This is a genomic window from Catenulispora sp. GAS73, from assembly GCF_041262085.1.
GTDB lineage: Bacteria > Actinomycetota > Actinomycetes > Streptomycetales > Catenulisporaceae > Catenulispora.
In genome coordinates this window covers 458,642-515,755 of sequence record NZ_JBGCCM010000002.1, presented here as the reverse complement: position 1 = coordinate 515,755, position 57,114 = coordinate 458,642, and the positions used below count along the sequence as shown (strand labels likewise).

Sequence of the window (57,114 nt, the reverse complement as noted above, 5' to 3'; positions counted from 1 at the left end):
GCGCGGCGGGTTCCTCCCGGCAGGGGGAGTCTGGGGTTCGGGAGTCGGGCGGGCCTGCGGGTCTTCACAATCCGTCACCCTGACATGACCAGGTCGGGGAAAGGCGTTCCTACCCATGTGGGCCATGGCGCAATCCTCCTATCGGGTCAGAAAGTCGCGATCTTCTTCACCCGATCAGCGCATCATTTGACCGACTGGCCCCACAGTCCGGTGCCCGGGGCCTACCCTTGGGCAATGGACCAGGCTCACGAAGTGCCGGTCGCCAGCGACTCGGCTCCGGCATCGGATCAGTACACGCACGTCCTCGACGTCGCGGGACACCTCGTGCCCGAGCTGGTCCTTTTCCGTCGAGACCTGCACGCCAACCCCGAGCTGAGCCGTGCCGAATTCCGTACCACCGCGGCCATCGCCGCGCGGCTGGAGCGGGCCGGGCTCGCCCCGCGGGTGCGCGGGGTGGGGACCGGGCTGGTCTGCGACATCGTGCCGGCCGGCGCCGAGAAGCTGCCGTTCCTGGCCTTCCGGGCCGACATCGACGCGCTGCCGATCGAGGAGGACAACGAGCTCGACTTCCGCTCGCGGGTCCCCGGGGTGATGCACGCCTGCGGCCACGACGTGCACGCCGCCGTGGTGCTCGGCGCCGGGCTGACCCTGGCCGAACTGGCCCGCGAGGGCCGGCTGGCGCGGCCGGTGCGGCTGATCTTCCAGCCCGCCGAGGAGGTCATGCCCGGCGGGGCGCTGGACATGGTGGCCGACGGTGCGCTCTACGGGGTCAGCAAGATCCTGTCCGTGCACTGCGACCCGAAGCTGGACGCCGGCCAGGTGGGCCTGCGCACCGGCGCGCTGACCGCGGCCTGCGACCTGGTCTCGCTCACCCTGGACGGCCCCGGCGGCCACACCTCCCGGCCGCACCTGACCGCCGACCTGGTCTACGCGCTGGCCTCGATCGTGGCCGAGGTGCCGGCGGCGCTGTCCCGGCGCATCGACCCGCGGGCCGGCCTGTCGCTGGTCTGGGGCCAGATCTCGGCCGGCAGCGCGCCGAACGCCATCCCCGGCCACGGCTCGGCCCGCGGCACCATCCGCACCCTGGACCAGGACGCCTGGAACCAGGCCCCGGACGTGGTGCACGAGCTCATCGACGCGATCGCCGCGAAGTTCGGCGTCAAGCACACCCTGGACTACGTGCAGGGCGTGCCGCCGGTGGTGAACGAGGCCGAGTCGGTGGCGCTGCTGCGCACCGCGGCCTCCCGGGCCCTGGGCGGCGAGGCGGTCCGCAGCACCCCGCAGTCGCTCGGCGGCGAGGACTTCGCCTGGTACCTGCAGCGGGTGCCCGGCGCGATGGCCCGGCTCGGCGTGCGCACCCCCGGCGACAAGGCCGTGCGCGATCTGCATCAGGGGACGTTCCTGGCCGACGAGGGCGCGATCGCGGCCGGGGTCCGGATGCTCGCCACCGCCGCGCTGTGCGACTGGATCAGCTGACCGCCGACCGCCGGGCCGCGCCGACCGTCAGGCGAACTCCGCACGACGCGGACTTAACGGGACCTCAACGCCCAAGTAGCCGGAAAACGCCCCGCCGGCACCACGATGACGCGGCGGAGACTACCTCTTTGTGGTTTATGCCCTTTTCCCGACGCTTCGTCGGTCCTTGGTGCGTGCGCCCCGTAATCCCCCGGCGGCGTCGTGCGATCATGCCAAAAAGTTCGCACGTTCCGGGATCACAGGTGTATTGCGATGTGGCCCCGCAAGCGCTGAACTGACTGACCAATAGGTACGCCCTGCTTAGTCTGTCTACCGTCGTCCACATCGTGGCTGTGTTTTCGAAAACTTCTGGAGGGGGAGCCGTGCGCACCACCAACATGACCAGGATCGCCGCCACCGCCGCCGTGGTGGCCCTGGCCGCCGCGGGCTGCGGCTCGAAGTCGACCGCTTCGTCGAGCTCGACCGGGTCCTCGACCTCGACCTCGGGGTCGTCCTCGTCCACGTCGTCGTCCGGCGGCTCCACCTCGAACGCCAACTTCCAGGCGTGCATGGTGACCGACACCGGCGGCATCGACGACCGCTCGTTCAACGCCTCGGCCTGGAAGGGCATGCAGGACGCCCAGTCCGACGGCAAGGCCAAGGTCAAGTACGTGCAGTCGGCCACCGAGAACGACTACGTCACGAACATCACCAGCCTTGAGGCGCAGAACTGCAACCTGATCGTCACCGTCGGCGGCCTGATGGCCGACGCGACCGACAGCCAGGCCGCGGCCAAGCCCGGCCAGAACTTCGCGATCGTCGACAACGGCTCGGCGGACAGCAAGACCAACAAGCCGGTGCCGAACGTGCACGGCATGGAGTTCAACACCGCGCAGGGCGGCTTCCTGGCCGGCTACCTGGCTGCCGCGTCGTCCAAGTCCGGTGTGGTGGCCACCTGGGGCGGCCTGAACATCCCGCCGGTGACCATCTACATGGACGGCTTCTGGGAAGGCGTCCAGTACTACAACACGGCCAAGAGCAAGAGCGTCAAGGTTCTGGGCTGGGACGAGACCAACCCCAGCAGCGGCACCTTCTCGAACTCCTTCACGGACACCAACAAGGGCAAGTCCATCACCGACGGCTTCATCAACCAGGGCGCCGACATCATCTTCCCGGTCGCCGGCGGCGCCGGGCGCGGTGCGACCGCCTCGGCCAAGGGTGGCAAGGCGAAGGTCATCTGGGTCGACACCGACGGCTGCGTCTCGGACAACGAGGACTGCTCGGTGTTCCTGGCCTCGGTGACCAAGGGCATCGAGAACGCGGTGAAGAAGACCGTCGAGGACGCCGCGGCCGGCAACTTCAAGGGCGGCACGCAGGACATCCTGGACCTGTCCAGCGGCGGCACCGACCTGGTCTACGGCCAGCAGCTGGGCACCTCGATCCCGTCCGACCTGCAGACCGAGATCACGAACCTGAAGTCGCAGATCACCAGCGGCGCGATCAAGATCAAGTCGCCGTCCCAGCCGAAGTAAGCGACACCCCCTTTCGAGAAGCGATCAACATCGATGCGACTGGAACTCCGTGGCATCACCAAGACGTTCGGGTCGGTGGCGGCGAACTCCGCCATCGACCTGACCGTCGAACCCGGTGAGATCCACTGCCTGCTGGGCGAGAACGGGGCCGGAAAGTCGACCCTGATGAACATCCTCTACGGTCTGCTGACCCCGGATTCCGGACAGATCGTGGTGGATGGGGAGACGCGCGAGTTCACGTCGCCCGGTGACGCGATCGCCGCCGGGATCGGCATGGTGCACCAGCACTTCATGCTGGTCCCGGTGTTCACCGTCGCCGACAACCTGATGCTCGGCCACGAGGAGGCCCGTGGCGGTGTCCTCGGCTGGCTGGACCGCCGCAAGGCCAAGGCCGACGTGTTGGAGGTCTCGGCGCGCTTCGGCCTGCCGGTGGACCCCGACGCGCTGGTCGAGGACCTGCCGGTGGGGGTGCAGCAGCGGGTCGAGATCGTCAAGGCCCTGATGCGGGACGCCGAGGTGCTGATCCTCGACGAGCCCACCGCGGTGCTCACCCCGCAGGAGACCGAGGAGCTGTTCACGGTCATGCGGGGGCTGAAGGCGGCCGGCAAGTCCGTCGTCTTCATCACCCACAAGCTCAACGAGGTCCGGGCGATCGCCGACCGGATCACGGTGATCCGGCGCGGTGCGGTGGTCGGCAGCGCTGAGCCCACGGCCACGGCGCGCGAGCTGGCCTCGCTCATGGTCGGCCGCGACGTGCGGCTGGTCGTGGAGAAGGAGCCGCGCGAGGCCGGCGAGGTCGCGCTGAGCGTGCAGAACCTGAACGTGCTGGACGACCGCGGCTTCCTGGCCGTCGACGACGTCTCCTTCGACCTGCACGCCGGGGAGATCCTCGGCGTCGCCGGCGTCCAGGGCAACGGCCAGACCGAGCTCGTCGAGGCGATCACCGGCCTGCGCGCCGCGACCGGCTCCGCCGAGCTGTTCGGCCGGCAGCTGGTCGGCGCCTCGCCGCGTTCGGTGCTGCGCCAGGGCCTCGGGCACGTCCCGGAGGACCGGCAGCACGACGGCCTGGTCCCGGACTTCTCCATCGCCGAGAACCTGGTGCTGGACCAGTACGACAGCGAGCCCTTCGGCGGCCTGGTCCGGCTGGACCTGGAGGCGATCGAGAAGAACGGCGCCGAGCGGCTGGCCGAGTTCGACATCCGCGCCGAGTCCGAGCGGACCCCGGCCGGCGCGCTGTCCGGCGGCAACCAGCAGAAGGTGGTCGTGGCCCGCGCGCTGCAGCGCGACCCCAGCCTGCTGATCGCCTCGCAGCCGACCCGTGGCGTCGACGTCGGCGCGATGGAGTTCATCCACAAGCGGATCGTCGAGCAGCGCGACGCAGGCAAGGCGGTGCTGATCGTGTCCACCGAGCTGGACGAGATCACCGCGCTGGCGGACCGGATCGCGGTGATGTACCGGGGCCGGATCGTCGGGATCGTGCCGCCGGACACCACGAACGAGGAGCTGGGCCTGCTGATGGCCGGCGGGTCGGCGGAGGACGACGCGACGGCGGCGGTGCCGGCGGTCGACGCGGTTCCGGCAGCCCGGGAACCGTTGGACGACGTGGCCGACGAGCCCGCGACCGCGGAAGCCGCAGCCGAGAACGCAGCGACCGAGGAAGCCGAGCCGACCGCCGCCGAGACCGAGCCGACTGCCGAAGCCGAGCCCGCCGAAGCCGAGCCCGCCGAGCAAACCGCGGCCGCGAAGACTGAAGTCGCGAAGACTGAGGCCGCGAAGACTGAGGCCGCCGAAGAGAGCAGTGAGACCGCCGATGAGTGACCGGCTGAAGCGCACACTCGCCGCCATCGGCTCGGCGAACACCGTCACCGTGACCGTGCTGGCCTTCGTGCTGTCGGTGGTGATCGGCGGGATCCTGATGATCCTGTCCGACCAGCACCTGCTGTCCGAGTGGGGCTACATCTTCAGTAAGAACTGGAGCGACGCGCTGACTGACTCCTGGCACAAGGTCGCCAGCGGCTACACCGCGATGTTCCACGGCGCGGTCTACGACCCGCACGCCAAGCAGGCGCTGCGGCCGATCGAGAACACGATCGTCGAGGCCACCCCGCTGGTCTTCGCGGGCCTGGCGGTCGCGCTGCCGTTCCGCGCCGGGCTGTTCAACATCGGAGGCCAGAGCCAGCTGATCGTCGGCGCGATCTTCGCCACCTGGGTCGGCTTCACCGTCTCGGCCCCGATGCCGCTGACCGTCCTGCTGGTGATCGTCGCCGGCATCGTCGGCGGCGCCCTCGTCGGCGGCCTGACCGGGCTGCTCAAGGCCCGGTTCGGCGCGCACGAGGTGATCAGCTCGATCATGCTGAACAACATCGCCCTCGGCGTGCTGGCCTGGGTGATCAAGACCAAGGCGTTCCACGACCCGAGCCGCCAGGACGCGATCAGCAAGCCGGTCAAGAACTCCGCGCTGCTGCCCGCGATCTCCGGCAGCAGCCCCGAGTTGAACCTCTCGACCGTGCTGGCGATCCTGGCCGTGCTGCTGGTCTGGTGGCTGATGACCCGCTCCACGCTCGGTTTCCGGCTGCGCGCCCTGGGCTCGAACCCGGACGCCGCGCGCACCGCGGGCATCGCGGTGTCGCGCAACCAGGTCTACGCGATGCTGCTGGCCGGCGCCCTGATGGGGCTGGTGGGGGTGACCCAGATCAGCGGCACGCTGTCGGCCTCGCACGCGATGACCAACTCCCTGGACAACGGCTTCGGCTTCACCGGCATCACGGTGGCGCTGCTGGGCCGCGGCAAGCCAGTCGGCGTGGCGCTGGCGGCGCTGCTGTTCGGCGCGCTGACCGCGGGCGGCGTGGCCATGGAGGCCGCGACGACGCCGACCATCCCGCACGACGTGGGCACCGTGGTGCAGGCCGTGATCGTGGTCTTCGTCGCCGCTCCCATGCTGGTGAAGGAGATCTTCCGGCTGCGCGAGGTCCGTCGCGACGGCACCGGCGCCGCCCCGTCGGTCGCGCCGGCCACGGCCGTCGACTCCGCGGCGGAGGCGGTGTGATGCGCGCTCTGTCGACGTACGTTCCCGAATCGGCCCAGGGGGCCTCGAAGGTGGAGGGCTCCTGATGGCCGTAGCGACGATCGCCCCGGCACCGGCCGTGGTGGCCGGCGGCACCGAGGCGGACGCCCGGCGGTATCCCGCCGGCGTCACGCAGATCCTCATGGGCCTGGTCACGCTGTTCGGCTTCGGCCTGGGTACCCGCACCGCGCACGGCGGCAGCACGACCTTCGGCCTCACCCTGGTCTCCAAGCAGGGCACGCACGTCCCGGACTGGGTGTTCCCGGCGCGGCCGGTGATCGTGGCGCTGGCCGTGATCGTCATCGCGATCGGGGCGGCGCGGCTGGCCGTGCAGCTGCCGCGGCGCTGGCGCCTCGCCGGGACCTCGGTGGTCCTGTTCTGCTTCACCTTCGCGTTCATGGCCTGGAGCGCCGCGGACCCCAAGGGCGGCGAGCGGCTGGTCATCCCGTCCGTGCTGGACTCGATGGTGATCGCGGCGGTGCCGCTGGTGCTCGGCGCGCTCGGCGGCGTGATCGGCGAGCGCTCCGGCGTGGTCAACGTGGCGATCGAGGGGCAGCTGCTGTTCGGCGGCTTCATGACCGCGCTGGTCGGCACAGCCGCGCACAGCCTGTGGATCGGCGTGCTCGCCGGGGTGCTGTCCGGTGCGCTGATGGGCCTGCTGCTCGCGGTGCTGGCCATCCGGTACCTGATCGAGCAGGTCGTGCTCGGCGTGGTGCTGAACCTGCTGGCGCTGGGTGTCACCGGGTTCCTGTTCAAGTCGCTGATGCAGACGAACCAGAACTCGTACAACAACCTGACGCCGTTCACCTCGGTCCGGATCCCGGGCCTGGCCTCGCTGTGGGTCGTCGGCCCGGTGCTGTTCGACCAGCCGCTGATCGTCTACGTCACGGTGTTCCTGGTGGTGGCGGTGCACGTGGGCCTGTTCCACACCCGGTGGGGCCTGCGGACCCGGGCGGTCGGCGAGCACCCGGCCGCCGCCGACACCGTCGGTATCAAGGTGCTGCGTCTGCGCTACCGCAACGTGGCGCTCGGCGGCGCGCTGGCCGGGCTGGGCGGGGCGTGGCTGGTCGGCAACGTCGGCAACTTCACCGAGTCGATGACCAACGGCAAGGGCTTCATCGCGCTGGCCGCGGTGATCTTCGGACGCTGGTCGCCGTTCGGGGCGCTGGCCGCGGCGGCGCTGTTCGGCTTCACCGACGCGCTGGCCAGCCAGACCTCGTCGCTGCAGCTGCCGATCCCCTCGGACCTGCTGACCACGCTGCCGTACGTGGCGACGCTGTTCGCGGTGGCCGGTCTGATCGGCCGGGTGCGGGCTCCCGCGGCCGACGGCAAGCCGTACGTCAAGGGCTAGGCGAGAGCTAACCTGATCACCATGGAGATCGACTGGGCCGCCCTGCGCACCGCGGCGCGAGAGGCGATGGCGCACGCGTACGTGCCGTACTCGAAGTTCCCGGTGGGCGCGGCGGCTCTGGTCGACGACGGCCGGATCGTCAGCGGCTGCAACGTGGAGAACGCCTCGTACGGCCTGACGCTGTGCGCCGAGTGCGGGCTGGTGTCCGCGCTGCACGCCTCCGGCGGCGGCCGGCTGGTCGCCTTCGCCTGCGTCGACGGCGCGGGCGCGGCCCTGATGCCCTGCGGCCGCTGCCGCCAGCTGCTCTTCGAGTTCGGCGGCGAGGCGCTGCGGGTGGATCTGGGCCCTGACGCCGCTCCGACCACGATGGCGGAGCTCCTGCCCCGCGCTTTCGGCCCGGACAATCTCAGCAATCTCGGCAATCACAGCTAGGGACCAGCTCATGGACGCCATCACCGTCATCCGCGCCAAGCGCGACCGCGCGGAGCTCACCGACGAGCAGATCGACTGGATCCTCGCCGCCTACACCGACGGCCGGGTGGCCGACGAGCAGATGTCCGCGCTGGCGATGGCGATCCTGCTCAACGGGATGAACCGGCGCGAGATCGCGCGCTGGACGCAGGCGATGATCTCCTCCGGCGAGCGCATGGACTTCTCCGCGCTCACCCGGCCGACCGTGGACAAGCACTCCACCGGCGGCGTCGGCGACAAGATCACGCTGCCACTGGCCCCGCTGGTGGCAGCGTGCGGCGCGGCGGTCCCGCAGCTGTCCGGCCGGGGCCTGGGGCACACCGGCGGCACGCTGGACAAGCTGGAGTCGATCCCCGGCTGGCGGGCGTCCCTGTCGAACGCCGAGATGCTGGCGGTGCTGGCCGACGCCGGCGCGGTGGTCTGCGCGGCCGGCGACGGCCTGGCCCCGGCCGACCGGAAGCTGTACGCGCTGCGCGACGTCACCGGGACCGTCGAGTCGATCCCGCTGATCGCGTCCTCGATCATGTCCAAGAAGATCGCGGAGGGCACCAGCGCCCTGGTGCTGGACGTGAAGTGCGGCAGCGGCGCGTTCATGAAGGACTTCGCGAACGCCCGCGAACTGGCCGAGACCATGGTGGCGCTCGGCACCGACCACGGCGTCGCGACCACCGCGCTGATCACCGCGATGGACAACCCGCTGGGCCGCACCGCGGGCAACGCCCTGGAAGTCCGCGAGTCGGTCGAGGTGCTCTCCGGCGGCGGCCCGTCCGACGTCAGGGAACTGACACTGGCGCTGGCCCGCGAGATGCTGGCCGCGGCCGGACTCGACAGCGTCGACCCGCAGGACTTGCTCGACGACGGCTCGGCCCTGGACTCCTGGAAGCGCATGATCCGCGCCCAGGGCGGCGACCCCGACGCCGACATGCCGGTGGCGAAGGAGACCCACGTGGTCACCGCCGACGCCGACGGCGTCCTGGTCGGCATGGACTCCTTCAAGGTCGGCGTGGCAGCCTGGCGCCTGGGCGCGGGCCGCGCCCGCAAGGAGGACGCCGTCCAGGCCGGCGCCGGCGTGCAGTGGCACGTGGTGCCCGGCGACGCGGTGAAGGCGGGACAGCCGCTGTTCACGCTGCACACCGACACTCCCGAGACCTTCGACACCGCGCTGGAAAGCCTGGCGGGCGCTTGTGATTTCGCTGCTCCGGGGACGGAGTTCACGCGGTCGCCGCTTGTTTTGGACCGAGTCGCCGCTTCGAACCAGTAATGTCTGTCCATGGATGAAGAGCTGATCCGCAGGGCTCCGAAGGCCCTGCTCCACGACCACCTCGACGGTGGTCTGCGCCCGCAGACGGTCATCGAACTGGCCGACCAGTACGGCTACACCAACCTGCCGGAGTACGACGGCACCGCCGAGGGGCTCGGCCGGTGGTTCGCCGAGGCGGCGGACTCCGGGTCGCTGCCGCGGTATCTGGAGACGTTCGAGCACACGGTCGGGGTGATGCAGCACGCCGACGCGCTGTTCCGGGTGGCCGCCGAGTGCGCCGAGGATCTGGCGGCCGACGGGGTGGTCTACGCCGAGTCGCGGTACGCGCCAGAGCAGCATCTGGAGGCCGGGCTCAGTCTCGACGAGGTCGTCGAGGCCGTGGACGCCGGGTTCCGGGAGGGGGAGCGGCGCGCCGCGGCTGCCGGGAACCGGATCCGGGTCGGCACGCTGCTGACCGCGATGCGGCACGCCGCGCGCTCCTCGGAGATCGCCGAGCTGGCGGTGCGGCACCGGGACCGGGGTGTGTCAGGGTTCGACATCGCCGGGGCCGAGGCCGGGTATCCGCCCACCCGGCACCTGGACGCCTTCGAGTACCTGCGGCGGGAGAACTTCCACTTCACGATCCACGCCGGCGAGGCCTTCGGGCTGCCGTCGATCTGGGAGGCGCTGCAGTGGTGCGGCGCGGACCGGCTGGGGCACGGCAACGCCATCATGGACGACATCCTGGTGGACGCCGACGGCAAGGTGACGCTCGGGCGGCTCGCGGCGTACGTGCGGGACAAGCGGATTCCGCTGGAGATGTGCCCGACCTCGAACCTGCAGACCGGGGCCGCGCGCTCCTACGAATCGCACCCGATCGGGTTGCTTCGAGAACTGCACTTTCGGGTGACGGTGAACACCGACAACCGGCTGATGAGTTCGACCTCGATGACGCGTGAGTTCAGCGAACTGCACAAGGCCTTCGGCTACGAGCTGGAGGACATGCAGTGGTTTACGATAAACGCTCTGAAGTCCGCGTTTCTGCCCTTTGACCAGCGGTTGGAGCTGATCAACGGGTATGTGAAGCCGACCTATGAGCAGCTGCGCGCAGAGGTTTCCCCGCCCCCTGCCTAAGATCCGCCAGCGGGTGGGGAAACCGGCCTAGGCGTTCTGTTATGAGGTCGGTGAACTCACCTTTTCGGCGGACGAGGTGTTGGATCCGCCCGACCGTTGTCTGTACCTTGCGTATTCGCCGCATCGCACACCGCGATCGCGGTCCCCTATGCAATCCGCGAGGTATCACCGATGTCGAAGGTCACCCCCAGCGCGCTCCGCGGTCTGAGCGTCGCCGCCGGCACCGTCGGCCTGGCTGCCGTCGGGGCGGCGGCCATGGCCGGCCAGGCCAGCGCCGCGTCCGGCGTGCCGGGGCTCGCCGGCGGCGGGCTGCCCGTGTCCACCAACGCCGTGCCCGCGCTCTTCGGGGCCGTGGCGCACAACCACGGCACCATCGCCGGGATCCCGCTGTCCGGCCTGCCGGTGCTGAGCGACCTGCCGGGGATCGCGGACGACGCCTCGCCGGCCTCGGACGCGCTCCCGGGCCTGGGCTACGCGGACCTCGGTGAGCTCCCGGTGACCCGCAGCCGGGTGACCGAGCCGCAGCGCGCGGCGTACGTCCCGCAGCACGCGATGCGCACCACGCACGCGATCCACGGCGACGCCGCGACCACCGCCCCGGCCCCGGCCGCACCGGCTCAGGGCCCGGCCCCGGCCGCCGCGCCGGCCGCCGCCCCGATGCCGCAGGCGCCCGCCCAGGCCCCGACCCAGCTCCCGCCGGCCCAGGCCGCGGCGGCCAAGGCCGGCCCGCTGGACAACGTCACCAACGCGCTGCACGGCCTGCCGATCGCCGGCCAGCTCGCGGGCCCCGGCGGCAGCCTGCCGGTGGTCGGCGGCCTCACCGGCGGCGGCTCGCCGCTGGGCGGGCTGTCCGGCCTGGCCGGCGGGCTGTCGAACCTCGGCGGCTGAGTCCCGGTTGAGGCCCGGCTGAGGCCGGGCCGCCTCCCGACTCGCTCGGCGGGCACCCGCTGGCGGTCGGAAGACAGCGGGCAGGCGGCGAGCGGACAGCGGCGAGCGGTCGCCAGGGCGAATCAGGACCCTGGCGACACCCGCCCGCCGCGACTCCGCCCGAGACCCGGCCCACGACAGGCGAAACCGGCCAGCCAAACCGGCCAGCCAAACGGCCAGCCAACCGGCCAGCCAAACCGGCCAGCCAAACCGGCCAGCCAAACGGCCAGCCAAACCGGCCAGCCAAACGGCCAGCCAAACCGGCCAGCCAAACCGCCCCCGAAACCAGCCCGGCCGCTGCGGGCGCGAACCCCACCCCGGGTCGCGACCAGCCGGCCGCCGGGCCCGCACCACCGCCGCACCACCGCCGCGGAAAACCCCGCGCGGACAAAGCCTTTCTCGACCCCGAACCCGGGCCGGCCGACAGTGAAGACCGTCGGCCCGGATGCCACCCGTGCGATCAGGGCACGGACCCAACCCGGCGGAACAGCCGGTTCAGATAGTTGATCTTTCCGGCGGCCGCGCCGATCCCCGCAGTGGGGGTCGCGCGGCCGTCGCGCGTCGTCAGTTGCCGCTGGGGGCGGTGGCGCTCGCCTTCGCGGCGGGCCCGAGCAGATACGTGCAGTCGTTCCACGTGGTGCCGGAGATGCTGCCGGGAAGAATGAACGAGATGGAGGGCTCGGCACCGGGATCGGGGTGCTGACGCCAGTAGTAGGAGAATGTGCACGCCAGCTGCTCCTGGGCGGCGGAGTTGAGTTTGTCCTCGCTCTGCACGGCGTACTGGTGGGCGTTCGAGGTGGGGATCAGCTGGAGGTCTTGCGGGACCCAGGTGACCAGGGTCGGGTCGTCGGGGCTCTTGAGCTGCTCAAGAAGGTCGCCCACGCCGGTTATGGGCTTCGTGACGTACCGGACCGACTGTCTCGGCAGGCCGTTCGTGGCGGGGATGAAATACAGCACCATCTGGTACTGCGCCGCGGACTGCGACGGCACCTGCGAACTGCTCGTCCCCGACATGCTGAAGGGCTCCGCCTGAGCGACGTTGACCCCGGTGGACTGCACGCCGCACCCGGTCGCCACGAGTGCCAGACCCGTCGCGGCCGTCGCGGCCCTGGCAAGGCGCCTCACTGCTGGACTCCGGACTGCTGGTGCTGGATGGGAAGGCGCAGGGTGAAGACCGCGCCGCCTCCCGGGTGGTTGGCGCCGGTGAGCTCGCCGCCGTGGATGTGCGCGTTCTCGAAGGCGATCGACAGTCCCAGGCCGCTGCCTTCGGAGCGGACCCGCGCCTTGTCGGCCTTGTAGAAGCGCTCGAAGATGTGCTCCAGGGCGTCCGGCGGGATGCCGGGCCCGTGGTCGCGGACCTGCAGGACCAGGTTCGGCCCGAAGACGCCGATGGCCAGCTCCACCGGGCCGTCCCCGCCGTGCTTTATCGCGTTGCCGACCATGTTGGCCACGATGACGTCGATCCGGCGCTGGTCGATCGCGACGACCATGCTCGGCGGGACGTCCAGGGCCACGCGTCCGGTCCAGCCGCGGGCGTCCAGGCAACCTCGCACCAGCGCCACGAGGTCGGCTTCCTCGCGCCGCAGCTGCGCGGTGCCGGCGTCGAATCGTGAGATCTCCATCAAGTCTTCGACGAGTCGGGCCAGCCGTCTTGTTTCAGTGACGATGAGCTGTGCGGCCGGCGCGCTCTCGTCACCGACGTCGGTCGCTTCTTCGAGCATGTCGGTGACGGCGGTCATCGCGGTGAGCGGCGTGCGCAGTTCATGCGAGACGTCGGCGACGAAGCGCCGGGACGAGGACTCCAGGGAGCGCAGTTCGGCGATCGAGCGTTCCAGGGCCTCGGCGGTCTCGTTGAAGGTCCGCGACACGTCCGCGACCTCGTCGTTGCCCCGCACCTCGACCCGGGTGTCGAGCTTGCCGGATCCCAGCCGCCGGGCGGCGATCCCCAGGCGCCGCAAGGGAAGCAGGACGCCGCGCGAGGCGAACAGGCCCAGGACGAGCGATATGGCTATCGCCACCGCCGCCGCGATCGCCGAGTTCTGGCCGAGCCGGTCCAGGTCCTCCTGCTGCGGTTGCAGGCTGACGAAGTCGTAGACCTCGATGCCGTTGGGCTGCACCGAGCTGCCGATGATCAGGACCGGCTGGCCGTTCACCATGGTGCGCTGCCAGGCGATGCTCCGCTGCGCCGCCGTCCGCAGATTCAACGGGATCGAGTCGTAGCTGATCGACTGGTCGGTCGACCCCAGTGTCATGTCCTGCCGGTTCACGAGCCAGTTGTTGCCGCCGGCGGACTGCCGCAGGGTGATCGCCAGGAAATACAGGCTGGTCGTGGTGGAGGAGGTCTGCGCGGCCGGCGAGGCCTGCTCCAGCGCCGTGACGTTCCCGTTGACCGCCGCCTTGAACTGCTGCTCCGCGGTGTCCAGGACGCGGTTCATCAACGACTGCCGCGTCAGCACATAAGAAACCCCGGTCACCGCGACCGACGTCATCAGCGCCACCGCCGCGAAAGCCGCCAGCAGCCGCATCCGCAGGCCGGTCAGCCGCAGCGGCCGCTTGTGCCGCCGGCGCTCTCGGTCGGCGCGGCGCGGCAGCTCCTGGACCTTCGGAGCCTTGGCCGATTTGGCCACCTTGCCGCCCTTCGGCTTCTCCCTAAGCACGGGGCACACTCAAGCAGCCATGGCACTGAGTGAGCAAGCCAGTGCTCTGCGTGTCCGCAGTCGCAGTCGCTCTTGCAGCCACTGTCGCAGTGAGTGTCGCAGCCGCGGCCGCTTCCGCGCTCATCGCGGCGGGTCCAGCCGGTACCCGACGCCGCGCACCGTCTTGATCAGCGTCGGTTCGGCGGGGATGTCCTCCACCTTCGCGCGCAGGCGCTGGACGCACGCGTCGACGAGGCGTGAATCGCCGAGGTAGTCGTGCTCCCACACCAGGCGGAGCAGCTGCTGGCGGGACAGGGCCTGGCCGGCGTGCCGGGACAGCTCCATCACCAGCTTGAGCTCGGTCGGGGTCAGGGGGATCGCGACGCCGCGCTTGCTCACCGTCATCGCCGAGCGGTCCACGGTCAGGTCTCCGTAGACCGCTATGTCGCTGGTCTCGCGTTCGCCGCGGCGCAGGACGGCGCGGATGCGGGCGTCCAGGACGCGGGGCTGGACCGGCTTCACCACGTAGTCGTCCGCACCGGACTCCAGGCCGACGACCACGTCGATGTCGTCGCTGCGGGCGGTGAGCAGGATGATCGGGAGCTGTTCGGTGCGGCGGATCTGGCGGCAGACCTCGAACCCGTCCACGCCGGGCAGCATCACGTCCAGCACGATCAGATCGGGGCGCACGGTCTTGTACGTGGCCAGTGCCTCCTCGCCGCTGGCCGCGACCGCGACCTGGTGACCCTGGCGGGTCAGCGCGAGCTGGAGCGCCGTGCGGATGGCGGCGTCGTCTTCGACGAGGAGCAGGGACGGCATGGCTGACATTCTGCCTTGACCTGGGCCGCTCTCAGGAAGTCTTCAGGTGGGGGCTGTTGCACGCCTGTGACACGTCGGCGACGAAGCACGGAAGGGCGGCGGCGAGCCTTCTGGGTATGACGGACCAAGCTCCCCACGTAAACGGCTCGCGCGAGGACTTCACGGAGTACGTCGCCGCGCGCCGTTCGACGCTGCTGCGCGCGGCCTGCCAGCTCACCGCCAACCCCGCCGACGCCGAGGACCTGCTGCAGGAAGGCCTGGTCAAGGTGTACGGGGCGTGGCACCGCATCGCCGACAAGCGGGTGGCGCACGCCTATGTGCGGCGCACGATGTCCAACCACCAGATATCGCAATGGCGCCGGCACCGCGTGGAGGAGTACCCGGCCTCCGACGAGCTGCCCGACTCCGCCGTGTGGGACCTGGACACGGAGCGTGTCGAGTTGCGCACGGTCCTGCATCACGCGCTGGCCGCGCTCCCGCACCGCGACCGGCAGGTCCTGGCGCTGCGCTATTACGGTTCGTACACGGACTCCGAGATCGCCGAGCGGCTCGGGATGTCGGTCGGCACGGTGAAGTCGACCTTGTGGCGGGCATTGAGGAAACTGCGCGAGAACGGCGCCGTGCGGACTCTGCACGCCGACCTGGTGGCCGCCTGACGACCTCCTGTCACGCCTTTGGGACCCGCAGTACCGCAGAGTCTTGTATTTCTTTGGTAAAGGCAAACCGGCGTCAATCCATAGATAACGCGATGACCTGAACGTTTCGTGTTCCCGCGCCTCCGGTTGTGTGGAAGGCTGTTCGGCGAAGACTGACCGACTCACAGTTAGGGGCTAGAGGTCATGCCTCCGATAGCTCAGCGCCTTCGCGAACCGGCGGCCTTTGTGCTGCTCGCTTTCGGCGCGCTCAGCACGCTGTTCAACACGATCACGTTCCTGTTCGGCCCGGGCGAGAACAACGTCGGGCTCGGCGGTGGACCGTCCTTCTCCGACCGTGCGGCGGCCGAGGTCGGCAACCTGCTGAGCGTCGTCGTGGTCGCGGCCCTGGTCGGCTCCGTGGTGCTGGCCCACCTGCCGTCGCACCTGAAGCAGGTGAAGGTCCTCACCCTGGTCTCGCTGATCACCCTGGGGGTCGCGGACCTGTTCGGCGTGGTCGCGCTGTTCTCGGCCTTCGGCGCCAACGCCGCGACCGGCTGGGACAAGACCTCGACGTTCTTCATCTCGCTGGGCGAACTGGCCGTCGCCGGTGTCGGCTCCTGGCTGGTGCTGGGCTACTTCCAGCAGCACCAGCCGGCCAAGCCGGCCGCCGGCTTCCAGCAGCCGCAGCAGCAGTGGGGTCCCGGTCCGCAGCAGCAGCCCCAGCAGCAGTGGCAGCAGCCGCCGCAGCCGCAGGCGCCGCAGGGCCAGCCGTGGGGTCCGCCCCCGCCCCAGCAGCAGGCGCCGCAGCAGCCGGTTCCGCAGCAGCAGCCGCCGCAGCCGCAGTGGGGCCAGCCGCAGCCGCAGCACGACGCCGACTCGATGATGACGCAGGCCATCCCGACGGTGCCGCCGGCGCCGCAGGGCCAGCAGCAGCCGCCTCAGCAGGACGGCGGGCTGCCGATCGGCAACTGGACCTCGGAGTGAGGGCAGTGCCTGCGGCAGTGACAGCACGGCTTTAGCGGGAGGTGAAAGGGCCGGCCTTCGGGCCGGCCCTTTCGCGTGCCGCGAGCCAGGTTCCAGCCGATCAATGAGGTTGTAGCAGATCACATACAGATCAGGGCAGCACGGTGCCCACGACCGGCACCTCGCGCAGCGGCAGGCCGTCCTTGAACGGCGCGGTGAGCGGGAACGTCGACAGGTCCATGCCGCCCACCGGCACGCGGAAGTTGTTCGACAGCAGGTCCAGCGGGGTGTGCGCGAGCGGGTACAGCGGCGTGGCACCGAGCGCGGCGGTGGCCTGGTGGGTGGTGGCCATGGCCGCGGCGGTGCCGGCCTCGGCGCCGGTGATGTCGTCGTTCTGGGTGGCGGCGTGCGCGGCCGGAGCCGCGGCCAGGGCGAGGCCGGACAACGCGGCGAGGCCGACGAAGCGCCGGGCGGCAGAGTGGGGGTTCTTGGACATGTCCGCTCCAACGACACTGGGTGCCCCGCCGTTACGACGAGGCACCCAGTGGTGGTTTTCCGTGAAGGTACTCAGATTCCGATCGGGTGCCAGACCGTCTTCGTCTCCAGGAAAGGCTTGATCCGCGCCAGCCCCGGGTCCGCGCTCCAGTCGTAGCCGGCCTTCGGCCGCACGACCCGCTTCAGGTTCTCCGCCGCCGCGACCTCCAGGTCCCGCGCCAGGTCCGAACCGGCCGGCACGCCGGCCAGGTCCAGCGCGTTCACGTCCAGGTGCGAGGCCAGCCACGGCGCCAGTTCGGCGGTGCCGCCGGTCAGGATGTTGACGACGCCGCCGGGCAGGTCGGAGGTCGCCATCACTTCACCGAGCGTGACCGCGGGGACCGCGGAGGCGTCGGGCGCGACCACCACGACCGCGTTCCCGCCGACGATCGCCGGGGCGATCACGGAGGTCAGGCCGAGCAGCGTCGGCGCGGCCGGGGCCAGCAGCGCCACCACGCCGGTCGGCTCGGGCGAGGAGACGTTCCAGTACGGTCCGGCGACCGGGTTGGCCGAGCCGAGCACCTGCGCGAGCTTGTCCGACCAGCCCGCGTACCAGACCCAGCGGTCGACCGCGGCGTCCACCTGCGCGTAGGCCGCGGCGGGCGCGACGCCCTCGACGCCGGCGATCTGCTGCGCGAACTGGTCGCGCCGCTCCTCCAACATCTCGGCGATCCGGTAGAGGATCTGGCCGCGGTTGTAGGCGGTCGCCTTGGACCAGCCGGGCTGTGCCGCCCGCGCCGCGCGCACCGCGTCCCGCGCGTCCTTGCGCGACGCCTGCGCCGCGTTGGCGATGAACTCGCCGCTGCTCGCCGTCACGGCGTAGCTCCGTCCACTCTCCGAACGCGGGAAGGCGCCGCCGATGTAGAGCTTGTAGGTCTTGCGCACCGAGGAACGCGGCGCCGCCGGAGACACGGTTTCCGGCGCGATCTCTTCAGGCACAGCGACCTTCGCGGCCTTCGCGGGCTTGGCCGCCTTCGCGGCCTTCTTCTTGGTCTCAGACATCGAGGTAAGCCTCCAGACCGTGGCGCCCGCCCTCGCGGCCGTACCCGGACTCCTTGTACCCGCCGAACGGCGAGGTGGGGTCGAAGCGGTTGAACGTGTTCGCCCACACCACGCCGGCGCGCATCCGCTGCGCCAGCCACAGGATCCGCGAACCCTTGTCGGTCCACACACCCGCGGACAGGCCGTAGGCGGTGTTGTTGGCCTTCTCCACGGCCTCGGCCGGGGTCCGGAACGTCAGCACCGACAGCACCGGCCCGAAGATCTCCTCCCGGGCGATCCGGTGCGCCTGCGAGACGCCGGTGAAGATGGTCGGGGCGAAGAAGAACCCGCGCTCGGGCAGCTCGCACGGCGGCGACCAGCGGGTCGCGCCCTCGGCCTCGCCGGCCTCGGTCAGCGTCCGGATCCGGGCCAGCTGCTCGGCGGAGTTGATCGCGCCGAGGTCGGTGTTCTTGTCCAGCGGGTCCCCGACGCGCAGCGTCTTCATCCGCTCGCGCAGCCGGTCCACGACCTCCTCGGCCACCGACTCCTGCACCAGCAGCCGCGACCCGGCGCAGCAGACGTGCCCCTGGTTGAAGAAGATCCCGTCGACGATGCCCTCGATCGCCTGCTCCAGCGGCGCGTCGTCGAAGACCAGGTTCGCCGCCTTGCCGCCGAGCTCCAGCGTCACCTTCTTGGAGGTGCCGGCGACCTGCTTGGCGATCATCCGGCCGACCTCGGTGGACCCGGTGAACGCCACCTTGTCGACCCCGGGGTGCGCGACCACGGCCGCGCCGGTGGCCCCGGCGCCGGTCAGGATGTTCACCACGCCCGGGGGCAGGTCGGCCTGCTGGCAGATCTCGGCGAACAGCAGCGCGGTCAGCGGCGTGGTCTCGGCCGGCTTGAGGACCACGGTGTTGCCGCAGGCCAGCGCCGGCGCCACCTTCCACGCCAGCATCAGCAGCGGGAAGTTCCACGGGATCACCTGGCCGGCCACGCCCAGCGGCTTTGGGTCCGGGCCGAGGTTCGCGTAGCCGAGCTTGTCGGCCCACCCCGCGTAGTAGAAGAAGTGCGCGGCGGCCAGCGGGATGTCGACGTCGCGCGACTCCCGGATCGGCTTGCCGTTGTCCAGCGACTCCAGCACGGCCAGCTCGCGGGCCCGCTCCTGGATGATGCGCGCGATGCGGTAGATGTACTTGGCGCGCTCGGCGCCGGGCATCCGCGACCAGACCTCGTCGTAGGCCTTGCGCGCGACCGCGACCGCGCGGTCCACGTCGGCGGCGTCGGCCATCGCGACCTCGGCCAGCACCTCCTCGGTGGCCGGGTTGACCGACTTGAAGGCGCCGCCGGAGCCCTCGACGAACTCGCCGCCGATGAACAGACCGTAGGACGGCTTCAGGTCCACGACCGAGCGGGACTCGGTGGCCGGGGCGTATTCGAAGATGCCCGCGTTGCTTGTCTTCGCCATGACCTCTGTCTTCGCCATGAAATCAGTCCACCGTCACGTAGTCAGGGCCGGAGTACACCCCGGTGGCGAGCTTGCGGCGCTGCAACAGCAGGTCGTTGAGCAGGCTGGAGGCACCGAACCGGAACCAGTCCGGGTCCAGCCAGTCCGGGCCCGCGGTCTCGTTCACCGTCACCAGGTACTTGATGGCGTCCTTGGCGGTCCGGATGCCGCCGGCCGGCTTCACGCCGACCTGCCGCCCGGTCTGGGCCCGGAAGTCGCGCACCGACTCCAGCATCAGCAGCGTCACCGGCAGCGTCGCGGCCGGGCTCACCTTGCCGGTGGAGGTCTTGATGAAGTCGGCGCCGGACAGCATCGCCAGCCAGGAGGCCCGCTTGACGTTGTCGTAGGTGGCCAGCTCGCCGGTCTCCAGGATCACCTTCAGGTGGGCGTCGTGCCCGCCGGTCGTGCAGGCTTCCTTGACCGCGGCGATCTCCTCGGCGACGGCCCCGTAGCGGCCGGCCAGGAAGGCGCCGCGGTCGATCACCATGTCGATCTCGTCGGCCCCGGCCTCGACCGCGGCGGCGGTGTCCGCCAGCTTCACCGCCAGCGGCGCCCGGCCGCTGGGGAACGCGGTCGCCACGGCGGCCACCTTGACGCCGGAGCCGGCCAGCGCCGCCTTGGCGGTCTCGACCATGTCGCCGTAGACGCAGATCGCGGCCACGCTGGGGCAATCGGGCTGGTCGGGCTCGGGGTGGATGCCCTTCGCGCACAGCGCCCGGACCTTGCCCGGGGTGTCGGCGCCCTCCAGTGTGGTGAGGTCGACCATGCGCACGGCCAGGTCCAGGGCCTCGGCCTTCGCGGTGGTCTTGATCGATCGGGTCCCCAGCTTGGCGGCACGGGCGTCGGCGCCCACCTGGTCCACCGGCGGGAGGCCGTGGAGGAGGCGGCGCAGGCCCGCGTCGTCGAGGGCGAGTTGTGCGGTCACGGGACCACGGTAGACGGTGCGCTCTACGTGGAGAAATGGCAGGTCTTGCCGATCACTACTTAGTCACAATCGCTTCTCGGTCTCGGGGTGTGGGACGGCGGGTGGCAGAATCGGGAGTATGCGACTCAAATCCCCAGCCCCGACAGACGACACGACCGTGTCGCCGGTCGAGAAGCCCACCTCCTACCGGACCGTCGGATCCCTCGGGACCGGCGCCGTGCTGGTGGCCTTCGGCGCGCTCTTCCTGTTCGCGTTCGGCCTGGGTTCGGAGAAGCACCCGGTCGGCTCCATGGTCGGTCTGGTGATGCTGGTCAGCGGCGTCGTCGGCGGTATCTACCCGGCCGCCTTCAGCCACGCGGACCACCTCACCGTCCGCAACCCCTTCCGCCGCATCGACATCAGCTGGCCGCGCGTCGAGTCCGTCTCGGCCAAGCTGTCCCTGGTGGTCGAGACGGTCGCGGAGGAGGGCAAGGCACACAAGTACACGATCTGGTCCGTCCCGGTCTCGATGCACGAGCGCCGCAAGTCCGACCGCGCTGTGGCGAAGCAGGCCCGCGCCGCTCGCGCCGAGTCCGCGCGGCAGGCCGCCGGCGCCGGCGACATCGCCGGAAGCGCTATGGGGGCCGCCGGCTACGGCCGCCCCAAGTCGCTGCACGAGGACCCGCTGGAGCACATGGCGCTCGCCGACCAGGCCGTCGTGGAGATGCGGGACCGGCAGCGCGTGTGCACGACGTCGGTGGAGAACGCGGCGCCGACTGCGGTGACCTGGACCTGGTACACGCTGGCGCCGTTCGTGGTGAGCGTGGCGCTGTTGGTGGCGGCGATCGCAGGGGCTTTCTAGAAGTACCAAGTAGCGAAAGGGCGGCCGATCGAGTGATCGGCCGCCCTTCTGCGGTGCTTACGCGAACTGCGCGAACCACTCCTCAAGCTCGGCGCGCACCGCGGCGATCCGCGCCACCACCGGCGACCGGTCGGCGGCCTCGCGGTCGCCGAGCTCGATGTAGCACTTCAGCTTCGGCTCGGTCCCGCTCGGCCGCACCGCGATCCAGCCGCCGTCCAGCGCCAGCCGCAGTCCTTGCTGCGGCGGGAGCGCGGTGCCGTTCGCAGACAGGTCACCGATCTCGGCGACCGCGACGCCACCGAGCGCGTCCGGCGGGTTTCTGCGCAGGGTCCGCATCATCGTCTGGATCTGCTCGGGGTCGTCGCTGCGGATCGACAGCTGCGTGGTGACCAGGTTGCCGGTGATCTTGTCGACCTCGGCGAGGTAGTCCAGCAGCGTCCGGCCGTTCGCCTTGAGCCCGGCGACCAGCACGGCGGCGGTCAGCGCGGCGGTGACGCCGTCCTTGTCCTTCACGTGCGCGGGGTCGACGCAGTAGCCGATCGCCTCCTCGTAGCCGAAGGCCAGGTCCGGGACCTTGGACAGCCACTTGAAGCCGGTCAGCGTGCGCGCGTAGTCGACCTTCGCGTCGGCGGCGATCGCGGCCAGCCCCTCGGAGGACACGATCGAGGTCGCGAAGGTGCCTCGGCGGCCGGCGATCGCCAGGTAGTGGCCCAGCATCAGGCCGACGTCGTCGCCCGAGAGCCGGCGCCACCCGCCCGGCGCCGCCTGGTCCGGCACGGCCAGCGCCATGCGGTCGGCGTCCGGGTCGTTGGCGATGACGAGGTCGGCGTCGTGCTCGGCGGCGAGGGCGAAGGCCAGGTCCAGCGCGCCGGGCTCCTCCGGGTTCGGGAACGAGACCGTCGGGAAGTCCGGATCGGGCTTCTGCTGCTCCGGAACGCTGATCGGCTCGGGGAATCCGGCGTTCGTCAGGACCTTGCGAGCCAGCTCGTAGCCGACTCCGTGCATCGCTGTGTAGACGTACGTGAGGTCCAGCTCGGGGGAGTCCGGCATCAGCTCGACAGAGCGCGCCACATAGGACTCGATCACGCTCTCCGGCACGGCCTCCGCGTTCTCGACCCGGCCCAGCGGCACGTCCGCCAGCGCTCCGACCGCGTCGATCTTCGCGGCGATCAGCGCGTCGTTCGGCTCCGTGATCTGGGAGCCGTCTCCGAGGTAGACCTTGTAGCCGTTGTCCCGCGCGGGGTTGTGGCTCGCGGTGACCATGACACCGGCCTGCGCGCCGAGGGCCAGCACGCTGTACGCCAGCATCGGCGTGGGCAGCTCGCGCGGCATCAGATACGGCCGGTGCCCGGCGCCGAGCATCACCTCGGCGGTGTCCTCGGCGAAGCGGCGCGAGTTGTGCCGGGCGTCGTAGCCGATCGCCACGACCTGCCCGGTGCCGTGCTGCTCGGTGACGAAGGCGGCCAGCCCGGCGGCGGCGCGCAGCACCGTCACGCGGTTCATCCGGTTCGGGCCCGCGCCGAGCTCGCCGCGCAGGCCGGCGGTGCCGAACTGCAGGCGGCCGTCGAAGCGGTCCTCCAGGTAGCCGTACGCCACCGGGTCGCCGGACTCGGCGCCCTCCAGCAGGTCGGCGAGCTCCGTGCGGGTCGAGGGATCGGGGTCCTCGGCCAGCCAGGCGCGCGCGGCGGCGAACAGCGCCTCGCTGATCGCGGTGCCGGATCCGGTGGCAGTGCTGGTGCTGGTGCTGGTGCTGGTGCTGGTGCTGGTGCCGGTGGCGGTGCTGGTCGTCGTGGTGCCGCCGGCACCGGCGTCCGGGCCGGTGCCTCGGTCAGTCCTCTGCGTCATCGCGTCCCCTTCCGGGCCGGTCAGATCTTCTCGACGATGCCCTGGAGCAACGTGCCCAGGGACGCAGCCGACGCCGCACCGGTCTCCATGACCTCGGTGTGCGACAGCGGCTCGCCGGTCATGCCGGCGGCGAGGTTCGTCACCAGGGAGATACCCATGACTTCGGCCCCCGCCTCACGCGCCGCGATGGCTTCCAGCGCGGTGGACATGCCGACCAGGTCGGCGCCCCAGCCGCGGAACATGCGGATCTCGGCCGGGGTCTCGAAGTGCGGGCCGCGCAGCGCCAGGTAGACGCCCTCGGCCAGGCTCGCGTCGACGGTGCGCGCGAGCTCGCGCAGCCGGGCGGAGTACAGGTCGGTGAGGTCCACGAAGCGGGCGCCGACGATCGGGGACTCGCTCTGCAGGTTCAGGTGGTCGCTGATCAGGACCGGCTGGCCAGCGTGCATGTCCGAGCGCAGCCCGCCGCAGCCGTTGGTGAGTACGACGGTCTTCACACCGTTGGCCACCGCGGTGCGCACGCCGTGCGCGACCGAGGCGACGCCGCGGCCCTCGTACAGGTGCGTGCGGCCCAGGAAGACCAGGACCTTGTTGCCGCCGACGGTCACCGAGCGCACCTTGCCGGCGTGCCCGACGACGGTGGACGCGGCGAAGCCGGGCAGGGCGTCGACCGGGGACTCCCAGTCCGGTGTGCCGAGGGCGTCGGCGGCCTCGGCCCAGCCGGAGCCCATGACCACGGCGACGTCGTGCCGCCCGGCGAGCTCGGTGAGGCTGGCGGCGGCGGTCTCGGCGAGCTGGTAGGGGTCCTGGGTCGGGTCAGCGCTGTTCGTCACCTGGTGAGCGTACAGCGCGGGGTTCGCGGGCGGCGGGCCGGAGCCCGCGGACTCGGCGAACCCCGCGGTGTCAGACCGCCACGAATCCCGGCGCCGGCTCCTCGCCGAGCGGCGCCGTCAGATTCGACATCACCGGGGCGTCCGCGCGCAGGTGCCGAACCTGCGAGGACATGAACGTGAGCCCGGTCGCGCCGACGATCACCGCCCCGGCGCCGAGCTGCACCGCCCTGGTCCCGAACGCGTTCGCGGCGGGCCCGGCGACCAGCGACCCCAGCGGGGAGGCGCTCAGCGAGCCCAGCGCGTCGTAGGAGTAGACCCGGGCGAGCTTGTCCTGCGGGATGTGCCGGGTCAGCGCCACGGTCCACAGGATCATGAAGTACTCGCCGGAGAACCCGGCCAGTACCGAGACCGCGGAGATGGCCCACAGCGGCCCGCCCAGGCCCATGACGATCGGCGGTAGCGCGAAGGCGAAGGTGAGGATGGTCCCGACAAACATCGGCCGCTTCACCTGGTACACCAGCCCGGCGACGCCGCCGAGCAGGATGCCCAGGCCGTCGCAGCTGATGATCAGCGCCCAGGCCCCGGCGCCGCCGAGCCGGGCCTTGGCCACCTCCGGGCCCAGCACCGAGAACCCGCCGAACCAGCCCGCCAGCACTGCCGCGTAGCAGGCGATCACCGCCCACAGCCAGGTGCGCGAGCGGACCTCGATCCAGCCCTCGCGCAGCTCGTGCAGCATGCCCGGGGCCTTCTCGACGGTCCGCTCCAGCGCCGCGACCGTGATCCGGAACAGCGGGAACGTGCCGAGCAGCAGCAGGACCGCGTCCAGGCCCATCGCCTCGCCCGGCCCGAAGGCCGTGACCAGGACGCCGCCCACCGCCGCGCCGAGCATCAGCATCGAGGACTGGGCCAGCCGGGACAGCGAGGACGCGGCCTGCATCCGGTCCTCCGGCACCAGCCGGGGGATCAGGGACTGCGACGAGGGGTAGAACAGCGCGCCGCCGGTGCCCATGAGCAGGGCGGCGACCAGCAGGTTCCAGGTGTTCGCGGCGTGGCTGAGCATGAGCACCGCGGCCAGGCCCTCGCCGGCGGCGGCCGAGAAGTTGGCGGCCATCATCACCCGCTGCGGCCGGAACCGGTCCGCCAGCACCCCGCCGACCAGGGTGAAGACCAGCATCGGGGCCAGCTGCGCGGCCAGCACGAAGGAGACCGCGGCGGCGTTCCCGTCCGGGTGCGCGGCGGACCTGGTGACGGCGAGGACGGCGAAGGACAGCGCCACCGACGAGATGCCGGTCGCTGACGTGGACAGCAGGCGCTCTAACAGCACCAGCCGGAACTGGCTGATCCGCAGAACGGTGAGGGATTCGCGGAAGGTCTCCTTCAGAGACGGCGATTCCGCTACCTGGCTGATGGGCGCGTCCGCCGCGAAGTCCTGGGCGGGGTTGCTCACGGTTATCTACCTGGTTTCCGACTAGTCGCTAGCCGATCCAGGCTATCCGGTGACGCCAACTAGTTTTCGTGCGAGACAATGGTCCACGTGACTCGGATCGTGATCATCGGCGGCGGACCTGGCGGCTACGAGGCGGCACTGGTGGCCTCCCGACTCGGTGCGGAGGTCGTGCTCGTCGAGCGCGAGGGCGTCGGCGGAGCTTCGGTGCTGACCGACTGCGTGCCGTCCAAGACGCTGATCGCGACCGCGGACGTGATGTCGTCGTTCGAGTCGGCCGAGGAGCTGGGGATACGCATCGGCGGCGCGTCGGTCCACGGCAGCTGCGTGACCGGTGTGAACCTGGAGAAGGTCAACCGCCGGGTGAAGAACCTGGCCTCGGCGCAGTCTGTGGACATCGCCGAGTCGCTGAGCAAGGCCGGGGTGCAGATCATCAAGGGCCGCGGCCGGCTGACCGCGGACCGGCAGGTCGAGGTGGACCTCGCGGACGGCACCGTGGCGGTGTACCACGCCGACGTGATCCTGCTGGCCACCGGCGTGCGCCCGCGCGAGATGCCCGAGGCGATGCCCGACGGCGAGCGCATCCTGAACTGGAAGCAGGTCTACAACCTCAAGGAGCTCCCGCCGGAGCTGATCGTGGTCGGGTCTGGTGTCACCGGCGCCGAGTTCGCCGGCGCCTACCAGGCGCTGGGCTCGACGGTGACTTTGGTCTCCTCGCGTGACCGGGTCCTGCCCGGCGAGGACGCCGACGCCGCCGAGGTGCTGGAGAGCGTCTTCCGCCGACGCGGCATGCGGGTGCTCTCGCGCTCGCGCATGGCCTCGGCGGTCCGCGACGGGGACCGCGTGATCGTGACGCTGGAGGACGGCCGCACAGTCGAGGGCTCGCACGTGCTGGTGGCCGTCGGCTCGCTGCCGAACACCGAGGGCATGGGCCTGGAGGAGGCCGGGGTCGAGCTGACGAAGAGCGGCCACATCGAGGTGGACCGCGTCTCGCGCACCTCGGCGCCCGGCGTCTACGCGGCCGGCGACGTGACCGGCGTGCTGCTGCTGGCCTCGGTGGCCGCGATGCAGGGCCGGATCGCGATGTACCACGCGCTCGGCGAGGCGGTGTGGCCGATCAACCTCAAGCGGGTGTCGTCCAACATCTTCACCAGCCCCGAGGTCGCCACGGTCGGGCAGACGAACGTCAACGCGCACCACGACTCGCCCGGCTTCAACGAGTACAAGCTGGCGCTGGACTCCAACCCCCGCGCGAAGATGCTGGGCTTCAAGGACGGCTTCGTGAAGCTGTTCTCCCGCAAGGGCTCGGACACGATCGTCGGCGGCGTGATCGTCGCCCCGCGCGCCAGTGAGCTGATCCACCCCATCACCATGGCGGTGGACCTGCACCTGACGGTGGACCAGGTCGCGTCGGTGTTCACGGTGTACCCGTCGCTGTCCGGCTCGATCGCCGAGGCCGCGCGTCGGCTGCACGCGGACGTGAAGGACGAGGACTGAGGCCCGGTCTTCGTCTCGGTGCCGGCGCGGGGCTTGTCTGAGGTCTCGTCCGAGGTCTTGTCCGAGCCCTGATACCGCTGCCAGGATGGTCGCCCTCGGGAGGGTTACCGGTCGGTAGCGACAGGGGGCGACATTCGTGAAGATCGCGCATCGCGGCACCCGTTTCCAACTCACGGCCGCGCTGGCGCTCGGCGGCGTCGTGGTCGCCGCGGCGGTGGCGATGAACGTCGGCGGGAAGGGCGGAGACCCGGACCCCTGCCAGCCGGCGTCGCAGAGCTCTGCGGACCGTGACGGCGCGAAGCTGTGCGCGGCGCTGGAGAAGGCGGACCTGCCGGCGCTGCTGGGCGCGCCGGGCGCGAAGACCGCCTACGGCGGCCAGATGGCGGTCCCGGGCAGCACACCGGCGGACTACCAGGAGGTCCACGTCGAGTGGATCGTGGGCCAGTACTCGGTGATCCTGTCGACAAGCAAGAGCGCGACGGTGAAGCCGACGGAGCAACTCGCCGGGCACCCCGCCGCACTGCTGTCGGGAGCGACGGCCGGCCACCAGGTGAACCGGCTGGAGGTCGCCTGGACCGCCGGCGGTGCCGCGGCCGGGATCTACGCGGTGGACGTGATGATGGCCGACGGCTCGGCGATGGCGCAGAGCGACGCCGGGCGGCTGGAGCGGGTGGTGGCGGCGAAGGTGTTGCCTGGGTTGCCGGAGTGGCGGGCCGGCTGAGGCGGCACGCGAAAACCGTTGCCCGGTAAACGAAGCGGCGGCCAACAAGTATGTCGGCCGCCGCTCGGTGCTACGTCATCTTCATCGCGATGCGGGAATCGGTCCTGCGGTCACCAATCTCCGCCGCCGCCGGAGTCGCCGCCACCGCCCCAGTCCGAGCCGCCGCCGGAGTCGCCTCCGCCGCCCCAGTCGCTGCCGCCCCAGTCCGAGGAGCCGCCGGAGTCGCCCCAGCTGCCGCCGCCGTCGCCTCCGCCAGCTTCGCCACCTCCGCCGCCGTCGCCCCAGCCTCCGCCGCCGTTGTCGTAGTAGTTGTTCTCGACGTAGGTGTCGTGGCCGCTGAACATCGAGCCCATCACCGTGCCGATCATCAGTGCCGGGAGCACCCCGCCGCTGAAGTAGCCGCCGGCCCACGGGGCGTAGGCCGGGCCGGCGTTGTAGTACGGCTGCGGGCCGTACGCGGTCTCCACCTGCCGTACCTGCGGCTGCTGGCCGGTGTCCACGCGCGTCATGTCCGCGGCGCACGCCGGAACGGGGCGCGGCGCGCCGCCCGGGGGCGCCCATGTCACCTCGCCCACCGACGGGCCGTGGCGCGGGTCGAAGAAGCACGGCGGGCGCCGCTCGGGAAGTGGCGCGCCCTTGCGCCGGGCGTCCAGCGTCGCCAGGGCGAAGCGGCCCTCGTCCAGTGCTTCGGTGACGTTCTTCATGTCCTCCGGGCGCTGCGCCGCCGCCGCGGCCCCCTTCGCCGCCTCGTACTGATCCAGGGCCTTGCTGTAGTCGGCGCGCATCTCGTCGGTCGCGGCCGGGTCGCCGGGGGAGAAGTCCAGCCGGTCCAGGACCTCGCCGTACGCGGTGATGTCCTCGTCCACCGCGCGCTTCAGCCCGTCCAGTTCGGCGGCCCGCCGCTGGTTCGCGCGCCGCTTCTTGCGGCCGGCGACCGCCAGGTACGTGCCGCCGGCGATGACCACCAGCACCACGATGAGGATGAGCGCGCCCGCGCCGGACTTGGAAGAAGACGACGACTTCCCACCAGAGGTCCCGCGACCATCAGTGCTCACCGCGGAGTCGACCGAGGACACGAACGTCGTCAGCACCGTGTCCAGATTCCCGCCGCTGCCCTTCGCCGCCGCGACAGCCAGACCGTTGGCCTGCCCGGTGTGCAGCGTGCCGGAGAAGTCCAGCGCCTGGAAATTGCGATCGAGGCTCGCGGCGTAGACGCCGGGCAGCCCGACCTTGTTCCGCAGCTGCTGGAGCAACGTGCCCTGATGGAACGTCGGATTGTCCGGCAGGATCGCGATGAACACCGCGGTCCCGGAGTGCATCCCGTGGATCTGCGACACCACGGAGTCGATCTGCGCCGAGCTCAGCTGAACCGGCGCGCCCGGATCCACATAGACCGGCTTGTCCTTGAGCGCCGAAGCGACCGAGTCGATCGTCGAGTCCGCGGCCCGAGCCGAGCCGCCGCTCCAGAAGAAGGCAGAGAGCAGAAGTGCGAAGCCCGCAAGGAGGACGGCGGACGTCCTCCTTCCCCGGCGGGCAAGAAGGTGTTCCATTCCCCGAGGCTAGCCGATCACCACGGCGAAGGCCCGCCGCACGCGATCGCGTACGACGGGCCCGACCGGCCGCGCTGAGACTCAGTCCTTGATCTCGCAGAGCACCGTGCCGGCCGTGACCGTCGCCCCGACCTCGGCCGCGATCGACGTGACCGTCCCGGCCTTGTGCGCGTTGATCGGCTGCTCCATCTTCATCGCCTCAAGCACCACGATCAGGTCCCCGGCGGCGACCTCCTGGCCGTCCTCGACCGCGACCTTGACGATCGTGCCCTGCATCGGCGCGGTCAGCGAGTCGCCGGAGACCGCGGCGCCGCCCGAAGCCTTGCCGGAGCGCTTCGGCGCCGCCTTGCCGCCGGCCCGGCCGGCCCCGCCGCCACCGCCGGTGGCCGACACCCCGAGCTCGGCCGGCAGCGTCACCTCCAGGCGCTTGCCGCCGACCTCGACGACCACCGTCGTGCGCTCGCCGGCCTCGGCGGCCTCGCCGGGCGCGCCGGCGTACGCCGGGATCGTGTTGTCGAACTCCGTCTCGATCCACCGGGTGTGGACGTGGAACGGGCCCTCCTCCGGGGTGAAGGCCGCATCGTTCATCACCGCGACGTGGAACGGCAGCGCCGTGGGCATCCCGTCGATCTCGAACTCGGCCAGCGCCCGGCGCGCCCGCTCCACGGCCTGCTTCCGGTCCCGGCCCGAGACGATCAGCTTGGCCAGCAGCGAGTCGAAGTTCTGGCCGATCTCCGCGCCCTGCTCGATGCCGGAGTCCAGGCGCACGCCCGGGCCCGACGGCGGCCGCCAGGTGGTGACCACGCCGGGGGCCGGCAGGAAGTTGCGGCCCGGGTCCTCGCCGTTGATCCGGAACTCGAACGAGTGACCGCGGACCTCCGGGTCGCCGTAGCCCAGCTCCTCGCCGTCGGCGATCCGGAACATCTCGCGGACCAGGTCCAGGCCGGTGACTTCCTCGCTGACCGGGTGCTCGACCTGCAGGCGGGTGTTCACCTCAAGGAAGGAGATGGTGCCGTCCTGGCCGACCAGGAACTCGCACGTCCCCGCGCCGTAGTAGCCGGCCTCCTTCAGGATCGCCTTCGAGGCCCGGTACAGCTCGGCGATCTGCTCCTCGCTCAGGTACGGCGCCGGGGCCTCCTCGACCAGCTTCTGGTGCCGGCGCTGCAGCGAGCAGTCGCGGGTGGACACCACCACGACGTTGCCGTGCTGGTCGGCCAGGCACTGGGTCTCCACGTGCCGCGGCCGGTCCAGGTAGCGCTCGACGAAGCACTCGCCGCGGCCGAAGGCGGTGACCGCCTCGCGCACCGCCGACTCGTACAGCTCGGGGATCTCCTCCAACGTCCGCGCGACCTTCAGGCCGCGGCCGCCGCCGCCGAACGCCGCCTTGATCGCCACCGGCAGACCGTGCTCGCGGGCGAACGCCACGACCTCGTCGGCGCCGGTCACCGGGTCCGGAGTGCCGGCCACCAGCGGGGCGCCGGCGCGCTGCGCGATGTGCCGGGCCGAGACCTTGTCGCCGAGCGAGCTGATCGCCGCCGGCGGCGGGCCGATCCAGGTCAGGCCGGCGTCCATGACCGCCTGCGCGAACTCGGCGTTCTCCGACAGGAAGCCGTAGCCGGGGTGCACCGCGTCCGCGCCGGAGTCGGCGGCGGCCTTCAGCAGCTTGGGGATGACCAGGTACGAGTCGCCGGGAGTGGAGCCGCCCAGGGCGTACGCCTCATCGGCGACCCGGACGTGCAGCGCGTCCCGGTCCGGGTCGGCGTAGACCGCGACGGAGCCGATACCGGCGTCCCGGCACGCCCGGGCGACCCGGACCGCGATCTCGCCACGATTGGCGATCAGAACCTTGCGCACGGCGGCAATCCTTCCCAGTGGGTAATCGTTCGCAGTTTAGAGCCGTCTGCGCGAAGCGGCCGCACGATGGGGACGTGGTTCGCGCCACTTCGATGGGCCCGCGGGACCACCCATGACGGCCGTATGCGCCTTTCGACGTCTCTTTTCTCCCTCTCAAGGTGGATGCGTCCTCGGACAGCGACCGCTACGCTTTTCCTGGAGTAACGCGATACAACGCGAACACACTTGGGGGACCGGATGGACGGGCCAGGAGACGGCCGCAGCGCCGAGGAAGTGCTGTACGAGGCGCGCAAGGCGCTGTACGTCATGGTCGGCTTCATCGCCGTCATCTGGGCGGTGCAGGTGGTGAACTGGGCGACCGACTACCGGCTGTCCAACCACTTCGGCATCGTCCCGCGCAACGTCGGCCACCTCGGCGACATCGTCTCCTCCCCCTTCCTGCACTACAGCTGGCAGCACATCGAGAGCAACAGCGGTCCGCTGTTCGTCTTCGGGTTCCTGGCGGCCTACCGGGGAGTCCGCAAGTTCCTGATGGTGACGCTGATCATCACCTTCAGCAGCGGCCTGATGGTCTGGTTCGCGCAGGGCAACTCGAACACCGTCGGCGCCTCCGGGCTGGTCTACGGCTACTTCTCCTACGTCATCGTGAAGGGCCTGTTCGACCGGCACCTGGTGGACGTGCTGATCGGCTGCGTCATGGCGCTGTCCTACGCCTACCTGCTCACCGCCGCGCTGCCCGGCGTGCCGCACGTGTCGTGGCTGGGCCACCTCGGCGGGGCGATCGGCGGCGTGCTGGCCGGCTGGCTGCTGCGCGAGCGCGGTGCGGCGGCGCTGGCCGCCGGTGGCGGTGGCGGCCAGCCGCTCGGCGACGGCGGTCTGTCGGACACCAAGATCCTGCCCGAACCGGCCAAGACCGGTGGCCGGAAATCGGCCAAGGGCGGTAGTCTCCCGGGCAGCCCGCGCTCGGACCTCCTGAAGGAGCTCGACGATCTCGGGTTGTGATTCCCGAGAGGCGTGGGTGGGGTGCGGATACAACGCGGAGCACGGTCTGTCGTCGCGGGTGTGGCGGGGGCCTGCCTGGTCACGGCGGCGGTAGGGGTACTCGCCGCGACGCCGGCCCAGGCCGCCCGGACGTCGGCGAACCTGACGCTGGGCCCGAACAGCGGCGCCCCCAACACGCAGTTCACGGCCAGCTTCCACATGAACTCGCGCAACGGCCCGGCGGGGTGCGCGGGCGGCCAGGTCACCTTCAACTTCGACGCCGTGCCCGCGGGCTCCGGCGGGCTGGACCAGACCTGCACCGCCACCGCGGTGATCACCGTCCCGCCGACGGCCAACCCCGGTCCGCACACGGTCATGGCGGCCGCGAGCGGTGCGGCGCAGAGCGCGTCGGCGAACGCGACCTTCACGGTCACCGCCGGGCAGCCCAGCACGCCGTCCACGACCGGCGGTCCGACCACCCCGGCCACCCCGACCACGCCCGCGACCCCCACCTCGACGGCGCCCCCCTCGTGGTCGAACTCGACGACGCCCTACCCGGGCTGGACCGCGCCGCCGTTCGCCAGCCAGGTGGTCCCGACGTCGATCGGGAGCTGTGACACCCAGAACCAGCACGCGACGGCCGCGGGCAAGGCGTTCCTGCAGATACCCGCGTACTCGGTCGGGGCGCATCCGGCGAACAAGGGCTCCACCGTGATCACCGAGCCCGCGGCCGGCTCGCTGCCGATCGTCTCGGTCGGTCCGAGCGGCATGATCCCGCCACAGCTGGGAGACGGCCGGCACCCGTATCAGAACCTGGAGTTGCTGGAGCCGATCGACGCGAACGTGTCGTCGAAGCTGCGGCTGGCCGCGGCGGCCGGGGAGCCGTTCGGCTGTCTGCACGTGGAGTCGTTCGGCGGTCCGGGCAGCGGCTACGGGTACCTCTCGTACGCGCTCAAGGACGCGACGGTGATCAGCGTCCAGGACGCGAACGCCGACGGCTCGCTGTTCCAGACCGCCGAGCCGACCATCGCCGCGCCGACGACGCCGTCCGCCCCGGCCTCCGGCAGCAAGGACAAGAAGGGCAAGGCTCCGGCCTCGTCACCGGCCCCGCCGCCGGCCCCCACGGCGAAGTTCGAGCGGGTCGTGCTCGGCTACTCGTCGCTGTCCTGGGAGTACCAGGAGGCGGCCGGCGGGGCGCAGGCGCCGATCCACCGCGGGGCCGGCACCATCGTCCCCCCGCCGCCGTCCGCGCCGCTGTCCTACTCGAACCTGGTGTTCGCCTTCGGCGGTCTGGTCGCGGCCGCGGTCGCGTTGATGTTCGCGTACCACTCGCGGCGGCGGGACCTGGCGCGGCGGCTGCGGCGCCGGCGCGCCACGCACGCTTCGTAGCGCGGGCACGGCGGCGGCTTCGCACGTTTCCGCAGCGAGTCAGGCCTGGTCGAAGCTGAGGTCGCGAGCGGTCACGGTTCCGGCCGTCCGGCCCGGCGCGTCGTGGTAGTGCCAGTACAGGTTGGTGTGCGCGATCACCGCGTCCGGGGCGGGGGCGCCGTAGGCCGTGTTGTCCTCGGTGGTGTGGGCGTCGCTCACCAGGAGGGCGTCGTAGCCGCGCGTGATGGCGCCGTGCAGCGTCGAGCGGATGCAGGCGTCGGTCTGCGCGCCGGTCACCACGAGGCTGCCGACCTTGAGGCCGGCCAGGACCGACTCCAGGTCGGTCTCCTCGAACGAGTCGCCCCACTCCTTCTGCACCCGCGGCTCGTCCTCGCGCGGGTCGAGCTCCGGCACGATCTTCCACGACTCCGAGCCGGCCGCGCGGTTCTCCGCGACGTCCTGGATCCAGACCACCGGGACGCCCGCGGCGCGCGCCTTGCCGACCACCGTGTCGATGTTGGCCACGACGGCGTCGCGCTCGTGATTGCCCGTGACGACGCCGTTCTGGACGTCGATGACCAGCACGGCCTTGTTCGGCCGGTTTTCGAGTGTGCTCATCCCAACAAACTAGCCGGGGGCGCCGACACGCGCTCCTCTATTTGATCTCGTAGCGGAGCCGCTTGATCCCGGTAATGTGACTGCGACGCGCAGCGTCTCCATAACGGGCGGCGGTGGGAGACGGGTGGGCGAAGCTTGATGTCAGCCGGTCCGGATCGCCGACGCTGCGGATGGTCGGCGCCCTGGTGAGCAGCTCCCGCAGCAGCGCGGTCATCTCGGTCCGGGCCAGGTGCGCGCCGAGGCAGAAGTGCGGGCCCGGGCCGCCGAAGCTGACGTGCGGGTTGGGGGAGCGGGTGATGTCGAAGCGGTCGGGGTCGGCGAAGACGTCCGGGTCGCGGTTGGCGGCGTTGTAGAAGAGCAGGACCTTGTCGCCCTTCTTCAGCGGCGTGCCGTTCAGGTCGTGGTCCTGGGTCAGGGTGCGGCGGAACTGCGTGACCGGGGTGGCGTAGCGCAGGATCTCGTCGAGGGCGCCGACGATGTGCCCGTCGAAGTCGCTCTGCAACAGCTCCATCCGGTCGGGATTGTCGGTGAGGAGCTTGAGGCCGTGAGACAACGCGGTGCGCGTGGTCTCGTTCCCGGCCACCACCAGGAGGATGAAGAACGAGCCGAACTCCTGGTCGGTGAGGGCTTCGCCGTCGAGGTCGGCGTTCACCAGCCGGGAGGTCAGGTCGTCGGTGGGGTGCCGGCGGCGCTCGCGGCCCAGGGCCGCGGCCAGCCGGTGCAGCTGACGGCCGGCGCGGATCAGGCGGTAGAGCGCCAGCGGGCCGACCAGCTTGGTGTGCAGCGGGCCCGCGTCCTCCGGGACCCCGGTGTACTCCTCGTCGCTGCCGGCCAGGATGCGGTTGGTGTGCGCGAGGACCATCGCGTGCTGCCGCTCCGGGATGCCCATCATGTCGCAGATGACCCGCATCGGCAGGCGCGCGGCGGCTTCGGCGACGAAATCGCCGGTGCGGTGGGCTGTGAGGTCGTCGACGATGCGGGTCGAGGTGCCCTCGATGTTCGCCTTCAGGCCGTTGACCAGCTTCGGGGTGAAGGCGCGGGAGACGATGCGGCGGAGCCGGGCGTGCCGGGGATCGTCCATGTTGATCATCGAGCCGAAGTAGGCCGCCAGGTAGCGCGGCATGTCCGGGATGCTGTTGGACGTCGGCTCGCTGCTGAACAGCTCCGGGTGGCGGCTGGCGGCCACGACGTCGGCGTGGCGGGTGAGGGCGTAGTAGCCCGCGCCGGGCTTGATGAGGGGGAAGCGGGGCTCGGCGAACAGCGGGGCCACGGGGCGCGCGCGGAGCTCGGCGAAGGCGGCCATGCGCTGGTCGTAGGGCAGGGACCAGAAGCTGTTGTCGGACAGGTCGATGTCGGTGGCCATGGGTTTCAGCTTGACATCGAGGGCTGATACGTCAAGTGCGTCGCGGAGCGTGGGGGCTGTCGGTTGTGGGCCGAGGGCCGGGGATCGGGGGTCGTGGGTCGCAGGTCAGCGGCCGCGGCGTATTCGGCGGCGGTCGCGGGAGGCGGCGGAGCCGTCGGCCGCCGCCTCCTCCACCCGGATGAGGTGCCGCGTGGTGGCGGCGACGGGGCGCTGGATGCCTTCGCGCTTGGCCTCGTACTGGGCCGCGTCCGCGAGCCGGAAGAGGGTGTCGCGGCTGGCTACGGTGCCGGCCGGGCCGTCGGTGGCGGCGTAGCCGACCGCGGCGCCGGAGATGCCCTCCAGCTTCGCGGCGCGGCCGGCCAGGTCCTCGGCCAGCTGGGTCACCGTCGACCAGGGCTGGCCCACGACCAGGACGCTGAACTCGTCGCCGCCTATGCGGGCCGCCAGGGCGCCGTTGACGGTGCCGGCCACCGCCGACAGGTGCCCGGCCAGCTGCTCCAGGACGGCGTCCCCGGTGTCGTGGCCGGAGGTGTCGTTGACCTGCTTGAGGCCGTTCACGTCGCAGATGATCAGGGCCACCGGCAGCCCGGTGAGCCGGTGCAGCTCCATCGCCTCGTCCAGGCCGACCTCGATGGCCCGCCGGTTGGCCAGGCCGGTCAGCTCGTCGGTGTAGGCCAGCCGCTCCAGGTACTCCTGCCGGTCGGCCTGCGCCAGACCCGCGCTGACCAGGGCCGCGAGCGTGGCGGCGAAGTCCAGGTCGGCGTCGGTGTAGGGCTCCTGGTCGGCGGTGCGGGCCGCGTACAGCTCGCCCCAGACCTGCCCGGCGAAGAAGATCGGCGAGATCAGCGCGCTGTGGCGCTCGCGTAATCGCAGCGAGGCGGTGCGCCGCGGGTCGGCGTCGGCGTCGTCGCTGCGCAGGGTCCACGGCCGCGGGTACTCCTCGCTGACGATGCGCGGGAAGTCCGACGGCGCGTACCACTCCTCCTCCGGGAACCGTTCCTCGAACGGCAGCAGCTCCCCGTGGTTGATGAGCACGCGCAGCTGGCCGGTGGCCCGCACGTACTCCGAGAGCGAGACGACCCGCGCGTCCAGCGCCTTGCGGGACTCCTCGGCGACGACCGTGATGACCTCGCTGAAGCCGTGGACCCGCGCCAGGGCGCGGGCCAGGTCGGTGAGCGCACGCAGGCGGATCGAGGCTTGATCTGTATTAGACATGACCGCGATGCCCGCCGTACGAAATCACGGGACCACGCTAGGTGATGTCCTCCGGCTGTGCCACTTCACCCGTCCGGGCGATGGTCCACGAGATCGACGCCCGGTGTCGGTACCGTGGCCCGACGTGACCGGAGCCCAGCACCCCACGTCCCCGGCCGGCGACGGCCTGGCCGCCGCCCGCGCCCGGGCCGCCGAGTTGGGCGTGTCCGTGTCCGAATACGTGCGCGACCAGCTGCGCCGTACGCGCGGCGAGGAGGCCTGGGAGCGGGCCTTGGCACAGGCGGGGGATGCGGCGCCGCCGAAGCGGGAGTAGGTGCGGCCGGGGCGGGCCGGGGGTGCTGGCACGCGTCGGCTCGTGCCGGCCCGTGTCGGGTTCCCGTCAGCTTTGCGCCAGTCGCGTCCGCGGTCCGGCGCGCAGCACCTGCGAGGGCAACGTCCGGCCGACGGCGCGCTCGGCGTAGGCCGCCGTGTCCAGCAGCGCGTCCAGGTCCACGCCGGTGTCGATGCCCATGTCCTCGACCATGTGCACCAGCTCCTCGGTGGCGATGTTGCCGGAGGCGCCGGGGGCGTAGGGGCAGCCGCCGAGGCCGCCGACCGAGGCGTCGAAGTCGGTGACACCGAGCTGCAGCGCCGCCAGGACGTTCGCCAGGCCGGTGCCGCGCGTGTTGTGGAAGTGCAGGTTCAGCGGTTTGTCCGCGTGCGCCGAGCGGGTCTCGCCGATCAGCCGGGTGACCCGGGTCGGGGTGGCCATGCCGGTGGTGTCGCCGAAGGACAGGGAGTCGGCGCCGTGTGCGACCGCCGTGTCGACCACCCAGAGCACGCGCTCGGTGGGGACCTCGCCCTCGTACGGGCAGCCCCACGCGGTGGAGACGATCACCTGGACCGTGGCGCCGCGACCGTGCGCCAGGTCCATGATCGCGGCGATGTCGTCGAGGGATTCGGCGGTGCTGCGGTTCAGGTTCTTCTTGTTGTGCGTGTCCGAGGCGGAGACGACCACTTCGATCTCGTTGAATCCCGCGTCGAGGGCCCGTTCGGCGCCCTTCAGGTTCGGCACCAGCGCCGAGTAGCGGATTCCGGCGGCCCGGGTCATCTGCGCGGCGACCTCGGCGGCGTCGGCCATCTGCGGGATCGCGCGGGGGTGCACGAACGACACCGCCTCGATGCGCGAGACGCCGGTGTGGGAGAGCCGGTCGATCAGTTCGATCTTGGTTTCGGTGGAGACCGGGTCCTCGTTCTGCAGGCCGTCGCGCGGCCCCACTTCCCGGAGCGACAACGCTGTCGGCATATCGGTCATGAGATCGATGCTAGTCGCGGTGTCTCAGAGTCTGGAATGTGAGGGCTGTCACCTTGGGGGATCGCACGCGTTGAGCTCGCGCTCAGCCCCCGGTCAGCGCCGTCAGCGCGATCTCGCCGAGCCCGCGCACCATCCGCGTCCCGACCGGCTCCAGCGCGAACGACGCGTCGTCGGCCAGCGCGTCCGCCAGCTCCGGGTCCACCACGATCTGGTCCGGCTCGGCCAGCGACGTCAGCCGTGCCGCGAGGTTGACCGTGGTCCCGTAGATGTCGCCGTTGCGCTGCACGACGTGCCCGTACGCCACGCCGATCCGCAGCTCGGGCACCGCCTCGGTGCGCCGCATCGAGGCCAGCAGGTCCAGCGCGATCCGCGCGGCCCGGGCCGGGGAGTCGGCGGCGAACATGATCTCGTCGCCCAGGGTCTTGATCAGCCGTCCGCCGCCGTAGGCCACGGTGTCGGCGGCGTTGGCCTCGAACACCGACACCAGCCGGGCCAGCTCCTCCTCGGTCAGCTGGCGCGAGAGCCGGGTGAAGGAGACCAGGTCGGCGAACCCGACGGCCTGCAGGCCCTCGGCGTGCTCCTGGAGCTGCTGCCGGACCCGGCCGGCGGCCGCGGCGAGCTGCCGGCGCCAGACGTAGACCAGCAGCTCCTCCAGCTCCGGCAGGACCCGGCGGCCGATCCGGTAGCCGAACTCGGCCATCTCCTCCGAGCCCACACCGGCCGTGTCGAAGGCGTCGAACAGCACGTCGACCTGCCATTCGGCGAGCCGGGCCGTGGTCTGTCCCATCGAGCGCGCGACCTGGACCGCGAAGTCCTCGGTGAACAGCCCGCTGCGCGGCATGCCGCCGAGCCGGAGCAGGGCGTCGACGTCGGCGTCGGTGAAGGCGCGGGCCTGGCCGACGTCGGCGAAGCCCATCGCGCGCCAGTAGCGGCGGGCTTCGTCGTACGGGATGCCCGCGGCTTTGCAGACTTCGTAGGCGGTGTGCCGGGGGACGCCGCCGAGCAGGAGGGCTTCCAGCTCGTCGCCGTTGGCGGCCTTGCGCTTGGCGGCGCTGGATGCGCCGGGGGTGGCAGGGGTGCCGGAGGCGCCGTTGGTTCCGCCGGCGACGCCGTTCCGGGCGACGCCGGAGCCGCTGACAGCGCCGGGACCGGCCACGCCGCCGACGCCTCCGATGCCGCCCACGCCACCGGCGCCTTCGACTGCGCGGGAGCCGGAGGTCCGGGCAGCCCCGGCCGAGTCAGCCGAGTCAGCCGAATTGGCCGACCCAGCCGACCCAGCCTCAGCCCGGCGCGCCCGGCCGCCGTTCTTCCCGGCCGCGTCGTGGCCACCGTCCCCCGGCACCCTGCGCGCCATCGTGTTCCGCAGCTCCTGCCCTGGTCGCCGTCGAATCGCCTGCGTCTGCTACTTCAGCTGCTTCTGCTACTTCTGTTACTTCTTCTTGCCGTGGTGCTCCTCGGGCTCGGCCAGCGCGGCCGTCCCGTCGGTGCCGACGTTGCTGATCAGGTTGGTCAGCTCACGCTGCGTGGACTCCACGTGCGGGATGTCCTCCAGCTGCTCCTGGCCGTGCTCGCCGGCCGACTCCACCACCAGCGTGCCACAGCCCAGGATGCGGTCCAGCAGGCCGTTGTGCTTGAACGACACGTCGTTGATCTTCACCAGGGGCATGTCGCGGCCCTCGCGGTGGATGAAGCCCTCGCGGATGATGAGCCGCTTGTTCGTGACGATGTAGTTCTTGTTCAGCCAGATGACCCAGGGCCGGACCGTGAACACGATGATGTCGATCAGCGCCAGCGCGCCGACCCCGATCGCTGCGAACTTCTGCGTGCTGCCGCTGGTCAGCCCGGCCGCGGCGCCGAACACGGCGACCGCGACGACCAGGTTCAGCACCGGGAGGATCAGCGCCTTCCAGTGCGGACGCAGCGCGAGGTCGATCTGCTCGCCGGGCGCCAGAAGGTGCTTGGGGTAACCCATTGCCGTCACTACTCCCTCAACTCCGCGCCTCCCCCCTGTGAGGAAGCGAAGGTGTCCTGTCGCCACGCATACTTGCAGACAATAGGAGCGCTTGGCAGTTACTTGCCGGTGACAGGGTCTTGTCACCTGAGATGAACGACATCCCCCGCCCCGAACCCGCGCTCCCCGTCGGCGTTCCGCACCAGCAGCCGGCCGTCGCCGTCCAGCCCCACCGCCTCCCCGACCACGGGCTCCCCGCCGGGCAGCTCCACCCGCACCCGCCGCCCGAAAGTCGCGCACGAAGCGGCGTACGCCGAGAGCAGCCCCGAGGCCATCGGGTCGCCGCCGGTCACGCTCCAGTCCGTGTACCAGCGTTCAAGCTCGCGAAGGATCGCACGCAGCAGCGTGTCGCGATCAGCGGCCTTCGCGTTCTCCAACAGGAGCGAGGTCGCGTGCGGCGCGGGCAGCTCATCGCGCCGCAACGAGACGTTGAGCCCCAGCCCGACGACCGCGGCCGCCCCGCCCGGAGTCTCGACGCGCTCGACGAGGATGCCGCCGAGCTTGCGGGCGGCGCCGTAGGCGGTGTCATTACTACTGTCGGTTTCATTGGGGGCGTCGGATTCATCGGGAGTGTCGCCGTCATCCACCACGATCAGATCGTTCGGCCACTTCAACCGCACCGGAACGCCACTGACCGCGTCCACCGCCGTCCGCACCGCGGTCCCGGCCAACAACGGCAACCATCCCCACCGCGTCGGCGGCACATCATCCGGCCGGAGCAACACCGACAGGAACAACCCCGACCGCGCCGGCGCCGTCCACGTCCGCCCCAACCGCCCGCGCCCGGCACTCTGCGCCTCGGCGACGAGCACGTACCCCTCTGCCGCTCCGCCCCGCGCCGCCTCGGCCACATCCGCGTTGGTGGAGCCGGTCTCGCGCACCACTTCGACGCGCCTCCAGAGGCCGCCGGGGCGGACGACCGCCTTGTTCACGGCCAGCTCGCGCAGGGGTGGGCGGTCCAGGTCGCTGTAAGCGGAGTCACTACTCATCCCACGAGGCTATTGCCTGGATACGCATTACAGTGACCACGTGACCGACGCCGAAGCCCCCTCAAACGACGCACCCCACACCACGGCGGGCAAGCTCGCGGAACTCCGATCCCGCCTCGACACGGCGATCCACGCCGGGAACGAGCGTGCGGTGGAGAAGCAGCACGCCAAGGGGAAGATGACGGCCCGCGAGCGGATCGAGTATCTGCTCGACGACGGCTCCTTCATGGAACTGGACGAGCTGGCGGTGCACCGCTCGGCGCGCTTCGGCATGGAGCGGAACCGGCCGTACACCGATGGTGTGGTCACCGGGTTCGGGACCGTGGACGGTCGGCAGGTGTGCGTGTTCTCGCAGGACGTCACGCTCTTCGGCGGAGCGCTCGGCGAGGTGTACGGCGAGAAGATCGTCAAGGTGCTGGACCTGGCGCTCAAGCTCGGGTGTCCGATCGTGGGGATCAACGAGGGCGGCGGCGCGCGCATCCAGGAGGGTGTCGTCTCGCTGGGGCTGTACGGCGAGATCTTCCGGCGGAACGTGCTGGCCTCCGGTGTCATCCCGCAGATCTCGCTGATCATGGGCGCGGCGGCCGGCGGGCACGTCTACTCCCCGGCGCTGACCGACTTCGTGGTGATGGTCGACCAGACCTCGCAGATGTTCATCACCGGCCCCGACGTCATCAAGACCGTCACCGGCGAGGACGTCTCGATGGAGGACCTCGGCGGCGCCCGGACGCACAACACCAAGTCCGGCAACGCGCACTACATGGGCGCCGATGAGAAGGACGCCATCGACTACGTCAAGGGCCTGCTGTCCTTCCTGCCGAGCAACAATCTTGAGGACGCCCCCGAGTACGACGCCCCGGCGGACTTGGAGATCACGCCCGAAGACCGGGAGCTGGACACGCTGGTGCCGGACTCGGCGAACCAGCCCTACGACATCCACCAGGTCATCGAGCACGTCCTGGACGACGGCGACTTCCTGGAAGTGCAGGCGCTGTTCGCGCCGAACATCGTCGTGGGCTTCGGCCGGGTCGAGGGCCGCACCGTCGGCATCGTCGCCAACCAGCCGATGCAGCTGGCCGGCTGCCTGGACATCGACGCCTCCGAGAAGGCCGCGCGCTTCGTCCGCACCTGCGACGCCTTCAACGTCCCGGTCCTCACCTTCGTCGACGTCCCCGGCTTCCTCCCGGGCACGGACCAGGAGTGGAACGGCATCATCCGGCGCGGCGCGAAGCTCATCTACGCCTACGCCGAGGCCACGGTGCCGCTGCTGACCATCATCACGCGCAAGGCCTTCGGCGGCGCCTACGACGTCATGGGCAGCAAGCACCTCGGCGCCGACCTGAACGTCGCGTGGCCCACCGCGCAGATCGCGGTGATGGGCGCGCAGGGCGCCGTGAACATCCTGTACCGCAAGGAGTTGGCGGCCGCGGAGGATCCGACCGCCGAGCGCGCGCGGCTCATCCAGGAGTACGAGGACGAGCTCCTGAACCCCTACGACGCGGCCGAGCGCGGCTACGTGGACTCGGTGATCGAGCCGTCGCAGACCCGCACCTACGTCGTCAAGGCGTTGCGCGCACTGCGTTCCAAGCGCGAGACGCTGCCGCCGAAGAAGCACGGGAACATCCCGCTGTGAGCGGCGTGGAGGAGAGTAGCGGAGTGCAGGCCGCACCCGAAGTCAAGGTCCTGCACGGCAACCCCACGGCGGAGGAAGTCGCCGTGGTGGTCGCCGTCGTCGCGGCCGCCGTCGCCGGTGCGGCGTCACGATCGAGTAACGACGGCAGCGGGGCGCGTCCGCGCAGCGGTTGGATGGCCCGGGAGCGGAACGTTCGCGCCCCGTTGCACCCCGGTCCGGGCGGCTGGCGGGCTTCGGCGTTCCCGCAAGCGCGCTGAATTCAGACATCTGGGTATCCCTGCGGCGTACACCGCAGGGAGTAGTCGGGCATGATCACGTCATCTGTAGGGGGATTCCCAGATTCCGCCTTAAGTCGCATCCGGTCCGTCGGGACCGGCGAGTACAGTTGACAGCGTTAGAAGAAGAGTTGTAGCTCCGCAAAGTGGGGGGTACCCAGCAATGCCAACGACGACGTCCATATCCACAAAGCGCCGCTCGATCCGCGCGCTGACGATGACGATCGCTGTCGGCGCCGTCGCCGGGCTCTCGCTGTCCGCGTGTTCCTCGTCGGGCAGCACCGCCGGCGGGAACACCAGCGGCAAGACGCCCACTGAGGCGCTGGCTGCCGCGGTGCACAACATCTCCAACGGCAACGCCGAGTCGTTCCAGCTCTCGCTGAAGCCCGATGACGCGATGATCGCGGCCCTGAACAAGAGCAGCGGCAGCGACGCGCAGTCCGCGGCGATCGCCAAGAGCCTGTTCAGCAACGGCGGCATCGTCGTGAAGTTCACGGCCAGCTCCGACAAGCCGCTGAAGGACCTCAAGACCGGGGAGAACCCGAACGTCGAGTTCGACCTGACCGGCGGCGGCACCGACCTGTTCGACGTCCGCACCGTGGCCGGGGCGCTGTACGCGAAGGTCAACGTGCCGCAGTTCCTGCAGCTGTCCGGCAAGTCCGCGTCCTCCCTGACCGGCCAGCTCGGCCAGGTGCCGCCGGACTTCCAGGCGCCGCTGCAGGCCCTGATGGCCGGCAAGTGGGTGGGGGTCAGCGCCTCGGACCTGAAGGGTCTGGAGCAGATGCTGCAGAGCTTCGGCGGCAGCGGCGGCGACCTCGGCTCCACGCCGACCACGTCCCCGAGCGGCGCCGGCTCGCAGATGCTCTCCAATCTGGAGACCTCGCTGATGAAGGCGCTGACCCAGGACGCCAACGTCACCGACAAGGGCAGCGGCCACTACCAGATCACCGGCAAGGTCAAGGTCATCGGCCAGGACGTGCTGCAGGCCGTCACCCCGGTGCTGAACACGGTGCCCGGCAAGTCCAAGACCGACATCGACAAGCTGCGCCAGAGCCTGAACTCGGTCCCGGACAGCGAGAACATCACGTTCGACACATGGGTTAAGGGCGGGCAGATCAGCGAGCTGCAGGTGGACCTCGCGCAGTTCGCGCCGGCGGACCAGTCCGGCGGCGGCCACCTGCCGTTGGACGCGAAGTTCAGCCAGAGCGCGAACAGCGTCAGCGCGCCGAGCGACGTGACGAACGTCGACGTGCAGAAGCTGCTGTCGGCGTTCGGGAGCGGCCTGTAGGTCCGGGCCGGCTCGCACGTGGACAAGCGGGCCTGAGCGAGTGAGTCTGAGCAAGCGAGTCTGAGCGAGCAAGTCTGAGCAAGCATCGACGGCGGGGAGTCCTGACGGGCTCCCCGCCGTCGTGTTGTCTCATTCCGCCACGGCGCTCCAGTACGCGGTGTAGTTCATCCCCAGATCGGCCATCAGCTTGCGCAGCAACGGCTTCGACAGCCCGATCACGTTCGAGTGGTCGCCCTCGATCCGGTCCACGAAGGCGCCGCCGAGGCCGTCGATGGTGAACGCCCCGGCCACCCGCTCCGGCTCGCCGGTGGCGACGTAGGCCATGATCTCCTCGTCGCTGGGCTCCCCGAAGTGCACGACGGTCTCGGCGACGTCGCCGGTCTCCTTGCCGGTCGCGCGGTCGACCAGCCAGTGCCCGGTGAGCAGGACGCCGGAGCGGCCGCGCATGGCGTACCAGCGGGCCACCGCCTCCTCGGGGGTGTCCGGCTTGCCGAGCGGACGGCCGCCGAACTCCAGGACCGAGTCGCAGCCGATGACCAGGGTGCCGTCGGTCTCCGGGAGCGCCGCGACGGCCCGGGTCTTGGCCTGCGCCAGCGCGAGGGCGACCTCGCGGGGAGTGGCGTCCGGGCCGAGCGCTTCCTCGACGGCGTCCTCGTCCACGCCGCTGACCAGGACGCGGGGATCGAAACCCGCTTTGCGCAGCAGCGACAGGCGGGCGGGGGAGGCGGAGGCCAGGACGACCGGGGGCGGGGTTGGGGGCGGGGTTGTGGACATGCCCAGACTCTAACCGGGGCGCCGGGAGCGCCTTCGGCAGTCTTGTCAGGCAGTGTTGTCAGGCGGTGGTCGGGGCGCCGTTGCCGGGCCGCGGGCCGGGGCTGGCCGGCGGGGCCGGCTCCACCGGGCCGGGCTCGGGCTTGGGCGCGGCCGGCGTCACCATCGCCACCGCGAGCGCGCCGGACAGCAGCAGGAACACCCCGCCGAGCACGAACAGCTGGGTCCAGCCGGTCACCCCGGTGACCACTATCGTCACGAACAGCTGCAACGCCGCGATGGCCATCATCAGGCCCTGCATGAAGTTGTTCAGCACCATGCCGAACGCGGCCAGGACCAGGATGATCGCGCCCAGCAGCAGCGCCGCGAACAGCCCCAGGTTCAGGCCGATCGCCACGAGCTTGAGCAGGCCGGGCCCGGCCGGGCCGAACTTCACGCCGTTGCCGAAGGCGACGAAGCCGTAGAAGCCGGCGGCCACGATCAGCGTCCCCAGCGCCTCGGCGGCCAGCGCCACGGCTCCGGCGAGGATCAGTATCTTGCGTCCCACGGCTGCTGCTCCCGATCCCGACGACGGAGTATTGGACGGTTCGTTGAAAACTACTCGCCGGTAGCGGTCGGTACAAGAGGGTTGATGACTCCCGATCGGGTGAAACGCCGGTCGCACTTAAGGCGGCACGCGGACCAAACACCGGAAAACGGACGGTGGGCGATCTAGGATCTTGCGGCGTGAAGGCACCGGACCGACGTACCGCGCTGCGGGCGGGATTGGCCGTGTTGGGCTCGGCCGCGTCGGCGGGGCTGGCGGCGTGCTCGGGTGGGGCGGGTGGCGGGGTGGGTGGAGCGGGTGGCGGGGTGGGTGGCGGGGTGGGTGGAGTGGGTGGCGGGGTGGGTGGAGTGGGTGGAGCGGCTGCGGATGCTGCGCGGGGATCGGCGGGCTCGGCTGGACTGGCGGGTTCGGCGGGCTCGGCGGGTTCGACCGCGGGCGCCAATGGCTTGACCGGTTCGATCGCAGGCGCCAACGGCTTGACCGGTTCGATCGCAGGCGTCAGCGGCTCGGCTGGCGTTGCGCAGCCCGGGGCAGTCTCCGGGGGCTCCGCGTCCCCGGCGTCCCCCTCCAGCCGGACCCAGGGCCTCGCCGAGGTTGACCACGCCGCGTCCGGCCGTCCCCAGATCGCCCTGACCTTCCATGGCGATGGCGACCCGCAGCTGGCCCAGGCCCTGCTCAAGGAGGCCGAGGCCGGCCAGGCCCGGCTCACCGTGCTGGCCGTCGGCCGCTGGCTCGGTGCGCACCCGGAGATGGCACGCCGGGTTCTGGACGGCGGCCACGAGCTGGGCAACCACACTGAGAACCACGTCGATGTCTCGCGGCTGTCTGCGGCGGCGGCGTTCGCCGAGATCGAGCAGTGCGCCGCGCGACTGCAGAAGCTGACCGGGTCGCCGGGTATCTGGTTCCGGCCCTCGCAGACCCAGCACGCCAATCCCATGCTGATCGAGCAGGCGCGCAAGGCCGGGTATCGCACGGTGCTGTCCTACGACGTGGACCCGCTGGACTATGAGGATCCGTCGGCGGCGCAGATCGCGGAGCGGCTGTTGGCTGCGGTGCATCCCGGGGCTGTGGTGTCGATGCACCTCGGGCATCAGCACACGGTGGCGGCGCTGCCGGCGGTGCTCGCTGGGCTGAAGTCTCGCGGTTTGGCTGCTGTTACCGCATCGGAGCTGTTCTCGTGACGCGTAGTACGCACGGGCGCCGGTCTCGGGCGACTCGGCAGTCGGGGATGTCTGGGGTATCTCGCGTGTCGCGGCCGTCGCAGTCCGCCATCCGGATGCGCCAGGCGGCGGCGACGCTGATTGCGACCGGGGTGATTGGTGCGGGGGTGTGGTTCGCTACTGATCGTGCTGTGTGGAACGACGACGGTCGGCCGGCTGCTGAGGGTTCTGGCTCTGGTTCCGGTTCCGGTTCGAGTATGACCGGTATGACCGGGATGGACTCCAGCGCCGGGCAGGGTCCGGCTTCCGTCTCGAACGCTGCCGGTGCGCCGGCCAACACTCCTGCCGGAACGCCGCGGAGCGCTGGGACGATGCTGCCCGCCGCATTGCCAGGGATGCCCGCGTACGACCCCGCCGACCTGTACTCCTTCGATCGCCCGGGCATGGTGTCGCCGGTGATCGCGGCGGCGCTGCCCCGGGTGTACGTTCCGAACACTGAGAGCGACACCGTTACGGTGATCGATCCGTCGGACTATCACATCATCGAGACGATGAAGGTGGGCCACGAGCCGCAGCATGTGGTGCCGTCTTGGGATTTGAAGACCCTGTGGGTCAATAACGACCTGGGCAACAGCCTGACGCCGATCGACCCGTTTACGGGGAAGGCGGGCGCGCCGATCCCGGTGCACGACCCGTACAACCTGTACTTCACGCCGGACGGGGCGTCCGCGGTCGTGATGGCCAGCAAGGACATGCAGCTGGTCTTCCGCGACCCGCACACCATGGCTGTGCAGAAGGTCCTGCCGGTCCCGTGTGAGGGCGTGAACCACGCGGACTTCTCGCCGGACGGGGCGTACTTCGTCGTGTCGTGCGAGTTCTCCGGGCAGCTGCTGAAGGTGGACACCAAGAACCGCGCGATCCTCGGTGTCCTGGACCTGCCGCAGAAGGGCTCGATGCCGCAGGATGTGAAGATCTCGCCGGACGGCAAGGTCTTCTACGTCGCGGATATGGTCGCTAACGGGCTGTGGACCGTGGAGGGTGATGCCTTCAAGCTGACCGGCTTGATTCCGACCGGCAAGGGCGCCCACGGGCTGTACGTCTCCCGCGACTCGACGACGATGTACGTTTCCAACCGAGGTGAGGGCAGCATTACGCTGCTGGACTTCGCTACTGGTAGGCCCCGCGGCAAGTGGCAGCTTCCTGACGGCGGGTCGCCTGATATAGGGGGCGTCTCGGCGGACGGCAAGGTGCTGTGGTTGTCCGGCCGCTACAACGCCGAGGTCTACGCCATTTCTACGACGGATGGTCGGTTGCTGGCTCGGATTCGTGTGGGGCGCGGGCCGCATGGGCTTGCGGTGTATCCGCAGCCGGGGCGGTATTCGCTGGGGCATACGGGGGTGTTTCGGTAGGGGGTGTTGCTGGTTGCTGGCTTCTGGCAGCTATGTCGGTAGCGCGTGCTATACCTGTGTATAAGGGGCGATAATTCCGTAACAAAATGGCGGCATGCCCGACTCGCACACTGGGTCACGTCGGCGGCTGCCGGTTTTCGTGTTCACAACCGCGCGGCGGTCCGAGTCACTGCGCATGTCGTAGGCGGCAATCGTCGTGCGTGGTGGGTGCCTTGAGGCCTCCGGCGGGCGCTCTACAGCGAGGGGGCGACCCGCGCGTCCGGCGCTTCGGCGGCGGCCCGCGACTGCTCGGCTTCCTTCACGCTGTTGCCTGCGCCGCGCTGTCTGCTGGCGGTCGCTGCTTGTGGTCGCCGAGGTTCTGTGCCCCTCGCCGCGTCGTCGCCTTACGGAACCAGGCCGGTCCGGTGGTGTAAAGCCGGATCGCTGCTGCTGTGGTCCGGTTTCGCCCGGCTTGACACCACCGGCCCGACCAGGTTGGCTTCGCCCGCCGACGCGGCGAGGGACCCAGAACCAACACCCCGCATGGTCCGGTCGGACACGACTCACCACGTGGCCGGTCGGGCTGGCTGGTCGCGGCCCCTTACCCGATGATCCGCTCCGCGCCGCAGTAGACGTTCGCCGTCCGTCCCCGCAGGAATCCGACAAGCGTCAGCCCTGACTCCGCCGCCAGGCTTGCTGCCAGCGATGACGGTGCCGACACTGCGGCCAGTACTGGGATCCCGCCGGCCACGGCCTTCTGCACCAGTTCGAACGAGGCGCGGCCGCTCACCGCCAGGACGTGCTCGCGCAGCGGTAGTCGGCCGGCGCGTAGTGCCCAGCCGAGGACCTTGTCGACTGCGTTGTGGCGGCCGACGTCTTCGCGTAGGCAGATCAGGTCGCCGTTGGCGGTGAACAGGGCTGCTGCGTGGAGGCCGCCGGTTTTGGCGAAGATCTTTTGTGCTTCGCGCATTCGGTCCGGCAGTGTGAACAGGGTCGCAGCCGGGATCTTTATGTCGTCGTGGGCGACTGGCCAGCGTGCTGCGGCGTGCACGGCGTCGATCGATGTCTTTCCGCACACTCCGCAGGCGCTGGTCACGTACGACGACCGCCGTAGGCGCTCCTCGGGGAGTTCCACGCCGGGGGCCAGGGTGACGTCCACGATGTTCAGGGGGTCGCCGTCGGCGAAGGTCAGTGATGCCTCGCCGTCGATGTATGCCGTGGAGGTGCAGCCGTTGTCGGCTGAGCAGAACTTCATGCGGACCACGTCGTCGGGCTCGGCTAGGACGCCCTCGGCGGTCAGGTGGCCGGCCACTAGGTCGAAGTCGTCGCCGGGGGTGCGCATGGTCACGGTGAACGGGCGTCCGCCGATGCGCATCTCCAGGGGTTCCTCGGCGGACAGGTGTTCCTCGCCGCTGCGGCGGCGGGTCGGGCCTTCTGCCGAGCCGTCCAGGCGTACTACGCGCCGTCGTGTCGTCACCCTACTCACGGGCCTCACCCACATTCGTCCCCAAGCCTTAGGATCCCAGGTTGCCCCGGTAATAGGCAAGTGATTTTCCACCACTGACATTCCCGCTTAAAAACCAGGTGAGAAGTGTCATGGGCATTCTCTACCATCCGAGCTATGGAGTCGACGCCAGCAGAACCTGTCACCAGTAAACCCAAGATTCCAGACAGTACAGAGCTTCCCGATGAACCGAGGCGCGGCGCGTTCGTTTCGCTGCGCCGCCTGGCCCCCTTCGTGCGGCCCTACCGCGGCCAGATGATTCTGATGACCCTGTCCGCCCTCGGGGCCACCCTGGTCGGCGTCGCTGTGCCGCTGCTGACCAAAGATCTCATCGATGGGCCGATCGCGCACCACGACAAGGCGGCCCTGTGGCCGCTGGGCGGCCTGGTGCTCCTGTTCGGCATCGCCGAAGCCACGCTGTTCTGGCTCCGGCGGTGGTTCCTGCAACGGGCCGCCCTCGGCATCGAGGCCGACATCCGGAACGCCTTCTTCCGCCACCTGCAGAAGCTGCCGGTGGCCTTCCACGACTCCTGGCAGTCCGGTCAGCTCGTCTCGCGCATGTCCGGCGACATCAACAGTCTGCGCCGGTTCTTCGGCTTCGCGCTGATCTTCCTGGTGGTCAACGGCGCCACCTTCCTGCTCGTCGGCGGGGCGCTGGTCGTCATCCATCCGGTGATGGGCCTGATCATCTACGCCGCGTCGATCCCGCTGATCCTCTACGGCCGGCTCGCCGATCGCCGCTACCACCGGCAGTCGCGCGCCGCGCAGGACCAGGCCGGCGACGTCGCCACGCTGGTCGAGGAGTCCGCGCTGGGCATCCGCGCGGTCAAGGCGTTCGGCCGCCAGGGCCTGCTGTTCGAGCGCTTCGACGAGCGCGCGCAGACGCTGCGGACGCTGGAGCTCACGAAGATCAGGACCCTGTCGGAGCTCTGGGCGGTCTTCTCGTTGCAGCCGCAGGTGGTGCTCTCGCTGTGCGTGCTGATCGGCGCCTACGCGGTGTCCTCCGGTGTGCTGTCCCTGGGCACGCTGGTCGCCTTCATCTCGCTGTACCTGACGCTGCTGTGGCCGATCGAGTCCATGGCCTGGCTGATGGCGCAGAGCCAGGAGGCGAACTCGGCGGCCGAGCGCGTCCTGGAAGTGCTGGACATCGTGCCGGCCATCGCCGACGCGGAGACGACGCGGCGCCCGCAACCCGCCAGTGCCGGCGAGCTGGTCTTCGAGAACGTCAGCTTCAGCTACCCGAACTCCGACCGGCCGGTGATCTCCGGGTTCGACCTGCGCGTCGCCCCCGGTGAGACGGTCGCGCTGGTCGGTCCCACCGGCTGCGGCAAGACCACGCTCACCGCGCTGGTGCCGCGGCTGTACGACGCCACGGCCGGGCGGGTGCTGGTTGACGGCGTCGACGTGCGTGACCTGCCGCTGGCGGAGCTGCGCAGCAAGGTCGCGTGTGCCTTCGAGGACCCGACGCTGTTCTCCGCCTCGGTGCGCGAGAACCTCACCATGGGGGTCCCAGACGCTACCGGGGAGCAGCTCGACGAGGCGATCGGGGTCGCGCAGGCCGGGTTCGTCGACGAGCTGCCCTGGGCGCTCGACACGCGGGTGGGGGAGCAGGGGCTGACGCTGTCCGGCGGGCAGCGGCAGCGCGTCGCGCTGGCCCGCGCGGTGCTGGGCCGGCCCTCGATCCTGGTGCTGGACGACCCGCTGTCCGCGCTGGACATCCACACCGAGGGCAAGGTCGAGGAGGCGCTGCACAGCGTGCTGCGCGGCACCACCGGCCTGGTGGTCGCGCACCGGCCGTCCACGGTGCTGCTGGCCGACCGGGTGGTGCTGCTCTCGCCGACCGGACCGGAGGGTACGACCATCGCGGCCGTCGGGACGCATCACGAGCTGCTGCAGACGTGTCCCGCCTACCGCGACATCCTTTCGCAGACCTCTGATCTGGCTGACGCGGCCGAGGAGTCCGAGCCCGACACCTGCGACAGCGAACTCGTGGAGGTGTCCCGATGACCACGACCACCACCGACTGGCGCGGTGTCGCCGTCGAGAAGAAGGACGACCTGCCGGACAAGCGGGGCATCCGGCTGCGGGCGCGGAGCCGGAGGCTGCTCGGCGAGCTCGTCCGGCCGCATCGCAGAGAGCTGCTGTTCTGCACCGGGATGGTGTTGGTGCAGACCGTATTTAACATGGCCGGGCCCTACCTGGTCTCCATCGGCATCGACCGCGGTATCCCGGCGCTGCGGCGCGGGGACTGGACGCCGATCATCTGGGTGTTCGTGCTGATGGTGATCTCCGCCGTGCTGGCGTCGGGGCTGCGCGCGATCTTCCTGAACAAGGTCGGGCGCATCGGCCAGACCATGCTGCTGAACCTGCGCCGCATGGTGTTCGCCAAGTTCCAGGCGCTGCCGCTGGCGTTCCACGAGAACTACACCTCCGGGCGCGTGATCAGCCGGCTGACCTCGGACCCGGACGCGCTGAACGACCTGATCGACAACGGCCTGGACGGGCTGCTGGACGCGGTGCTGACGGTGTCGGCGATCGGCATCATGATGGCGGTGCTGGACGTGCCGCTGGCGCTCGTGGTGGGGCTGGCGTTCCCGGCCATGCTGCTGCTGATGCGGTGGTTCTCGCGGCACTCGGCGGTGGCCTACCGTCGGACGCGCGAGACGATCGCGGCGCTGATCGTGCACTTCGTGGAGACCTGCAACGGGATCCGCGCGGTGAAGGCGTTCCGCCGCGAGCCGCGCAACGAGGAGATCTTCCGGCAGCTGAACAACGACTACCGCCGGGCCAACGCGCGCGCGATGAACCTGCTGGCGATCTTCATCCCCGGGATGAAGACCATCGCGGCGTTCACCACGGCGGGCGTGGTGGTCTACGGCGGGCTGCGGGTGATGGACGGGAACATCCAGATCGGCGTGCTGGTGGGCTTCGTGCTGTACCTGCGGCGGTTCTTCAACCCGCTGGAGGACATCGCGATGTTCTACAACTCCTTCCAGAGCGGGACGGCCGCGCTGGAGAAGCTGTCCGGCGTCCTGGCGGAGGCCAACGAGCTGCCGGAGCCGGCCGAGCCGAAGCCGCTGCCCTCGCCGCTGGCCGGCCGGGTCGCGTTCGACGGCGTGACCTTCGCCTACCCCAAGCGCGAGTCGGACGAGACCTCCGCGTCCGGCGCCGAGGCCGAGGACGTCGGCACCGGCGGCAAGGTGATCCTGCCGCTGCTGGACCTGCAGATCCCGGCCGGCCAGACCCTGGCCCTGGTCGGCGCGACCGGCGCGGGCAAGTCCACGCTGGCGCGCCTGCTGTGCCGCTTCTACGACCCGCAGGACGGCGCCGTACGCGTCGACGGCGTGGACGTGCGCGACCTGGCCGACGCCGACCTCCGCCGCGCGGTGGTGATGGTGACGCAGGAGAACTTCCTGTTCGCCGGCTCGGTCGCGGACAACATCGCCTTCGGCCGCCCGGACGCCACCCGCGAGGAGATCGAGGCGGCGGCCAAGGCCATCGGCGCGCACGAGTTCATCACCGCCCTGCCGGACGGCTACGACACGGACGTGAAGAAGCGCGGCGGACGCCTGTCCGCGGGCCAGCGCCAACTCGTCGCCTTCGCCCGCGCCTTCATCGCCGACCCGGCAGTGCTGGTCCTGGACGAGGCCACGAGCTCCCTGGACGTCCCCAGCGAGCGCATGGTCCAACGCGCCCTCCGCACCATCCTGGCCGACCGCACGGCGCTGATCATCGCGCACCGCCTGTCGACCGTCGAGATCGCCGACCGGGTCCTGGTGATGGAGGACGGCCGTATCGTCGAGGACGGCGAGCCCGGCGCGCTGCTGGCCGCCGGGACCGGGCGGTTCGCGGGGCTGCACCAGGCTTGGCGGGAGTCTTTGGTGTAGGGGTGGTGAGCGGAGCTGGAGCTCTGTGAGCTGAGCTAAGCGGTCGGCGTCGTCACTTCGGAGGCGGCGCCGACCAGCTTTCCAGCCGGCTTCGCAGCCTGGGCGACGACCCGCGCCGTCTCGTTCCCCGCGCGCAGCATGCGCTCGTCCCGAGCCGGCAGACAGCGGCGCGCCTCCGGGTCGTACACGGTCATCACCGCGCCGGCGTGGTCCGCGTCGAGCTCGGTGAGTGTGGCCGGCCAGCCCCGCTTTCGCAGCGCCGAGTGCAGGCGGCGGGCTTGCTCGACGTCGACTCGCGAGTCGGCGGTGCCGTGAATCACGTGGACCGGAAGTGGCGACGCGAGCACGTCGTCTCCTGCCAGCCGTTCCAGAGCCGCCCGGCCGGTCAGGGGATCCGGGCTCGTATACCCGCCGGCTATGGCGACGACGGCCTGAGGCCTCCAGCCGTCCAGTGCCCCGTCGTCCAGGGCGACAGCGACCGCGGTCTTGCCACCCAGCGACCAGCCGGCCAGCGTGATCCGCGTGGCGTCCCCGTTGAAGTCGGCTCCGTGTCGCTCAACGAAGAGGGCTGATTCACGTAGGTCCGTCTGCCCGCCGTCCTCGGCATCGGGTCGCCAGTCCGGCACGAAGCAGCCGACGCCCAGCGACGCGATCGCCCTGGAGAGCGGGGCGAGGACGTCGCGTTCGTTCGGTCCCCTCCCGTGCCACAGCAGCACAATCGGACACGGATCCGGCCGGTCCTCGGGAAAGTAAGCGTCCATACGCTGGCCGCTGCTCCCGTAAGCGAGCCCGTCGACAACGGAGACGTCCACTCGCTCCCCATCCCCGACCGCTTGACGCGGCGCTGCGCGGTGCCCAACGGACACACGCACATTTTCAGCCAGCTTTACCCGTTCTCTCAAACCATATTCAGCCTCTCCGCGCCCCACTTGCATCCCGCTGATGCCCGACCGTCTGCACGTGCGTCCGGCGCGTGCGCGCGGCCGAAGACGTTGCTGGTGAAGGCCATGGTGGCCACTCTGTGCATGTCGCGCCACTCCGCTGCGTAGTGCCAAGACTCGGCAAAGTCCCGGTCATCTTCGGGCCGTCTCCATTGAGACCGGACCGTGACCTCCGGCAGATTGCTCTCCCGACAGGCCTCGCGCGGGCGTTCGAAAACGAACACCCCACACACCCCGCGCACAGGAGGCGAAGTTCGGCGGAAGGCCTCTCTTGTCCGGCATATCCGGCTCCGGCTCCGGCAGACACGTCGCCAGCCACGCCAAGCCCGGTGCGATGACCCACGCCAAGGGCAAGGTCAAGACCGCGGCCGCGGTGACGAGTGTCCTGGCGGTCAGCGGAGGCGTCGCCACCGCGTTCCACATGCATCAGGACGGGCTTCGCAACAGTGCGGAGGCCGCGTCGTCGGGGGACGCGAACAACTCCGCCGCGATCGCCGCCGCGAACGCGCTGGCGGCCCGGTCGAGCACCGCCGCGAACCGTGACCTGGCGCGCCCCGGGCTGACGCAGAGCTCGTCCGCCGCGCCGAGCACGTCCCAGGCGCCGACGTCGGCCGCCACGTCGAGCACGACGCCGCCGGCGCCCACCTCGACGTCGACGACCAGCACCACGCCGCCGGCGCCGACGACCACCAAGTCGCCGATCCCGCTGCCGACGAAGACCTCGACGAGCACGCCGACGCCGCCGAAGACCACGACGACGACGCCGACCTCGTCCAGCTCCTCCGGCTCCGGCACCAACATGGGCTACAACGCCACGCCGGCGCAGGCCAAGGCGATGGCCGAGCAGATCGTGCCGTCCAGCCAGTTCCTCTGCTTCTCGAACATCATCGAGCGCGAGTCGAGCTGGGACGTCCACGCCACCAACCCGTCCTCCGGCGCCTACGGCCTGGGCCAGGCTCTGCCCGGCTACAAGATGGCCTCGATGGGCTCGGAGTGGCGCAACAGCGCCCTGGTCCAGATCAAGTGGGCGCTGTCGTACATGACCGGCCGCTACGGCTCGCCGTGCGCCGCGTGGGCCTTTTGGCAGGCCCACGACTGGTACTGACGTACCGACCAGGCGGCCCGGGACCCCACATCCGACTGCCGGCGCTTGCAGTCCTGAGCGCCGGCGCCGGACCCGGGTGGCCGCAAGACCGACCCGCGGCCGAACCCCCCACCGGCCCGCCGGGGCGGAACCAGGAAGGGTGCGTCAGCCGTCTGAGGCGGCGGCGAGCAGCGGGACCAGAACGTCGGACACCGGCGTCGGGATCCCGTGCCGCCGCCCCAGACGGCGAACCACTCCGTTGCGCGCGTCCCACTCCAGCTCCCGGCCCGCGAGCCGGTCGAACAGGATCGAGGACCCGATGTCCGGGTCCATCCGCTCGAAGATGCCGACCAGCGCCTCGGCCTCGCTCTCCGGCAGCGTCGCGCCCTCGGCCCGGGCCACCGCCAGCGTCTCCTGGGCCAGCGCCAGAACCAGCTCCCTGATGTCGGGGCGCTGGTAGATCGCGGCCCGGCGGCCGGTGGCCGCCATCACGCCGGCGATCGCGTTCGTGGTCAGCTTGCGCCAGGCCGCGGTGGTGAAGTCCGCGACCAGCTCGATCTCGACCGCCGGCGCCCCCTCCAGCAGCCGGGCGAACTCCTCGCCGTCCGGGCCCGCGGGGACCTGGATCATCGAGGAGATGTTGTTGCGGACGGTGATCTCGCCGGGCCCGGTCGGCTCGGCGCTGATCCAGACGATGGCCGGCAGCACGTGCGCGTCGTTCACGTACGGCGCGACCCGCTCCACGTGCTCCACGCCGTTCTGCAGCGCGACGACCGTCGTGGTCGGCTTGCAGAGCGCGTCCAGGTACCCGGCGGCGCCGTCGGTCTGATGTGCCTTCACCGCCAGCAGCACCCACTCGGCCGGCCCGGACACCTCCGCCGGGGAGGTTAAGATCGGGGCCTCCAGGTCGGTCGCGGTCCCCGAGACGTCGTCCACCACGCGCAGTGCCCCGGGATCGCGCCGTGCGCACAGCGTGACGGAATGCCGCCCCGTCTGCTGCGCCGCCAGCGCCGCGACCGAACCGATAGCGCCAGGCCCCACCACCGCTATGTCAGCCATGGCACAAGAGCGTATTGCTTCCGTGGCACCCCGTGCGAGGCGACAACAGGTTGCGATCGAAGGTTACCGCCGAGTTCACAGCGTTGCGGCGGGCCGTTACCGCACGTCCCCCATCAGCCGGTTGATGACCGGTGAGGCCGCGAACACCAGCACCCCGATGGCCGCCGCGACGAGTCCCAGCGACAGGAAGTAGCTGAAGTCGCTCATCGTGGTGCTGAGCTTGGTGACGTACACGTTCAGCGCGTTGCCGGTGGCCGTCGCCAGGAACCACAGCCCCAGCATCTGTCCGGCGAACCTGGGCGGCGCCAACTGCGTGGTCACCGACAGGCCGACCGGCGACAGGCACAGCTCCCCGATCGTCTGCAGCAGGTAGGCGACCGCCAGGAAGGCGATCGAGACCCGGTGCGTCGGCGTGGCGTCCTTGCCCGCGACGCTCATCACGAAGAACGAGCAGCCGATCACCACCAGCGCGATCGCGAACTTCACCGAGGTGCGCGGGGCCCGGTCGCCGAGCCGCTGCCACATCCAGGCGAAGATCGGCGCGAACACCATGATGTAGAAGGGGTTCGCGGACTGGAGCCACACCGAGGGCATCTCCCAGCCGAAGATGTGCAGGTCGGTCTTGTCGGCGGCGAACAGGTTCAGCTGGCTGCCGGACTGGTCGTAGATCATCCAGAACACCGTCGCGCCGATGAAGAAGGCGACGAACGCCAGCAGCTTCGGCCGCTCCCCGGCCGACAGCCCGCCGCGGCTGAACATGTACCCGAAGTACACGAACGGCGTGGCGATGATCGGCGCGGCCAGCCCGTCGGCGAAGGCCGAGACCGACCACTGGGTGATCGCCATCCAGCCCAGCACGATCGCCAGCACGATGGCCACGATCACCGCGCCGGCCTTCAGCGACCGCCGCAACTCCGGCGGCGTGATCGGCTTCGGCGGCCGCAGCCCGACCGTGCCCAGGTGCTTGCCCTCCACGATGTACCAG

General features: G+C 70.7%; 51 protein-coding genes (2 of these 51 only partly in view). 25 read left to right on the top strand and 26 right to left on the bottom strand.

All coding sequences use genetic code 11. From position 1 onward, the window contains the following. Window positions 1-68, bottom strand: the 5' end (the start) of a protein-coding gene (locus tag ABH935_RS04845) for a N,N-dimethylformamidase beta subunit family domain-containing protein (protein ID WP_370376520.1). 1,150 nt of this gene lie to the left of the window's left edge; 68 of the gene's 1,218 nt are visible here — the first part of the coding sequence; it begins with the start codon at window positions 66-68; its stop codon lies off the left edge, out of view. Window positions 69-234: 166 nt separating this feature from the next. On the opposite strand from ABH935_RS04845, the gene ABH935_RS04840 reads away from it, so the two are divergent. The 9 genes from ABH935_RS04840 to ABH935_RS04800 all read left to right on the top strand — a co-directional run bounded on the left by ABH935_RS04840 (window position 235) and on the right by ABH935_RS04800 (window position 11,135). After that, the gene (locus tag ABH935_RS04840; RefSeq protein ID WP_370376519.1) at window positions 235-1,476 is read left to right on the top strand and encodes an amidohydrolase; all 1,242 of its coding nucleotides are present in this window, start codon (window positions 235-237) and stop codon (window positions 1,474-1,476) included. A gap of 362 nt (window positions 1,477-1,838) precedes the next feature. Beyond that, window positions 1,839-2,987: a BMP family protein gene (locus tag ABH935_RS04835; RefSeq protein WP_370376518.1), complete on the top strand. Its 1,149-nt coding sequence runs from the start codon at window positions 1,839-1,841 to the stop codon at window positions 2,985-2,987. 33 nt (window positions 2,988-3,020) lie between these two features. Continuing rightward, window positions 3,021-4,805: an ABC transporter ATP-binding protein gene (locus ABH935_RS04830; protein WP_370376517.1), complete on the top strand. Its 1,785-nt coding sequence runs from the start codon at window positions 3,021-3,023 to the stop codon at window positions 4,803-4,805. Continuing rightward, entirely contained in the window at window positions 4,798-6,033 is a 1,236-nt protein-coding gene (locus ABH935_RS04825) for an ABC transporter permease (RefSeq protein WP_370376516.1), read from the top strand. The genes ABH935_RS04830 and ABH935_RS04825 overlap by 8 nt, the downstream gene beginning before the upstream one ends. Window positions 6,034-6,097: 64 nt before the next feature. Then, window positions 6,098-7,402 (top strand): ABC transporter permease, encoded by a 1,305-nt coding sequence (locus ABH935_RS04820; protein ID WP_370376515.1) that lies wholly within the window; start codon window positions 6,098-6,100, stop codon window positions 7,400-7,402. Window positions 7,403-7,423: 21 nt separating this feature from the next. Continuing rightward, complete coding sequence (locus ABH935_RS04815) at window positions 7,424-7,834, top strand: cytidine deaminase (protein WP_370376514.1); 411 nt, start codon at window positions 7,424-7,426, stop codon at window positions 7,832-7,834. Window positions 7,835-7,844: 10 nt separating this feature from the next. Then, window positions 7,845-9,134 (top strand): thymidine phosphorylase, encoded by a 1,290-nt coding sequence (locus ABH935_RS04810; protein ID WP_370376513.1) that lies wholly within the window; start codon window positions 7,845-7,847, stop codon window positions 9,132-9,134. A gap of 9 nt (window positions 9,135-9,143) precedes the next feature. Further along, window positions 9,144-10,247 (top strand): adenosine deaminase, encoded by a 1,104-nt coding sequence (locus tag ABH935_RS04805; RefSeq protein ID WP_370376512.1) that lies wholly within the window; start codon window positions 9,144-9,146, stop codon window positions 10,245-10,247. 171 nt (window positions 10,248-10,418) lie between these two features. Continuing rightward, window positions 10,419-11,135, top strand: coding sequence for a hypothetical protein (locus tag ABH935_RS04800; RefSeq protein WP_370376511.1), 717 nt, complete (start codon window positions 10,419-10,421; stop codon window positions 11,133-11,135). A gap of 603 nt (window positions 11,136-11,738) precedes the next feature. Here ABH935_RS04800 and ABH935_RS04795 read toward each other — a convergent pair. The 3 genes from ABH935_RS04795 to ABH935_RS04785 form a co-directional block, all read right to left on the bottom strand. Next, window positions 11,739-12,299 carry a hypothetical protein gene (locus ABH935_RS04795; protein WP_370376510.1) on the bottom strand — a complete coding sequence of 187 codons (561 nt, stop codon included), beginning with the start codon at window positions 12,297-12,299 and terminating at the stop codon, window positions 11,739-11,741. Beyond that, window positions 12,296-13,831, bottom strand: coding sequence for an ATP-binding protein (locus ABH935_RS04790; RefSeq protein ID WP_370376509.1), 1,536 nt, complete (start codon window positions 13,829-13,831; stop codon window positions 12,296-12,298). The genes ABH935_RS04795 and ABH935_RS04790 overlap by 4 nt, the downstream gene beginning before the upstream one ends. A gap of 120 nt (window positions 13,832-13,951) precedes the next feature. Continuing rightward, window positions 13,952-14,629 (bottom strand): response regulator, encoded by a 678-nt coding sequence (locus ABH935_RS04785; protein ID WP_370354237.1) that lies wholly within the window; start codon window positions 14,627-14,629, stop codon window positions 13,952-13,954. A gap of 116 nt (window positions 14,630-14,745) precedes the next feature. On the opposite strand from ABH935_RS04785, the gene ABH935_RS04780 reads away from it, so the two are divergent. Further along, complete coding sequence (locus tag ABH935_RS04780) at window positions 14,746-15,285, top strand: SigE family RNA polymerase sigma factor (RefSeq protein ID WP_370376508.1); 540 nt, start codon at window positions 14,746-14,748, stop codon at window positions 15,283-15,285. Window positions 15,286-15,468: 183 nt separating this feature from the next. Then, window positions 15,469-16,248: a hypothetical protein gene (locus ABH935_RS04775; protein WP_370376507.1), complete on the top strand. Its 780-nt coding sequence runs from the start codon at window positions 15,469-15,471 to the stop codon at window positions 16,246-16,248. Between the two features lie 130 nt (window positions 16,249-16,378). On the opposite strand, the gene ABH935_RS04770 is transcribed toward ABH935_RS04775, so the two are convergent. From ABH935_RS04770 to deoC, 4 genes are all read right to left on the bottom strand, one after another. Beyond that, window positions 16,379-16,723, bottom strand: a complete 345-nt coding sequence (locus tag ABH935_RS04770) for a hypothetical protein (protein ID WP_370376506.1) — start codon at window positions 16,721-16,723, stop codon at window positions 16,379-16,381. Between the two features lie 71 nt (window positions 16,724-16,794). Then, window positions 16,795-17,763: an aldehyde dehydrogenase family protein gene (locus ABH935_RS04765; protein WP_370376505.1), complete on the bottom strand. Its 969-nt coding sequence runs from the start codon at window positions 17,761-17,763 to the stop codon at window positions 16,795-16,797. Beyond that, on the bottom strand, window positions 17,756-19,183 hold the full coding sequence (locus ABH935_RS04760; RefSeq protein WP_370376568.1) for an aldehyde dehydrogenase family protein: 1,428 nt from the start codon (window positions 19,181-19,183) through the stop codon (window positions 17,756-17,758). Before ABH935_RS04760 ends, ABH935_RS04765 begins: the two co-directional genes overlap by 8 nt. Window positions 19,184-19,229: 46 nt before the next feature. Beyond that, the gene (deoC, locus tag ABH935_RS04755) at window positions 19,230-20,171 is read right to left on the bottom strand and encodes a deoxyribose-phosphate aldolase (RefSeq protein WP_370376504.1); all 942 of its coding nucleotides are present in this window, start codon (window positions 20,169-20,171) and stop codon (window positions 19,230-19,232) included. Window positions 20,172-20,289: 118 nt separating this feature from the next. On the opposite strand from deoC, the gene ABH935_RS04750 reads away from it, so the two are divergent. Further along, window positions 20,290-21,012: a PH domain-containing protein gene (locus tag ABH935_RS04750; RefSeq protein ID WP_370376503.1), complete on the top strand. Its 723-nt coding sequence runs from the start codon at window positions 20,290-20,292 to the stop codon at window positions 21,010-21,012. A 57-nt stretch (window positions 21,013-21,069) separates the two neighbouring features. Here ABH935_RS04750 and ABH935_RS04745 read toward each other — a convergent pair whose 3' ends face one another. The 3 genes from ABH935_RS04745 to ABH935_RS04735 all read right to left on the bottom strand — a co-directional run bounded on the left by ABH935_RS04745 (window position 21,070) and on the right by ABH935_RS04735 (window position 25,134). Further along, a complete protein-coding gene (locus ABH935_RS04745; protein WP_370376502.1) occupies window positions 21,070-22,857 on the bottom strand; it encodes a phospho-sugar mutase in 1,788 nt (595 codons plus the stop codon). Between the two features lie 20 nt (window positions 22,858-22,877). Continuing rightward, on the bottom strand, window positions 22,878-23,687 hold the full coding sequence (locus tag ABH935_RS04740) for a purine-nucleoside phosphorylase (RefSeq protein WP_370376501.1): 810 nt from the start codon (window positions 23,685-23,687) through the stop codon (window positions 22,878-22,880). 70 nt (window positions 23,688-23,757) lie between these two features. After that, window positions 23,758-25,134, bottom strand: coding sequence for an MFS transporter (locus ABH935_RS04735; RefSeq protein ID WP_370376500.1), 1,377 nt, complete (start codon window positions 25,132-25,134; stop codon window positions 23,758-23,760). 78 nt (window positions 25,135-25,212) lie between these two features. On the opposite strand from ABH935_RS04735, the gene ABH935_RS04730 reads away from it, so the two are divergent. Both ABH935_RS04730 and ABH935_RS04725 read left to right on the top strand, forming a co-directional pair. Then, window positions 25,213-26,628, top strand: a complete 1,416-nt coding sequence (locus ABH935_RS04730; RefSeq protein ID WP_370376499.1) for an NAD(P)H-quinone dehydrogenase — start codon at window positions 25,213-25,215, stop codon at window positions 26,626-26,628. 136 nt (window positions 26,629-26,764) lie between these two features. Beyond that, on the top strand, window positions 26,765-27,349 hold the full coding sequence (locus ABH935_RS04725; protein WP_370376498.1) for a DUF6215 domain-containing protein: 585 nt from the start codon (window positions 26,765-26,767) through the stop codon (window positions 27,347-27,349). A 110-nt stretch (window positions 27,350-27,459) separates the two neighbouring features. Here ABH935_RS04725 and ABH935_RS04720 read toward each other — a convergent pair whose 3' ends face one another. Together ABH935_RS04720 and ABH935_RS04715 are read right to left on the bottom strand one after the other, a co-directional pair. Next, complete coding sequence (locus tag ABH935_RS04720; protein WP_370376497.1) at window positions 27,460-28,899, bottom strand: hypothetical protein; 1,440 nt, start codon at window positions 28,897-28,899, stop codon at window positions 27,460-27,462. A gap of 81 nt (window positions 28,900-28,980) precedes the next feature. Next, on the bottom strand, window positions 28,981-30,753 hold the full coding sequence (locus tag ABH935_RS04715) for a biotin carboxylase N-terminal domain-containing protein (protein WP_370376496.1): 1,773 nt from the start codon (window positions 30,751-30,753) through the stop codon (window positions 28,981-28,983). A gap of 237 nt (window positions 30,754-30,990) precedes the next feature. On the opposite strand from ABH935_RS04715, the gene ABH935_RS04710 reads away from it, so the two are divergent. Both ABH935_RS04710 and ABH935_RS04705 read left to right on the top strand, forming a co-directional pair. Next, on the top strand, window positions 30,991-31,755 hold the full coding sequence (locus ABH935_RS04710) for a rhomboid family intramembrane serine protease (protein WP_370376495.1): 765 nt from the start codon (window positions 30,991-30,993) through the stop codon (window positions 31,753-31,755). 60 nt (window positions 31,756-31,815) lie between these two features. After that, window positions 31,816-33,123, top strand: a complete 1,308-nt coding sequence (locus tag ABH935_RS04705) for a hypothetical protein (RefSeq protein WP_370376494.1) — start codon at window positions 31,816-31,818, stop codon at window positions 33,121-33,123. A gap of 39 nt (window positions 33,124-33,162) precedes the next feature. Here ABH935_RS04705 and ABH935_RS04700 read toward each other — a convergent pair whose 3' ends face one another. From ABH935_RS04700 to ABH935_RS04690, 3 genes are all read right to left on the bottom strand, one after another. After that, window positions 33,163-33,720: an isochorismatase family protein gene (locus ABH935_RS04700; RefSeq protein ID WP_370376493.1), complete on the bottom strand. Its 558-nt coding sequence runs from the start codon at window positions 33,718-33,720 to the stop codon at window positions 33,163-33,165. Between the two features lie 37 nt (window positions 33,721-33,757). After that, the gene (locus ABH935_RS04695) at window positions 33,758-35,083 is read right to left on the bottom strand and encodes a cytochrome P450 (RefSeq protein WP_370376492.1); all 1,326 of its coding nucleotides are present in this window, start codon (window positions 35,081-35,083) and stop codon (window positions 33,758-33,760) included. 105 nt (window positions 35,084-35,188) lie between these two features. Beyond that, complete coding sequence (locus ABH935_RS04690; protein WP_370376491.1) at window positions 35,189-36,298, bottom strand: GGDEF domain-containing protein; 1,110 nt, start codon at window positions 36,296-36,298, stop codon at window positions 35,189-35,191. A 124-nt stretch (window positions 36,299-36,422) separates the two neighbouring features. Here ABH935_RS04690 and ABH935_RS04685 point away from each other — a divergent pair, with 124 nt between their 5' ends. Next, on the top strand, window positions 36,423-36,611 hold the full coding sequence (locus ABH935_RS04685) for a hypothetical protein (RefSeq protein ID WP_370376490.1): 189 nt from the start codon (window positions 36,423-36,425) through the stop codon (window positions 36,609-36,611). A 66-nt stretch (window positions 36,612-36,677) separates the two neighbouring features. On the opposite strand, the gene ABH935_RS04680 is transcribed toward ABH935_RS04685, so the two are convergent. From ABH935_RS04680 to ABH935_RS04665, 4 genes are all read right to left on the bottom strand, one after another. After that, window positions 36,678-37,592 (bottom strand): hydroxymethylglutaryl-CoA lyase, encoded by a 915-nt coding sequence (locus ABH935_RS04680; RefSeq protein WP_370376489.1) that lies wholly within the window; start codon window positions 37,590-37,592, stop codon window positions 36,678-36,680. Window positions 37,593-37,674: 82 nt separating this feature from the next. Continuing rightward, entirely contained in the window at window positions 37,675-38,775 is a 1,101-nt protein-coding gene (locus ABH935_RS04675) for an adenylate/guanylate cyclase domain-containing protein (RefSeq protein ID WP_370376488.1), read from the bottom strand. A gap of 246 nt (window positions 38,776-39,021) precedes the next feature. Beyond that, a complete protein-coding gene (locus tag ABH935_RS04670; protein WP_370376487.1) occupies window positions 39,022-39,564 on the bottom strand; it encodes a PH domain-containing protein in 543 nt (180 codons plus the stop codon). Between the two features lie 122 nt (window positions 39,565-39,686). Continuing rightward, window positions 39,687-40,592, bottom strand: a complete 906-nt coding sequence (locus tag ABH935_RS04665; protein ID WP_370376486.1) for a biotin--[acetyl-CoA-carboxylase] ligase — start codon at window positions 40,590-40,592, stop codon at window positions 39,687-39,689. Window positions 40,593-40,632: 40 nt separating this feature from the next. Here ABH935_RS04665 and ABH935_RS04660 point away from each other — a divergent pair, with 40 nt between their 5' ends. From ABH935_RS04660 to ABH935_RS04650, 3 genes are all read left to right on the top strand, one after another. After that, the gene (locus ABH935_RS04660) at window positions 40,633-42,225 is read left to right on the top strand and encodes an acyl-CoA carboxylase subunit beta (protein ID WP_370376485.1); all 1,593 of its coding nucleotides are present in this window, start codon (window positions 40,633-40,635) and stop codon (window positions 42,223-42,225) included. Beyond that, the gene (locus tag ABH935_RS04655) at window positions 42,222-42,482 is read left to right on the top strand and encodes an acyl-CoA carboxylase epsilon subunit (RefSeq protein ID WP_370376484.1); all 261 of its coding nucleotides are present in this window, start codon (window positions 42,222-42,224) and stop codon (window positions 42,480-42,482) included. Before ABH935_RS04660 ends, ABH935_RS04655 begins: the two co-directional genes overlap by 4 nt. 181 nt (window positions 42,483-42,663) lie before the next feature. Further along, entirely contained in the window at window positions 42,664-43,788 is a 1,125-nt protein-coding gene (locus ABH935_RS04650) for a hypothetical protein (RefSeq protein WP_370376483.1), read from the top strand. 129 nt (window positions 43,789-43,917) lie between these two features. Here the strand turns inward: ABH935_RS04650 and ABH935_RS04645 are convergent, their stop codons facing one another. Then, the gene (locus ABH935_RS04645) at window positions 43,918-44,562 is read right to left on the bottom strand and encodes a nucleoside triphosphate pyrophosphatase (RefSeq protein WP_370376482.1); all 645 of its coding nucleotides are present in this window, start codon (window positions 44,560-44,562) and stop codon (window positions 43,918-43,920) included. A 58-nt stretch (window positions 44,563-44,620) separates the two neighbouring features. Continuing rightward, window positions 44,621-45,106, bottom strand: coding sequence for a hypothetical protein (locus tag ABH935_RS04640; protein ID WP_370376481.1), 486 nt, complete (start codon window positions 45,104-45,106; stop codon window positions 44,621-44,623). Window positions 45,107-45,582: 476 nt separating this feature from the next. On the opposite strand from ABH935_RS04640, the gene ABH935_RS04635 reads away from it, so the two are divergent. Both ABH935_RS04635 and ABH935_RS04630 read left to right on the top strand, forming a co-directional pair. Then, window positions 45,583-46,287: a polysaccharide deacetylase family protein gene (locus tag ABH935_RS04635; RefSeq protein ID WP_370376480.1), complete on the top strand. Its 705-nt coding sequence runs from the start codon at window positions 45,583-45,585 to the stop codon at window positions 46,285-46,287. A gap of 245 nt (window positions 46,288-46,532) precedes the next feature. Beyond that, on the top strand, window positions 46,533-47,675 hold the full coding sequence (locus tag ABH935_RS04630) for a hypothetical protein (RefSeq protein ID WP_370376567.1): 1,143 nt from the start codon (window positions 46,533-46,535) through the stop codon (window positions 47,673-47,675). Window positions 47,676-48,255: 580 nt separating this feature from the next. On the opposite strand, the gene fdhD is transcribed toward ABH935_RS04630, so the two are convergent. Next, a complete protein-coding gene (gene fdhD, locus ABH935_RS04625) occupies window positions 48,256-49,140 on the bottom strand; it encodes a formate dehydrogenase accessory sulfurtransferase FdhD (RefSeq protein WP_370376479.1) in 885 nt (294 codons plus the stop codon). 273 nt (window positions 49,141-49,413) lie between these two features. On the opposite strand from fdhD, the gene ABH935_RS04620 reads away from it, so the two are divergent. After that, window positions 49,414-51,165 (top strand): ABC transporter ATP-binding protein, encoded by a 1,752-nt coding sequence (locus tag ABH935_RS04620; protein ID WP_370376478.1) that lies wholly within the window; start codon window positions 49,414-49,416, stop codon window positions 51,163-51,165. Next, on the top strand, window positions 51,162-53,045 hold the full coding sequence (locus tag ABH935_RS04615; protein ID WP_370376477.1) for an ABC transporter ATP-binding protein: 1,884 nt from the start codon (window positions 51,162-51,164) through the stop codon (window positions 53,043-53,045). The genes ABH935_RS04620 and ABH935_RS04615 overlap by 4 nt, the downstream gene beginning before the upstream one ends. Window positions 53,046-53,080: 35 nt before the next feature. Here ABH935_RS04615 and ABH935_RS04610 read toward each other — a convergent pair whose 3' ends face one another. After that, window positions 53,081-53,857 (bottom strand): alpha/beta hydrolase, encoded by a 777-nt coding sequence (locus tag ABH935_RS04610; protein ID WP_370376476.1) that lies wholly within the window; start codon window positions 53,855-53,857, stop codon window positions 53,081-53,083. A gap of 400 nt (window positions 53,858-54,257) precedes the next feature. On the opposite strand from ABH935_RS04610, the gene ABH935_RS04605 reads away from it, so the two are divergent. Then, complete coding sequence (locus ABH935_RS04605) at window positions 54,258-55,091, top strand: hypothetical protein (RefSeq protein ID WP_370376475.1); 834 nt, start codon at window positions 54,258-54,260, stop codon at window positions 55,089-55,091. 144 nt (window positions 55,092-55,235) lie between these two features. On the opposite strand, the gene ABH935_RS04600 is transcribed toward ABH935_RS04605, so the two are convergent. After that, window positions 55,236-56,129 (bottom strand): 2-dehydropantoate 2-reductase, encoded by an 894-nt coding sequence (locus tag ABH935_RS04600; protein ID WP_370376474.1) that lies wholly within the window; start codon window positions 56,127-56,129, stop codon window positions 55,236-55,238. A 96-nt stretch (window positions 56,130-56,225) separates the two neighbouring features. Beyond that, on the bottom strand, window positions 56,226-57,114 hold the 3' portion of the coding sequence (locus ABH935_RS04595) for a peptide MFS transporter (RefSeq protein ID WP_370376473.1). 611 nt of this gene lie beyond the right edge of the window; the window shows 889 of its 1,500 coding nt (coding positions 612-1,500); its start codon lies beyond the right edge, outside the window — the gene reads right to left on this strand; it ends in the stop codon at window positions 56,226-56,228.

Excerpts from the sequence above, each read along its gene's own strand:
- ABH935_RS04840 (WP_370376519.1), top strand. The coding sequence starts at position 235 with ATGGACCAGGCTCACGAAGTGCCGGTCGCCAGCGACTCGGCTCCGGCA.
- ABH935_RS04830 (WP_370376517.1), top strand. The coding sequence starts at position 3,021 with ATGCGACTGGAACTCCGTGGCATCACCAAGACGTTCGGGTCGGTGGCG.
- ABH935_RS04825 (WP_370376516.1), top strand. The coding sequence starts at position 4,798 with ATGAGTGACCGGCTGAAGCGCACACTCGCCGCCATCGGCTCGGCGAAC.
- ABH935_RS04820 (WP_370376515.1), top strand. The coding sequence starts at position 6,098 with ATGGCCGTAGCGACGATCGCCCCGGCACCGGCCGTGGTGGCCGGCGGC.
- ABH935_RS04815 (WP_370376514.1), top strand. The coding sequence starts at position 7,424 with ATGGAGATCGACTGGGCCGCCCTGCGCACCGCGGCGCGAGAGGCGATG.
- ABH935_RS04810 (WP_370376513.1), top strand. The coding sequence starts at position 7,845 with ATGGACGCCATCACCGTCATCCGCGCCAAGCGCGACCGCGCGGAGCTC.
- ABH935_RS04805 (WP_370376512.1), top strand. The coding sequence starts at position 9,144 with ATGGATGAAGAGCTGATCCGCAGGGCTCCGAAGGCCCTGCTCCACGAC.
- ABH935_RS04800 (WP_370376511.1), top strand. The coding sequence starts at position 10,419 with ATGTCGAAGGTCACCCCCAGCGCGCTCCGCGGTCTGAGCGTCGCCGCC.
- ABH935_RS04785 (WP_370354237.1), bottom strand. The coding sequence starts at position 14,629 with ATGCCGTCCCTGCTCCTCGTCGAAGACGACGCCGCCATCCGCACGGCG.
- ABH935_RS04780 (WP_370376508.1), top strand. The coding sequence starts at position 14,746 with ATGACGGACCAAGCTCCCCACGTAAACGGCTCGCGCGAGGACTTCACG.
- ABH935_RS04775 (WP_370376507.1), top strand. The coding sequence starts at position 15,469 with ATGCCTCCGATAGCTCAGCGCCTTCGCGAACCGGCGGCCTTTGTGCTG.
- ABH935_RS04770 (WP_370376506.1), bottom strand. The coding sequence starts at position 16,723 with ATGTCCAAGAACCCCCACTCTGCCGCCCGGCGCTTCGTCGGCCTCGCC.
- ABH935_RS04765 (WP_370376505.1), bottom strand. The coding sequence starts at position 17,763 with ATGTCTGAGACCAAGAAGAAGGCCGCGAAGGCGGCCAAGCCCGCGAAG.
- ABH935_RS04750 (WP_370376503.1), top strand. The coding sequence starts at position 20,290 with ATGCGACTCAAATCCCCAGCCCCGACAGACGACACGACCGTGTCGCCG.
- ABH935_RS04745 (WP_370376502.1), bottom strand. The coding sequence starts at position 22,857 with ATGACGCAGAGGACTGACCGAGGCACCGGCCCGGACGCCGGTGCCGGC.
- ABH935_RS04730 (WP_370376499.1), top strand. The coding sequence starts at position 25,213 with ATGGTCCACGTGACTCGGATCGTGATCATCGGCGGCGGACCTGGCGGC.
- ABH935_RS04720 (WP_370376497.1), bottom strand. The coding sequence starts at position 28,899 with ATGGAACACCTTCTTGCCCGCCGGGGAAGGAGGACGTCCGCCGTCCTC.
- ABH935_RS04710 (WP_370376495.1), top strand. The coding sequence starts at position 30,991 with ATGGACGGGCCAGGAGACGGCCGCAGCGCCGAGGAAGTGCTGTACGAG.
- ABH935_RS04700 (WP_370376493.1), bottom strand. The coding sequence starts at position 33,720 with ATGAGCACACTCGAAAACCGGCCGAACAAGGCCGTGCTGGTCATCGAC.
- ABH935_RS04695 (WP_370376492.1), bottom strand. The coding sequence starts at position 35,083 with ATGGCCACCGACATCGACCTGTCCGACAACAGCTTCTGGTCCCTGCCC.
- ABH935_RS04690 (WP_370376491.1), bottom strand. The coding sequence starts at position 36,298 with ATGTCTAATACAGATCAAGCCTCGATCCGCCTGCGTGCGCTCACCGAC.
- ABH935_RS04680 (WP_370376489.1), bottom strand. The coding sequence starts at position 37,592 with ATGACCGATATGCCGACAGCGTTGTCGCTCCGGGAAGTGGGGCCGCGC.
- ABH935_RS04670 (WP_370376487.1), bottom strand. The coding sequence starts at position 39,564 with ATGGGTTACCCCAAGCACCTTCTGGCGCCCGGCGAGCAGATCGACCTC.
- ABH935_RS04665 (WP_370376486.1), bottom strand. The coding sequence starts at position 40,592 with ATGAGTAGTGACTCCGCTTACAGCGACCTGGACCGCCCACCCCTGCGC.
- ABH935_RS04650 (WP_370376483.1), top strand. The coding sequence starts at position 42,664 with ATGCCAACGACGACGTCCATATCCACAAAGCGCCGCTCGATCCGCGCG.
- ABH935_RS04645 (WP_370376482.1), bottom strand. The coding sequence starts at position 44,562 with ATGTCCACAACCCCGCCCCCAACCCCGCCCCCGGTCGTCCTGGCCTCC.
- ABH935_RS04630 (WP_370376567.1), top strand. The coding sequence starts at position 46,533 with ATGACCGGGATGGACTCCAGCGCCGGGCAGGGTCCGGCTTCCGTCTCG.
- ABH935_RS04620 (WP_370376478.1), top strand. The coding sequence starts at position 49,414 with ATGATTCTGATGACCCTGTCCGCCCTCGGGGCCACCCTGGTCGGCGTC.
- ABH935_RS04615 (WP_370376477.1), top strand. The coding sequence starts at position 51,162 with ATGACCACGACCACCACCGACTGGCGCGGTGTCGCCGTCGAGAAGAAG.
- ABH935_RS04600 (WP_370376474.1), bottom strand. The coding sequence starts at position 56,129 with ATGGCTGACATAGCGGTGGTGGGGCCTGGCGCTATCGGTTCGGTCGCG.